The 55,328-nt window shown below is 72.4% G+C and carries 53 protein-coding genes, 1 other RNA gene, 1 pseudogene and 1 riboswitch (2 of these 56 cut by a window edge); of the genes and pseudogenes, 35 read left to right on the top strand and 20 right to left on the bottom strand.

Annotated features, from left to right (window positions below; all coding sequences use genetic code 11):
- Positions 1-1,008, bottom strand: the 5' portion of a protein-coding gene (locus ACGF5O_RS00960) for a prenyltransferase/squalene oxidase repeat-containing protein (protein WP_393807801.1). The gene continues 222 nt to the left of window position 1, outside the view; the window shows 1,008 of its 1,230 coding nt (coding positions 1-1,008); the start codon lies at positions 1,006-1,008; the stop codon falls past the left edge of the window.
- A 109-nt stretch (positions 1,009-1,117) separates the two neighbouring features.
- A riboswitch (cobalamin riboswitch) is annotated at positions 1,118-1,248 on the bottom strand.
- A 54-nt stretch (positions 1,249-1,302) separates the two neighbouring features.
- Between ACGF5O_RS00960 and ACGF5O_RS00965 the strand changes: the two genes are divergently transcribed.
- Positions 1,303-1,968 (top strand): phosphotransferase, encoded by a 666-nt coding sequence (locus ACGF5O_RS00965; protein ID WP_393807802.1) that lies wholly within the window; start codon positions 1,303-1,305, stop codon positions 1,966-1,968.
- Here ACGF5O_RS00965 and ACGF5O_RS00970 read toward each other — a convergent pair.
- A complete protein-coding gene (locus tag ACGF5O_RS00970) occupies positions 1,965-2,339 on the bottom strand; it encodes an antibiotic biosynthesis monooxygenase family protein (RefSeq protein WP_393807803.1) in 375 nt (124 codons plus the stop codon). The genes ACGF5O_RS00965 and ACGF5O_RS00970 overlap by 4 nt on opposite strands.
- A gap of 87 nt (positions 2,340-2,426) precedes the next feature.
- Positions 2,427-3,497, bottom strand: coding sequence for a hypothetical protein (locus ACGF5O_RS00975; protein ID WP_393807804.1), 1,071 nt, complete (start codon positions 3,495-3,497; stop codon positions 2,427-2,429).
- Between the two features lie 265 nt (positions 3,498-3,762).
- Here ACGF5O_RS00975 and ACGF5O_RS00980 point away from each other — a divergent pair, with 265 nt between their 5' ends.
- Positions 3,763-4,344, top strand: a complete 582-nt coding sequence (locus ACGF5O_RS00980; RefSeq protein ID WP_393807805.1) for a helix-turn-helix domain-containing protein — start codon at positions 3,763-3,765, stop codon at positions 4,342-4,344.
- Between the two features lie 29 nt (positions 4,345-4,373).
- Here ACGF5O_RS00980 and ACGF5O_RS00985 read toward each other — a convergent pair whose 3' ends face one another.
- Positions 4,374-5,444, bottom strand: a complete 1,071-nt coding sequence (locus ACGF5O_RS00985; RefSeq protein ID WP_393807806.1) for an MBL fold metallo-hydrolase — start codon at positions 5,442-5,444, stop codon at positions 4,374-4,376.
- A 171-nt stretch (positions 5,445-5,615) separates the two neighbouring features.
- Between ACGF5O_RS00985 and ACGF5O_RS00990 the strand changes: the two genes are divergently transcribed.
- The 4 genes from ACGF5O_RS00990 to ACGF5O_RS01005 all read left to right on the top strand — a co-directional run bounded on the left by ACGF5O_RS00990 (position 5,616) and on the right by ACGF5O_RS01005 (position 10,245).
- Positions 5,616-6,155, top strand: a complete 540-nt coding sequence (locus tag ACGF5O_RS00990) for a GNAT family N-acetyltransferase (RefSeq protein ID WP_393807807.1) — start codon at positions 5,616-5,618, stop codon at positions 6,153-6,155.
- A gap of 118 nt (positions 6,156-6,273) precedes the next feature.
- On the top strand, positions 6,274-8,397 hold the full coding sequence (locus tag ACGF5O_RS00995) for a prolyl oligopeptidase family serine peptidase (protein ID WP_393807808.1): 2,124 nt from the start codon (positions 6,274-6,276) through the stop codon (positions 8,395-8,397).
- A 148-nt stretch (positions 8,398-8,545) separates the two neighbouring features.
- Positions 8,546-10,003, top strand: coding sequence for an aldehyde dehydrogenase (locus ACGF5O_RS01000; RefSeq protein WP_393807809.1), 1,458 nt, complete (start codon positions 8,546-8,548; stop codon positions 10,001-10,003).
- Between the two features lie 8 nt (positions 10,004-10,011).
- Positions 10,012-10,245, top strand: a complete 234-nt coding sequence (locus ACGF5O_RS01005; RefSeq protein WP_393807810.1) for a ferredoxin — start codon at positions 10,012-10,014, stop codon at positions 10,243-10,245.
- Here ACGF5O_RS01005 and ACGF5O_RS01010 read toward each other — a convergent pair.
- Complete coding sequence (locus ACGF5O_RS01010) at positions 10,242-10,886, bottom strand: 1,4-alpha-glucan branching protein (RefSeq protein ID WP_393807811.1); 645 nt, start codon at positions 10,884-10,886, stop codon at positions 10,242-10,244. The two genes, ACGF5O_RS01005 and ACGF5O_RS01010, sit on opposite strands and share 4 nt — an antisense overlap.
- Before the next feature lie 382 nt (positions 10,887-11,268).
- A complete protein-coding gene (locus ACGF5O_RS01015) occupies positions 11,269-11,907 on the bottom strand; it encodes a TetR family transcriptional regulator (protein ID WP_393807812.1) in 639 nt (212 codons plus the stop codon).
- Positions 11,908-12,127: 220 nt separating this feature from the next.
- Between ACGF5O_RS01015 and ACGF5O_RS01020 the strand changes: the two genes are divergently transcribed.
- From ACGF5O_RS01020 to ACGF5O_RS01030, 3 genes are read left to right on the top strand one after another with little or no spacing between them, the layout of a single operon-like run.
- Complete coding sequence (locus tag ACGF5O_RS01020) at positions 12,128-13,558, top strand: glycosyltransferase family 4 protein (RefSeq protein ID WP_393807813.1); 1,431 nt, start codon at positions 12,128-12,130, stop codon at positions 13,556-13,558.
- Positions 13,552-14,358 (top strand): class I SAM-dependent methyltransferase, encoded by an 807-nt coding sequence (locus ACGF5O_RS01025; protein WP_393807814.1) that lies wholly within the window; start codon positions 13,552-13,554, stop codon positions 14,356-14,358. The genes ACGF5O_RS01020 and ACGF5O_RS01025 overlap by 7 nt, the downstream gene beginning before the upstream one ends.
- Entirely contained in the window at positions 14,355-15,425 is a 1,071-nt protein-coding gene (locus tag ACGF5O_RS01030) for a prenyltransferase/squalene oxidase repeat-containing protein (protein WP_393807815.1), read from the top strand. The genes ACGF5O_RS01025 and ACGF5O_RS01030 overlap by 4 nt, the downstream gene beginning before the upstream one ends.
- Positions 15,426-15,524: 99 nt before the next feature.
- Here ACGF5O_RS01030 and ACGF5O_RS01035 read toward each other — a convergent pair whose 3' ends face one another.
- Complete coding sequence (locus ACGF5O_RS01035) at positions 15,525-15,812, bottom strand: hypothetical protein (protein ID WP_362595825.1); 288 nt, start codon at positions 15,810-15,812, stop codon at positions 15,525-15,527.
- Positions 15,813-15,949: 137 nt separating this feature from the next.
- On the opposite strand from ACGF5O_RS01035, the gene ACGF5O_RS01040 reads away from it, so the two are divergent.
- The 4 genes from ACGF5O_RS01040 to ACGF5O_RS01055 all read left to right on the top strand — a co-directional run bounded on the left by ACGF5O_RS01040 (position 15,950) and on the right by ACGF5O_RS01055 (position 20,286).
- Positions 15,950-16,513, top strand: coding sequence for a hypothetical protein (locus tag ACGF5O_RS01040; protein WP_393807816.1), 564 nt, complete (start codon positions 15,950-15,952; stop codon positions 16,511-16,513).
- 128 nt (positions 16,514-16,641) lie between these two features.
- The gene (locus ACGF5O_RS01045) at positions 16,642-17,925 is read left to right on the top strand and encodes a hypothetical protein (protein WP_393807817.1); all 1,284 of its coding nucleotides are present in this window, start codon (positions 16,642-16,644) and stop codon (positions 17,923-17,925) included.
- Positions 17,925-19,520, top strand: a complete 1,596-nt coding sequence (locus ACGF5O_RS01050; RefSeq protein WP_393807818.1) for a substrate-binding domain-containing protein — start codon at positions 17,925-17,927, stop codon at positions 19,518-19,520. Before ACGF5O_RS01045 ends, ACGF5O_RS01050 begins: the two co-directional genes overlap by 1 nt.
- Complete coding sequence (locus ACGF5O_RS01055; RefSeq protein WP_393807819.1) at positions 19,507-20,286, top strand: hypothetical protein; 780 nt, start codon at positions 19,507-19,509, stop codon at positions 20,284-20,286. Before ACGF5O_RS01050 ends, ACGF5O_RS01055 begins: the two co-directional genes overlap by 14 nt.
- A gap of 15 nt (positions 20,287-20,301) precedes the next feature.
- Here the strand turns inward: ACGF5O_RS01055 and ACGF5O_RS01060 are convergent, their stop codons facing one another.
- From ACGF5O_RS01060 to ACGF5O_RS01075, 4 genes are all read right to left on the bottom strand, one after another.
- Positions 20,302-21,312: an LLM class F420-dependent oxidoreductase gene (locus ACGF5O_RS01060; RefSeq protein ID WP_393807820.1), complete on the bottom strand. Its 1,011-nt coding sequence runs from the start codon at positions 21,310-21,312 to the stop codon at positions 20,302-20,304.
- 96 nt (positions 21,313-21,408) lie between these two features.
- Positions 21,409-22,215, bottom strand: a complete 807-nt coding sequence (locus ACGF5O_RS01065) for a hypothetical protein (protein ID WP_393807821.1) — start codon at positions 22,213-22,215, stop codon at positions 21,409-21,411.
- A 144-nt stretch (positions 22,216-22,359) separates the two neighbouring features.
- Positions 22,360-23,265 carry an N-acetylmuramoyl-L-alanine amidase gene (locus ACGF5O_RS01070; protein WP_393807822.1) on the bottom strand — a complete coding sequence of 302 codons (906 nt, stop codon included), beginning with the start codon at positions 23,263-23,265 and terminating at the stop codon, positions 22,360-22,362.
- Positions 23,266-23,287: 22 nt separating this feature from the next.
- Positions 23,288-23,941 (bottom strand): class I SAM-dependent methyltransferase, encoded by a 654-nt coding sequence (locus ACGF5O_RS01075; protein ID WP_393807823.1) that lies wholly within the window; start codon positions 23,939-23,941, stop codon positions 23,288-23,290.
- A 204-nt stretch (positions 23,942-24,145) separates the two neighbouring features.
- Between ACGF5O_RS01075 and ACGF5O_RS01080 the strand changes: the two genes are divergently transcribed.
- Entirely contained in the window at positions 24,146-25,183 is a 1,038-nt protein-coding gene (locus ACGF5O_RS01080; protein WP_393807824.1) for an aldo/keto reductase, read from the top strand.
- 151 nt (positions 25,184-25,334) lie between these two features.
- Here the strand turns inward: ACGF5O_RS01080 and ACGF5O_RS01085 are convergent, their stop codons facing one another.
- On the bottom strand, positions 25,335-27,083 hold the full coding sequence (locus ACGF5O_RS01085) for an MFS transporter (RefSeq protein WP_393807825.1): 1,749 nt from the start codon (positions 27,081-27,083) through the stop codon (positions 25,335-25,337).
- Positions 27,084-27,277: 194 nt separating this feature from the next.
- On the opposite strand from ACGF5O_RS01085, the gene ACGF5O_RS01090 reads away from it, so the two are divergent.
- The 4 genes from ACGF5O_RS01090 (at position 27,278) to ACGF5O_RS01105 (ending at position 29,597) form a co-directional block, all read left to right on the top strand.
- Positions 27,278-28,477: a lipid-transfer protein gene (locus tag ACGF5O_RS01090; protein WP_393807826.1), complete on the top strand. Its 1,200-nt coding sequence runs from the start codon at positions 27,278-27,280 to the stop codon at positions 28,475-28,477.
- A 166-nt stretch (positions 28,478-28,643) separates the two neighbouring features.
- Positions 28,644-28,808, top strand: a complete 165-nt coding sequence (locus ACGF5O_RS01095; protein ID WP_393807827.1) for a hypothetical protein — start codon at positions 28,644-28,646, stop codon at positions 28,806-28,808.
- A 34-nt stretch (positions 28,809-28,842) separates the two neighbouring features.
- Entirely contained in the window at positions 28,843-29,046 is a 204-nt protein-coding gene (locus tag ACGF5O_RS01100; protein WP_393807828.1) for a hypothetical protein, read from the top strand.
- Positions 28,986-29,597 carry a hypothetical protein gene (locus ACGF5O_RS01105; protein ID WP_393807829.1) on the top strand — a complete coding sequence of 204 codons (612 nt, stop codon included), beginning with the start codon at positions 28,986-28,988 and terminating at the stop codon, positions 29,595-29,597. The genes ACGF5O_RS01100 and ACGF5O_RS01105 overlap by 61 nt, the downstream gene beginning before the upstream one ends.
- 21 nt (positions 29,598-29,618) lie before the next feature.
- Here the strand turns inward: ACGF5O_RS01105 and ACGF5O_RS01110 are convergent, their stop codons facing one another.
- Positions 29,619-30,251 (bottom strand): response regulator transcription factor, encoded by a 633-nt coding sequence (locus ACGF5O_RS01110; protein WP_351490902.1) that lies wholly within the window; start codon positions 30,249-30,251, stop codon positions 29,619-29,621.
- 262 nt (positions 30,252-30,513) lie between these two features.
- On the opposite strand from ACGF5O_RS01110, the gene ACGF5O_RS01115 reads away from it, so the two are divergent.
- Complete coding sequence (locus ACGF5O_RS01115; protein WP_393807830.1) at positions 30,514-32,085, top strand: alpha-L-arabinofuranosidase B; 1,572 nt, start codon at positions 30,514-30,516, stop codon at positions 32,083-32,085.
- On the opposite strand, the gene ACGF5O_RS01120 is transcribed toward ACGF5O_RS01115, so the two are convergent.
- A complete protein-coding gene (locus ACGF5O_RS01120; protein WP_393807831.1) occupies positions 32,063-33,334 on the bottom strand; it encodes a sensor histidine kinase in 1,272 nt (423 codons plus the stop codon). The two genes, ACGF5O_RS01115 and ACGF5O_RS01120, sit on opposite strands and share 23 nt — an antisense overlap.
- 366 nt (positions 33,335-33,700) lie before the next feature.
- On the opposite strand from ACGF5O_RS01120, the gene ACGF5O_RS01125 reads away from it, so the two are divergent.
- From ACGF5O_RS01125 to ACGF5O_RS01140, 4 genes are all read left to right on the top strand, one after another.
- Positions 33,701-34,558, top strand: coding sequence for a MaoC/PaaZ C-terminal domain-containing protein (locus ACGF5O_RS01125; protein WP_393807832.1), 858 nt, complete (start codon positions 33,701-33,703; stop codon positions 34,556-34,558).
- Positions 34,559-34,613: 55 nt separating this feature from the next.
- A complete protein-coding gene (locus ACGF5O_RS01130; protein ID WP_393807833.1) occupies positions 34,614-35,690 on the top strand; it encodes a Zn-dependent alcohol dehydrogenase in 1,077 nt (358 codons plus the stop codon).
- Positions 35,691-35,701: 11 nt separating this feature from the next.
- Positions 35,702-36,646 carry a 3-oxoacyl-ACP reductase gene (locus ACGF5O_RS01135; protein WP_393807834.1) on the top strand — a complete coding sequence of 315 codons (945 nt, stop codon included), beginning with the start codon at positions 35,702-35,704 and terminating at the stop codon, positions 36,644-36,646.
- Between the two features lie 156 nt (positions 36,647-36,802).
- A complete protein-coding gene (locus ACGF5O_RS01140; protein ID WP_393807835.1) occupies positions 36,803-37,912 on the top strand; it encodes a PP2C family protein-serine/threonine phosphatase in 1,110 nt (369 codons plus the stop codon).
- 73 nt (positions 37,913-37,985) lie between these two features.
- Here the strand turns inward: ACGF5O_RS01140 and ACGF5O_RS01145 are convergent, their stop codons facing one another.
- Both ACGF5O_RS01145 and ACGF5O_RS01150 read right to left on the bottom strand, forming a co-directional pair.
- Positions 37,986-38,144 carry a hypothetical protein gene (locus tag ACGF5O_RS01145; RefSeq protein WP_393807836.1) on the bottom strand — a complete coding sequence of 53 codons (159 nt, stop codon included), beginning with the start codon at positions 38,142-38,144 and terminating at the stop codon, positions 37,986-37,988.
- Positions 38,145-38,240: 96 nt separating this feature from the next.
- Positions 38,241-39,455 carry a hypothetical protein gene (locus tag ACGF5O_RS01150; protein WP_393807837.1) on the bottom strand — a complete coding sequence of 405 codons (1,215 nt, stop codon included), beginning with the start codon at positions 39,453-39,455 and terminating at the stop codon, positions 38,241-38,243.
- A 188-nt stretch (positions 39,456-39,643) separates the two neighbouring features.
- Between ACGF5O_RS01150 and ACGF5O_RS01155 the strand changes: the two genes are divergently transcribed.
- The 3 genes from ACGF5O_RS01155 to ACGF5O_RS01165 are packed head-to-tail and all read left to right on the top strand — an operon-like array spanning position 39,644 to position 42,481.
- A complete protein-coding gene (locus ACGF5O_RS01155; RefSeq protein ID WP_393807838.1) occupies positions 39,644-40,483 on the top strand; it encodes a Nif3-like dinuclear metal center hexameric protein in 840 nt (279 codons plus the stop codon).
- Positions 40,480-41,223, top strand: coding sequence for a zinc ribbon domain-containing protein (locus ACGF5O_RS01160; RefSeq protein WP_393808385.1), 744 nt, complete (start codon positions 40,480-40,482; stop codon positions 41,221-41,223). Before ACGF5O_RS01155 ends, ACGF5O_RS01160 begins: the two co-directional genes overlap by 4 nt.
- Positions 41,224-41,242: 19 nt before the next feature.
- The gene (locus tag ACGF5O_RS01165) at positions 41,243-42,481 is read left to right on the top strand and encodes a bifunctional RNase H/acid phosphatase (RefSeq protein WP_393807839.1); all 1,239 of its coding nucleotides are present in this window, start codon (positions 41,243-41,245) and stop codon (positions 42,479-42,481) included.
- A 25-nt stretch (positions 42,482-42,506) separates the two neighbouring features.
- Here ACGF5O_RS01165 and eda read toward each other — a convergent pair whose 3' ends face one another.
- A complete protein-coding gene (gene eda / locus ACGF5O_RS01170; RefSeq protein ID WP_393807840.1) occupies positions 42,507-43,145 on the bottom strand; it encodes a bifunctional 4-hydroxy-2-oxoglutarate aldolase/2-dehydro-3-deoxy-phosphogluconate aldolase in 639 nt (212 codons plus the stop codon).
- Positions 43,146-43,266: 121 nt separating this feature from the next.
- Positions 43,267-44,049: a peroxide stress protein YaaA gene (gene yaaA, locus ACGF5O_RS01175; RefSeq protein WP_393807841.1), complete on the bottom strand. Its 783-nt coding sequence runs from the start codon at positions 44,047-44,049 to the stop codon at positions 43,267-43,269.
- Between the two features lie 123 nt (positions 44,050-44,172).
- Here yaaA and ACGF5O_RS01180 point away from each other — a divergent pair, with 123 nt between their 5' ends.
- Positions 44,173-45,609, top strand: a complete 1,437-nt coding sequence (locus ACGF5O_RS01180; RefSeq protein WP_393807842.1) for an RNB domain-containing ribonuclease — start codon at positions 44,173-44,175, stop codon at positions 45,607-45,609.
- On the opposite strand, the gene ACGF5O_RS01185 is transcribed toward ACGF5O_RS01180, so the two are convergent.
- Positions 45,596-45,724, bottom strand: coding sequence for a hypothetical protein (locus ACGF5O_RS01185; RefSeq protein WP_393807843.1), 129 nt, complete (start codon positions 45,722-45,724; stop codon positions 45,596-45,598). The genes ACGF5O_RS01180 and ACGF5O_RS01185 overlap by 14 nt on opposite strands.
- Positions 45,725-45,734: 10 nt before the next feature.
- Positions 45,735-47,348: an FAD-dependent monooxygenase gene (locus ACGF5O_RS01190; protein ID WP_393808386.1), complete on the bottom strand. Its 1,614-nt coding sequence runs from the start codon at positions 47,346-47,348 to the stop codon at positions 45,735-45,737.
- A 62-nt stretch (positions 47,349-47,410) separates the two neighbouring features.
- On the opposite strand from ACGF5O_RS01190, the gene ACGF5O_RS01195 reads away from it, so the two are divergent.
- From ACGF5O_RS01195 to ACGF5O_RS01230, 8 genes and pseudogenes are all read left to right on the top strand, one after another.
- Positions 47,411-48,037, top strand: a complete 627-nt coding sequence (locus ACGF5O_RS01195; RefSeq protein WP_393808387.1) for a TetR/AcrR family transcriptional regulator — start codon at positions 47,411-47,413, stop codon at positions 48,035-48,037.
- Between the two features lie 88 nt (positions 48,038-48,125).
- The gene (locus ACGF5O_RS01200) at positions 48,126-48,560 is read left to right on the top strand and encodes a DUF4260 family protein (protein ID WP_393807844.1); all 435 of its coding nucleotides are present in this window, start codon (positions 48,126-48,128) and stop codon (positions 48,558-48,560) included.
- Between the two features lie 64 nt (positions 48,561-48,624).
- A complete protein-coding gene (locus ACGF5O_RS01205; protein ID WP_393807845.1) occupies positions 48,625-49,227 on the top strand; it encodes a TetR/AcrR family transcriptional regulator in 603 nt (200 codons plus the stop codon).
- Positions 49,228-49,305: 78 nt separating this feature from the next.
- Positions 49,306-50,073 (top strand): AraC family transcriptional regulator, encoded by a 768-nt coding sequence (locus tag ACGF5O_RS01210; protein WP_393808388.1) that lies wholly within the window; start codon positions 49,306-49,308, stop codon positions 50,071-50,073.
- 79 nt (positions 50,074-50,152) lie between these two features.
- Positions 50,153-50,875, top strand: a pseudogene (locus ACGF5O_RS01215) (DMT family transporter); the annotation flags it as partial.
- Positions 50,876-50,990: 115 nt separating this feature from the next.
- An RNA gene (gene rnpB, locus ACGF5O_RS01220) (RNase P RNA component class A) lies at positions 50,991-51,397 on the top strand.
- Positions 51,398-51,942: 545 nt separating this feature from the next.
- The gene (locus tag ACGF5O_RS01225) at positions 51,943-52,743 is read left to right on the top strand and encodes a serine/threonine protein kinase (protein ID WP_393807846.1); all 801 of its coding nucleotides are present in this window, start codon (positions 51,943-51,945) and stop codon (positions 52,741-52,743) included.
- A gap of 47 nt (positions 52,744-52,790) precedes the next feature.
- On the top strand, positions 52,791-55,328 hold the 5' portion of the coding sequence (locus ACGF5O_RS01230) for a hypothetical protein (protein WP_393807847.1). Its footprint extends 1,233 nt past the window's final position; the window shows 2,538 of its 3,771 coding nt (coding positions 1-2,538); it begins with the start codon at positions 52,791-52,793; the stop codon falls past the right edge of the window.

Below are 55,328 nucleotides of genomic sequence, written 5' to 3' on the forward strand. Positions count from 1 at the left end.
GTGTGCGGCGAGGATCAGTTCGGCGTAGGCCGCGGGCCCGCTCTGCTCCGCCCACGGCACGGCGTGCGCCGCCAGCCAGGCGTACGGCTTCCGGGCCTGCTCGGTCCAGCCCTGCGCGGCGAGGGCGACGACCGCGTCGGCGGTGTTGCCGTAGTCCGGCTGCGGCGTGGCGCCGGGGAGCGCGGAGACGAGGTGGCCGGCCTTGGCCATGGCGTCCGCCAGGTACGCGGCGCCGTTGCGGGCCACGTCCTCCCGGGTGAGGGCCTTGCCGGAACCGGCTCCGGCGCAGGCGGGGGCCTTCGCCGGGGTCTTCCCGGCCGTCGTCACGAAGCCCTTGCCGAGGGCTCCGAGCACCCCGGCCGCGGTCGCGTCCGCGTTGGCGGCCAGCTTCCCCTGCTTGTCCGGCTGGTAGGCGAGGGCACCGCCGCCGTCCTGGCCGCACGGGAGGGACCACTTGGCGAGGAGGTCGTACGGCGACCTGTCCGCGCTCTCGCCGGTCGCCGCGAGCGCGCCGACGACCACGCCGGTGGAGTTGGTGTCGCTGGGCGAGCCCGGGGTGTAGCCCCAGCCGCTGTCCTTGTTCTGCTGGGCCTTCAGCCAGGTCACGGCCCTGTCCGCGGCGGCGTCGTGCCCGCCGGCCGCCTTCAGCGCCTGTACGGCGGCGGCCGTGCTGTTCGTGTCGACGGCCACCTTGGCGTCACAGGCCGCCGTCGGCTCGGCGCGGAACGCGGCGAACGCGCCGTTCGCGCACTGCTGCCCGGCCAGCCAGTCCACCGCCTTCACGGCCGGGGTCACCCCCACCGCGCGCTGGGCCAGCAGGGCGAGGGACTGGCGCCAGACGCCGTCGAACTTCGGGTCCGAGCTGCCGTACAGCCCCGACGGGAGCACCGCCGACGCGGACGGCGACGGGGAGGTGGTGCCGGCGGCCAGTGCGGTCGTCGCGGGTGTGGCGGTACCGATGACGGCGGTGGCGGCCAGCACCCCGGCGGTGCGGCGGAGGACGGTCATGGTCGGCGGGTGCCTCTCCCTGCGGGGGAGCCGGGCAGCACGGGACACCCCGGCGGCTCGGCTCCGTAAACCTCGACGGTGCCGTGCGACGACGGGTGCCGGCGCACATGAGCCGATCAACGTCCCGGGCGCGGCGGTCCGGCTTGCCGCACGAGTGCGGCTCACGGTTGCGGGTCAGCGCCGGAATTGCACCGGCTTCCCCCCGTACGGGTGATGACGACCCGGCTACCTTACCGGCCGCCGACGGGAAGCTGAGAGGGGGCTGTGCGGAGACCGTCTCGTTATGGTCATGCCATGACGGGGAGACTGCTCGGTTCGGGGCGTTCGGCCGACGTGTACGAGCTCGACGAGGCATGGGTGCTGCGCCGGGACCGGGACGGCCGGGGGGACGCGGTCGCCGAGGGCGCGGTGATGACGTACGTACGGGAGCACGGGTACCCGGCGCCCCGGGTGCGGCCGACCGGGTCCCGTACCGAACTGGTCATGGAGCGGCTGTCCGGGCCGACCATGCTGGCGGCGCTGCTGGCGGGGGAGACGGGCCCGGCGGAGGGCGGTGCGCTGCTCGCCTCGCTGCTGCGGCGGCTGCACGCCCTGCCAGGCCGGGACCCGGACGCACCCGGCGCCCGGGTCCTCCACCTCGACCTGCATCCGGACAACGTGATACTCACCGCCGACGGCCCCCGGGTCATCGACTGGACCAACGCCGAGGACGGGCCGCCCGGACTCGACTGGGGCATGTCCGCGGTGATCCTCGCCCAGGTAACCCTGGGCGCGTACCCGTTGGCCCACGGCCTGCTGACCGCCCTGCTCGCCGACCCGGGCGGTCCGGCCGGGGCGGGCCTGACCGAGGAGGGGCTGGCGGAGGCCCTGCGCCGGCGGGCGGCCGATCCGGCGATGAGCCGGGCGGAGGTCGAAGTGCTCGGGGAGGCGGGGCGGTTGATACGGGCGGTCGCCTTCTAGCGCGCCGCGTCCGCGGACGACCCCCGCGTGAAACCGTGGCTCCGCTCCACCTTCGCCACGTGCAGGGTGTAGCTCTCGTACCACTCGGCCCGCCCGCGCTTCTGTGCCTCGCGGTGCTCGGCATCGGTCCGCCACTGCGCGAGCGCGTCGGCGTCGCGGAAGTACCCGACGGTGATGCCCAGCCCGCCGGGGGTCTGCGCGTAGTCCATCCCCAGGTACCCGGGGACGTCCTTCACCAGGTCCTCCATGCGGGCGTTGGTCTCCGCGTAGCCGCTCTGGTCCGCGGTGCGCACCGTGCTGAAGACGGCCACGTAGTAAGGGGGTTCAAAGGCCTCGACGGGCGCGACAGGCGCTTCCTGGTGATTGCTCATGGCGGCACCGTAGGGCGGGACGCGCCCGGCGATCCAGCGCCTTTCCCGAACGGGAGGACCACGGGATCGAACTCTTGACCAAAACCCCTAGGCCGCGTTCGCCGCGTTCGCGAGCGGGGCGATGCCCGCCGACAGGTGGCGGGCCATCCGGCGCAGCGCGTCGTCGCAGTCGGCCGGGGTCTCGCCGACCGCCACCCACAGGGCCAGCCGGTCGGCGGCGGTGGCGTGCGGGCCGGCGGTGACGTGGCTGCCGGTGTGCCGGGTGAGGAGCATCCGGTCGGCGCCGGGTTCGCGGGCCGCGTCGGGGGAGAGGTCCAGGTGGTCGAGGCGGCCGGTGGCGGCGGGGTAGGCGAACTGGACCGCGGCCGTCCGCTGCCGGGTGGGCGTCGTGTCGGCGGCCTCGCCGGTGGCCAGGGCGGCGGCGGCCCGGGCGAGGTCGACGCCGGTGGCCCGCCTGACGAGGAGCGGGATCAGGTCGCCCGGGAGATGCGGGGCGACGTCGGTGACCCGGGGGCCGCGGTCGGTGAGGGCGAGGCCGATGTGCAGGACACCCCGGTCGACGCCGAGGGCGCGCACGGTGCGGTCGACGGCCAGGCGCAGGAAGCGGTTGTGCAGCAGGCCGTCGTGGGCGTGCACGGTGTGCCGCAGCGGCTGCCGGGCGGGCGCCGGACCCAGGGTCGTACGGGTGATGGCGGCGATCCGGATCTCGCCGTCCAGGACGACCGTCTCGGCCGAGACACGGGGCGGGACGCCGGGCGCGCGGGGTGCGCCGGGGTCGGCGGGGTCGCCGACGGGAACGGCACGGCCGGCCAGCAGCGCACGCAGGGCGGGCGGGTCGGTACAGGCTGCGACCACGGCGAGGGAGGGGCCGGGCAGCCCCAACTGCCCGGCGATCCTCGCGGCGGCGACCGCGTACTCGCCCGAGTAGGTCAGCACGCCGCGGACCCGGTGCCGGGCCGCGAACCGAACCACCGCCGACGCCGTGGCGCCGCCTTTGCCGGGGTCCGCCGCGAGGTGACCGGCCAGGCACGGCTGTGCCCAGGCGGGCGGCGCGGCGTCCACCAGCAGTACCGGGCGGGCCGAGGCGATGCGCGTCAGCACGCCCTCGTCGTACGCGCGCCGGCGGCCGGCGCCGAGGAGCAGGACGGGCTGCGGCATCGGTTCGCCTCACCTTCTGGGAGGAGGCGGGGCGGCTGGTCGCCCTGGACGCCGCTCCCCCATAGGCGGCAGCCGGGGCGGGTCGGTTCGACCGTGGCCTGGTGATGTGATCCTTTCCTGTCGATCCGTCACATGTCAACGATTACTGCCCTCTTGTGCAGTGGTCCTTGTCATGTCTGGTGGGCGGGACCGGTGATTCGATAGCCTCGCGTCTGCCGGCCCCGTTCGGCCGGCCGACCGACCACGCGCGTCCAGGGGGACCTTGGTGAGCGACGCCCACGCCCCGTTGACCGGCGTACTGGAACGGCTCGGGGAGCTGACCGGTCGGCCCGGACGGCTCTGTGAGGTGCTGGACGTGGCCGACCTGTCGTACCGCACCGGCATCCCGGTCGGGGTGGTCGCCGAACTCCTCGCGGGCGGTCCCGCACCCGAGGCGGGGCTCGCCGAACGGGTCCGGCAGCGACTGGACTTCATCCGCGAGCACCGGCGCCGCCCCGACGGCAAGCGGTACTCGCTGGGCGAGCTCGCGACGATCGCCGGCACCAGCAGGCAGTGGCTGAGCGAGTGGCGCAAGAGCGGGCTGCCGAGCCTCGAACACACCGACCGGCTGCGGCGGTTCTTCGGCCTCCCGCCCGGCTTCTTCACCGCCGACGAGCCGGAGGCGCTGTACGAGGCGCTCCAGCCGGTGCTCCAGTGCCTTCAGGCCCAGGCCGACCCGCTCTCCCGCCTCCGGGAGAGCGGCCTGGTCCGGCTGGCGGCCCGCGCCCCCCAGATGAACCCCCGCCAGCTGACCACCCTCGCCGACCTGGCGGAGATGCTCATCGCCGCGGAGGGCGCGGTCAACTGACCGAACGGGCCGCGCCGTTCGCCACCCCGTCACACCGCCACGTAGGTCACCGGCTCGCTCCCCGCCACCGCCTCCGCCCGCCCCAGCTTCACCAGCCGGCGCAGATGGGCCTCGGCCTCCGAGACGGCGATGTTCCGGGAGCCGTAGGGGATCTGCTCCCACGGCCGGTTCCACTCCATCCGCACGGCCAACTGCCAGGGTGTGAGCGGCTGTCGGAGGAGGGAGAGCAGGCCGGCCAGGCGTTCCTCGTGGTGGGCCAGCAGTTCCCGTACCCGTGCCGGTGCGTCGGTGAAGGCGTACTGGTGGGCCGGGAGGACCTCGGCGGGGGCGAGGCGGCCGACGCGTTCCAGGGAGTCGAGGTAGTCGCCGAGGGGATCGGTGACGGTCGCGTCGTCGGGGTCCTCGTAGAGGCCGATGTGCGGGGTGATCTCGGGGAGCAGGTGGTCGCCGGAGAACAGGCGCCCGTGGCCCGGGAGTTGGGCGGGGTGCGCCTCCTCCAGGTGCAGGCAGACATGGCCGGGCGTGTGCCCCGGCGTCCAGAGGGCGCGCAGCCGGCGGCCGGGCAGGCCGAGGAGTTCGCCGGGGAGGATCTCGCGGTCGGGGAGGGCGGGTGCCAGGCCGGGCGGGGTGTTCCGGTGGCGGGGCCCGTCGCGCAGCGGCGCCACGTGCTCCTCCGGTGCCCCGGCGGCCGTCAGCTTCGCCGCCATGTACGTGAACCACCGCTCGGGCCGGGTCTCCCGGGCCCGCCGCACGATCGCCGCGTCGGCCGCGTGCATCGCGATCCAGGCCCCGGATGCCTCGCGCACCTTCCCCGACAGCCCGTGATGGTCGGGATGGTGGTGCGTGATGACGACCCCGTGCACCTCGCCGACGCCCGTCCCGCACGCCGCCAGCCCCGCGACCAGCACGTCCCACGAGCCGGGGTCGTCCCAGCCGGTGTCGACCAGTACCGGCCCCCGGTCGGTGTCCACCAGGTACACCAGCGTGTAGCCGAGCGGATTGTCCGGAATGGGGACGGCGACGGACCGCACACCCCCACCTAGATCCCGCACCGTCACCTCGGGCCCTGCTTCCGCCGACCCGTCCAGACCGTCCGTCATCAGCCTTCCTCCGCCCCCGCCGGTACCGCCGGCCCCACGGCCACTGACCACCCACCACTATAACCAGAGCTGATGATCTGTCAGATGGTTGCCTGAGGGTAGTACGGTCGGCGGCCGGGGCGCCCGCATATTGGTTTGCCGCCGACCGGACCGGCCGGATAGGAAGCTCGCATGCTGAGAGGTGAGACGGTCGGGCTCAGGGCCCGGCACGAAGAGGACATCCCGGTCCTGCGGGCCGAGCTCTACAACGACGTGGTCAACTCCTCGCGGGCCGACAGCCGGCCGTGGCGGCCGGTGTCGCCCACCGCGGAGGACCCGCGGTTCACGGTGGACCACCAGGACGACGAGACAGTCAGGTTCTCCGTGGTGGAGCTGGCGGGCGGCACGCTGCTCGGCGGCGCGACCCTGTGGGGCGTCGACAGCCACAACCGCGGCGCCCACATCGGGCTCAACCTGCTGCCGTCCGCCCGCGGCAAGGGCTACGGCACCGACGTGGTCGCGGTGCTCTGCCGCTACGGCTTCGTCGTGCGCGGCCTGCGCCGGCTGCAGATCGAGACGCTGGCGGACAACGCCGCGATGCTGCGCGCCGCCGAGCGCAACGGCTTCGTCCGCGAGGGCGTGCTGCGCTCCTCGGCCTGGGTGCTGGGCGAGTTCGTGGACGAGGTGCTGCTCGGGCTGCTCGTCGAGGAGTGGCAACCGACCTCGAAATGACTGGGTCCCGGTCCCTGCCCGCGTCCGGGGCTGGACCTCGGGCGCGTGTTCGGCGGTGCGGGACAGGCGGGCGCGATATTCCGTGCCGCCGTCCCGGACCAGTGACACAGTGCCGGGCATGGTGACTCCCCCGCTTCCGCGTCAGATCGCCCGCACCCGCCGCTTCACCCTCGGCGCACCCGCCCGTCTCACCGTGGCGCCGGACGGTGCCCGGGTCCTGTTCCTGCGGAGCCGGGCCGGGGACGACCCGGTCGGGTGCCTGTGGACGCTCGACCCGGCGACCGGCGCGGAACGGCTGCTGGCCGACCCTGCCGTCCTGCTCGGCGACGCGACCGACGAGGTGCCCGAGGAGGAGCGCGTCCGGCGCGAGCGCGCCAGGCAGCAGGGGGCCGGGATCACCGACTACGCCACCGACGCGGCCGCCCGGACGGCCGCGTTCGCGCTCTCCGGGCACCTGTGGGTGGTGGACACGGGCTCCGGCGCCGTGCGGCCACTGCCCGCCCGGCAGCCGGTGGTTGACCCGCGCCCGTCCCCGGACGGCCGGTACGTCGCCTACGTCTGCGGCGGCGCGCTCCGGGTGATCGGCGCCGACGGCAGCGGCGACCGGGCGGTGGCCGCGCCCGAGCCGGCCGACGGCCCGGACGTCTTCTTCGGTCTGCCGGAACACGTGGCGAGCGAGTCGATGAACCGCCACCGGGCGTACTGGTGGGCACCGGACGGGGAGCGGCTGCTGACCACCCGGGTGGACAACCGGGAGGTCGGGCTCTGGTACCTCGCCGATCCGGCCGACCCAGCCAAGCCGCCGCGCACCGTGCGGTACCCGCGGGTCGGCACCGCCAACGCCGACGTCACGCTGTGGATCGCCGACCTGGCGGGCCACCGCACCGAGGTCCGCTGGGACCGGGCCGCCTTCGAGTACCTGCCCGCGGCCGGCTGGGACGGGCACGGTCCGTTCGCCGCCGTCCTCAGCCGCGACCAGCGCACGCTCCGGATACTCGCCGTCGACCCGGAGGACGGTTCGACCCGCCTTTTGGCCGAGCGGCGCGACGAGCGCTGGGTGGAGCTGCTGGTGCCCGGAGTGCCCGCGCGGACGGCCACCGGCCGGCTCGTCGACTACCTCGACCGGGACGAGACCCGTCACCTGAGCGTCGACGGCACACCGGTCACGCCGGACGGCCTGCAGTTGCACGAGGTGCTCGCGGTGGACGGGGAGACGGTGTTCTTCACGGCGGCCACAGAACCCGTCGAACGCCATGTGTGGAGCTACCGTCCGGGCGACGGCATACGCAGGCTGACCGAGCAGCCGGGCGTGCACTCCGGCGCGTTCGGCGGCGGCACGTTCGTCCGCGTCACGCGCACCGCGGATCTGCCGGGCTCGCGCACCACCGTGCACCGGCTGACCGGGGACGGCCGACCGCGGCCGGACGGTCCCGCGCCCGTCGGGATCCGCTCGCACGCCCAGCGACCGCTGCTGCGCCTGCGTGCCGAGTCCGCCGTCGTCGGGCCGCGCGACCTGCGCACCCGCCTCTTCCTGCCGTCCTGGCACCAGACCGGTGACGCCCCGCTGCCGGTGCTGGTCGATCCCTACGGCGGCCCCGCCATGCAGAAGGTACTGGCCGAACAGGCCTCGCACGCCTTCGTCTCGCAGTGGTTCGCCGAACAGGGCTTCGCGGTGCTGGTGACGGACGGCGCCGGTACGCCGGGCCGCGGGCCGCGCTGGGAGAAGGAGATCTTCGGCGACCTGATCGGCCCGACCCTGGACGACCAGGTCACCGCGCTGCACGCGACGGCCGGGCGCCACCCGGAGCTGGACCTCGGCCGGGTCGGCATCCGCGGCTGGTCGTTCGGCGGGATTCTGGCCGCCGCCGCGGTGCTGCGCAGGCCCGACGTCTTCCACGCCGCGGTGTCCGGCGCCCCGCTCACCGACCAGCGGCTCTACGACGCCTGCTGGAAGGAGCGCTTCCTCGGCCTGCCCGACCGGTACCCGGAGCACTACGAGCGGTCCTCGCTGCTGGCCGACGCTCCGAAGCTCAGCCGTCCGCTGCTGCTGGTGCACGGGCTGGCGGACGACAACGTCTTCGTGGCCGGCACGCTGCGTCTCTCCAGCGCCCTGCTGGCCGCCGGGAAGCCGCACGAGGTGCTGCCGCTGAGCGGGATGACACACGCCGCACCGACCGACGACACGTTCGCCCGGCTGCTCGGGCACCAACTGGAGTTCCTGCGCCGTCACTTGGCCGACTGACCGGGCATGATGCCCTGACGGCGCGCCCGGCGGCCCCTTCGGGGATGTCAAAAGCGCTGGTGAGAGCCTATTCGGCCCTGCCCCTGGCTTAGTTCAACTAGAACTGGTATCAGTTCTGAAACATCGTCAGGAAGGGTGGCGGGGCGCCATGACCGAGTTCCTGGAACACGGACAGCTGTTCATCGGCGGGGAGTTGACCGACCCCTTGGGCAAGGACGTCATCGAGGTGGTCTCTCCGCACACGGAGGAGGTCTTCGGGCGGGTGCCGCATGCCTCGCGGGCGGACGTGGACCGGGCGGTGGCGGTGGCGCGGCGGGCGTTCGACGAGGGGCCCTGGCCGCGGATGACGCTGGACGAGCGGATCGAGGTCGTCACCCGGATCAAGGACGCCATCGCCGTGCGGCACGAGGAGATCGCCCGGGTGATCTCCTCCGAGAACGGTTCGCCGTACTCCTGGAGCGTCCTCGCGCAGGCGCTCGGCGCGATGATGGTCTGGGACGCGGCGATCAGGGTCGCGCGCGACTTCACGTACGAGGAGACGCGCGACGGCGTGCTGGGGAAGATCCTGGTGCGGCGGGAGCCGGTCGGGGTGGTGGCGGCCGTCGTGCCGTGGAACGTGCCCCAGTTCGTGGCCGCCGCCAAGCTCGCCCCCGCGCTGCTCACCGGCTGCACGGTGGTGCTCAAGCCGTCCCCGGAGTCGCCGCTGGACGCCTACATCCTCGGTGAGATCACGAAGGAGGCAGGGCTGCCGGACGGCGTGCTGTCGATCCTCCCGGCGGACCGCGAGGTGAGCGAGTACCTGGTCGCGCACCCCGGTGTCGACAAGGTCTCCTTCACCGGGTCCGTCGCGGCCGGCAAGCGCGTGATGGAGGTCGCCGCGAAGAACCTCACCCGGGTGACCCTGGAACTCGGCGGCAAGTCGGCGGCCGTCGTACTGCCGGACGCGGACGTGGCCACCGCCGTCGCCGGCATCGTCCCGGCGGCCTGGATGAACAACGGCCAGGCGTGCGTCGCCCAGACCCGCATCCTCGTCCCGCGCTCGCGCTACGACGAGTTCGCCGACGCCTTCGCGGCCGCGGCGAGCGCCCTGAAGGTCGGCGACCCGCTGGACCCGTCCACCCAGGTGGGCCCGCTGGTGGCGCGCCGCCAGCAGCAGCGGAACCTGGACTACATCCGCATCGGGCAGGAGGAGGGTGCGAAGATCCTCACGGGCGGCGGCCGGCCCGCGGGGCTGGAGAAGGGCTGGTACGTCGAGCCCACCCTCTTCGGCGACGTCGACAACTCCATGCGGATCGCCCGGGAGGAGATCTTCGGCCCGGTGATCTGCCTGCTCCCCTACGGCGACGAGTCCGAGGCCCTGAAGATCGCGAACGACTCGGACTACGGGCTCAGCGGCAGCGTGTGGACGGCGGACGTGGCGCACGGTATCGAGGTCGCGCGCCGGGTCCGTACCGGGACCTACTCCGTCAACACCTTCAGCCTGGACATGCTGGGCCCCTTCGGCGGCTACAAGAACTCCGGTCTGGGGCGGGAGTTCGGGCCGGAGGGGTACAGCGAGTTCCTCGAACACAAGATGATCCACCTGCCGGCCGGCTGGGAGGGGTGACGGGCCGCATGGGCGACCGCTGGCACGTCGAGGTCGACCGTTCGCTCTGCATCGGCTCGGCCCAGTGCGTCCACCGCGCCACCGGGGCCTTCCGCCTCGACTCCGCGATGCAGTCCCACCCCGTGGACCCGGAGACCGACGCCAACGGAAGGGTCCTCGACGCGGCGGAGAACTGCCCGGTGGAGGCCATCACCATCACTCTGCTGGACAGCGGGGAGCCCGTGTTCCCGCCGGAGGACTAGCGCTTTTCCAGGGTGGCGAACAGGCCGCGGGCGCGGGTGCCGTCCGGCTTCTGCCAGGCACCGGTGACCTCGCCGACCGCGTCCTCGGGCGCCGTCGAACCGGCGGTCAGCACGCGCCGCAGCCGTAGCACCGGGCCGCCGTCCGGTGCGGCGAACTCGGTGGCCTCGTCGGTGTCGACGGGGGCACCGGGGCCGGGCACGGGACCCGCGCCGCCGTAGGACCGGGCGACCTCGCGGTCGGGGGTGTCGGTGATGCTCTGCGCCTGTGCCTCGGCGCGGCCCTCGATCAGGGCGAGCAGTCCCGCGGTCAGGACCGGGTCGTGGCAGCCGTCGTAGGCCCAGCGGGTGCCGAGGACCCCGTGCTCCATGGTGCCGACGAGCGCGTGCTCGGCGCCTGGCAGCGGGGCGCCGCGATAGGTGAGCGGTACGAGGTACGCCTCCGGGCCCTCCGGGCCCGCCGTTCCCGCGGTGACGATCATGAACTCGATCCCGACCTCGCCCGCCGGGTCGTCGAGCCGGAATCCGCCGGCCTTGACCAACTCCGGCGCGGCGGGGCCGTGGTACCAGGGGCGGGTGGGGAGCCAGCCGGCGAGAAGTTCGACCTTGGTGGGGCTGAGGGTGGTGTGGTGGATGAGTGCCATGGGACTGATTCTGCGTTCGGGCGGGGCCGCCCCGCCAGGCGGTTTCCGCGCCATCGGACGGGCGTATCGGCCGTATTGCGAAAAGTCCAAAAAATCCCCCATTGGGGGGTTCTCATTTGCTCTGGGCGTTCTATGCTGGAGACAGCCTACGAGGCGAGTGAGGGAGTCCGAGCGGAGTAGCCGACTCAGGCGTGACGCAGATGCAGAAGCATCCGCCGGTGCCGACGTCGACGGTCGGGCTGAGAGGCCGGAAGGCAGCAGTAGGGCCGGACGGCGACCCCCAGGACCTGATCCGGACCATGCCGGCGAAGGGAACCCGTCTCGTAGGTCTCTGCATGTCCTGCGCCGGTCTTCGCATGCCCTGCGCCTGTCTTCGCGGGCCCTACGTCGCCGCGGGCTTGCCCTCCGGCTCCGTCAGGTCGATCAGGCGGCACACCGTCTCGATGTCGATCTTCACCTGCGCGATGGAGGCACGGCCCGACAGCCAGGTGATCAGCGCCGAGTGCCAGGTGTGCTCGATCACCCGGACGGCGGACAGCTGGGCCGGGGTGGGGTCGGTCAGGCCCATCGCGTCCAGGATGATCGCCGTCGTCTGCCGGGAGACCTGGTCCACCTCGGGGGAGACGCTGCGGTCGGCGAAGGTGAGGGCGCGGACCATCGCGTCGGCCAGGTGCGGCTCGCGCTGGAGCGCGCGGAAGGCCCGCATCAGGGTCTCGGCGACCCGCTCGGACGCCGTCTCGCCGGCCGGCGGCTTCTTGCGCAGCGTGCCGTGCATGTGTTCCAGCTGGTCCTGCATGGTCGCGACCAGCAGGTGCACCTTGGACGGAAAGTAGCGGTAGAGCGTGCCCAGGGCCACCTGGGAGGACTCGGCGACCTCCCGCATCTGCACCGCGTCGAAACCGCCCCGGCTGGCCAGCTGGGCGCTCGCGTGCAGGATCCGGCGGCGCCGGGCCTCCTGCCGCTCGGTGAGCGGCGGGGCGGCCGATCTGGCGCCGATGTCCACCTTGGCTTCCGCAGGCATGGGTCCCGTCCGTGACAGTCGGTGAGGGCAGTGCTCAGGGCGAGTGATCAGACAGCATGGCAGGGGTTCCCGCCGTGGCGCGAATCACCCGATCCACTGCTCACTCCGCCCCTACCTGCCGGTAGATTCAGAGCCTCTTGAACGATCAAGTCTGAAACTTGTTCTAGATTAGCGTCCCGGCGTAATCTCACGGGAAAGTGCAGGGAGAAGGGGGCCCGGAGTGACCGCTGAGGCCAGTCGGGCGGGTGCCGACGAGGAACCCGCCGCCGACGGCGAGCGACCGCTCGACATCGCGCTCCTCACCTATAAAGGGAACCCGTTCTGCGGCGGCCAGGGTGTCTACGTACGGCACCTGTCGCGCGAGCTGGCCCGGCTCGGGCACCGGGTCGAGGTGATCGGCTCGCAGCCGTACCCCGTCCTCGACGAGGGCTACCCGGGCCTCACCCTCACCGAGCTGCCCAGCCTCGACCTCTACCGCTCCCCGGACCCGTTCCGGACGCCGAAGCGGGACGAGTACCGGGACTGGGTCGACGCCCTCGAAGTGGCGACCATGTGGACCGGCGGCTTCCCCGAACCGCTGACCTTCTCCCTGCGCGCCCGCCGCCATCTGCGCGCCCGCGCCGGGGAGTTCGACGTCGTCCACGACAACCAGACCCTGGGCTACGGCCTGTTGGGGGACATCGGCGCCCCCCTGGTCACCACCATCCACCACCCCATCACCGTCGACCGGCAGTTGGAGCTGGACGCCGCCGAGGGCTGGAAGCGGCGGTACTCCGTACGGCGCTGGTACGCCTTCACCCGGATGCAGAAGCGGGTCGCCCGCCGGCTGCCCTCCGTGCTCACCGTCTCCGGCACCTCCCGCCAGGAGATCGTCGACCACCTCGGCGTACGTGAAGACCGCATCCACGTCGTCCACATCGGCGCCGACACCGATCTCTTCGCGCCGAATCCCGCCGTCCCCCAGGTGCCCGGCCGGATCGTCACCACCTCCAGCGCGGACGTGCCCCTCAAGGGGCTTGTGTACCTCGTCGAGGCGCTCGCCAAGGTACGGACCGAGCACCCCGCCGCCCACCTCGTCGTGGTCGGCAAGCGGCCCACCGAGGGCCCCGTCGCGCAGGTGATGGAACGTTACGGCCTCGACGGCGCCGTGGAGTTCGTGAAGGGCATCTCGGACGCCGAACTCGTCGACCTGGTCCGTTCGGCCGAGGTCGCCTGCGTGCCGTCGCTCTACGAGGGCTTCTCGCTGCCCGCCGCCGAGGCCATGGCGACCGGCACCCCGCTGGTCGCCACCACCGGCGGCGCGATCCCCGAGGTGGCCGGACGCGACGGGGAGACCTGCCTCGCGGTACCGCCGGGCGACGCGGGCGCGCTGGCGGCCGGGCTGAGCCGGCTGCTCGGCGACCCGGAGCTGCGGCTGCGGCTCGGCCGGGCGGGCCGTGAGCGGGTGCTGCGGCACTACACCTGGGCGCGCGCCGCGGAGGGCACGGTGGCCCGCTACCGCGAGGCGATCGCCCGCGCCGCGACCGGCCCCGGCGCCGCGTCCGGCCGCTCAGCGGCCGGGTCCGTGGCCCCCTCCGCGCCCCGCAGTCCCGGCCGCTCCGCGGCCTCAGCTGGTGTTCGTGACGAGAGTGAAAGCAGGGCCACGTGCTGACCGTCGACTTCTCCCGGTTCCCGCTCGCGCCGGGCGACCGTGTCCTGGACCTCGGCTGCGGGGCAGGCCGGCACGCCTTCGAGTGCTACCGGCGCGGCGCGCAGGTCGTGGCCCTCGACCAGAACGCCGAGGAAATCCGCGAGGTCGCCAAGTGGTTCGCGGCGATGAAGGAGGCCGGCGAGGCCCCGGCCGGCGCCACCGCGACGGCCATGGAGGGCGACGCCCTCGCGCTGCCGTTCCCCGACGAGTCCTTCGACGTCGTCATCATCTCCGAGGTGATGGAGCACATCCCCGACGACAAGGGCGTGCTCGCCGAGATGGTCCGGGTCCTCAGGCCGGGCGGCCGGATCGCCGTCACCGTGCCCCGCTACGGCCCCGAGAAGGTCTGCTGGGCGCTCTCCGACGCCTACCACGAGGTCGAGGGCGGCCACATCCGCATCTACAAGGCCGACGAGCTGGTCGGGAAGATCAGGGAAGCCGGGCTGCGGCCCTACGGCAGCCACCACGCGCACGCGCTGCACTCGCCGTACTGGTGGCTGAAGTGCGCGTTCGGCGTCGACAACGACAAGGCGCTGCCGGTGCGGGCGTACCACAAGCTGCTGGTCTGGGACATCATGAAGAAGCCGCTGGCCACACGGGTCGCCGAGCAGGCGCTGAACCCGGTACTGGGCAAGAGCTTCGTCGTGTACGCGACCAAGCCGCACCTGCCGGCGGTCGCCGACAAGACCGAGAAGGCCGAGAAGGCCGAGAAGGCCGAGAAGGCCGAGAAGACCGAGAACGTCGAGGTGGCCGCCAAGTGACCACCCCCCGGACAGAACACCTCGTCCTGCCCGGGGTCCTCACCGCCGAGCAGGCCGCCGCGACCGTCCGCGGCATCCTCGCCGTGCAGCGGGAGGACGGCGCGATCCCGTGGTTCCGGGGGCACCACCTGGACCCCTGGGACCACACCGAGGCCGCGATGGCGCTGGACGCGGCCGGGGAGCACGCCGCCGCCGAGCGGGCGTACCGCTGGCTGGCCCGGCACCAGAACGAGGACGGCTCCTGGTACGCGGCCTACGCCGACGGCGCGCACGACGACGTCACCGACCGCGCCCGCGAGTCCAACTTCGTCGCGTACATCGCGGTGGGCGTCTGGCACCACTACCTGTCCACCGGCGACGACACGTTCCTCGACCGGATGTGGCCCGCGGTCTACGCGGCCGTCGAGTGGGTGCTGCGGCTGCAGCAGCCGGGCGGCGAGATCGGCTGGCGCCGCGAGGACGACGGCACGCCCACCGACGAGGCGCTGCTGACCGGGAGTTCGTCGATCCACCACGCGCTGCGCTGCGCGCTCGCCATCGCCGAGCAGCGGGAGGAGCCGCAGCCGGACTGGGAGTTGGCGGTCGGCGCGCTGCGGCACGCGATACGGCTCCACCCGGAGCGGTTCCTGGACAAGGACCGGTACTCGATGGACTGGTACTACCCGATCCTCGGCGGGGCGCTGACCGGGGCTGAGGCGGCGGCGCGGATCGAGAAGGACTGGGAGCGGTTCGTCGTGCCCGGGTTCGGGGTGCGGTGCGTCGTCCCCAATCCGTGGGTGACGGGCGGGGAGTCGGCCGAGCTGGCGCTGGCGCTGTGGGCGGTGGGGGAGTCCGACCGGGCGCTGGAGGTCCTCCAGTCCATCCAGCATCTGCGGGACGCCGGGTCGGGGCTGTACTGGACCGGGTACGTCTTCGAGGACGACGCGGTGTGGCCGCGGGAGCTGACGACGTGGACGGCGGGGTCGTTGCTGCTGGCGGTCGCCGCGCTGGGCGGGCACGACGCGACGTGTGCGGTGTTCGGGGGCGGGGAGCTTCCGTCCGGGCTTGAGGTGGATTGCTGCGCCTAGCGGGGCGGGGGGTTCTGTGCTATGGCGGGTGCGGCGCCGTGGGGGCTGGTCGCGCAGTTCCCCGCGCCCCTGCCGGGGCGCTTCGGTGCGGGGGGTTGATCAGTGGCGGTGCATGCGGTTGGCGATTGCGTGGCCTATGAACAGGTAGACCACCGCGGCGAGGCCGTAGCCGGCCACGACTCGCGCCCATGCCTTGTCGAAGGTGAACAGGTCGTGGGACCAGCCGGCCAGCCAGTCGGCCGCGTCGTGGACGAACTGGACCAGGCTGTTCGCCCGGTTCGCGTCCAACAGGTACATCAGGATCCAGAGGCCCAGGATGAGGGCCATGACGTCGGCGACGAGCGCGACGACCCTACCGGCCTGATTGGCACCGCGTTCAGAGGACATACCCTGCGGCTTGCCGCTGAACGGTCCTTGAAACCTGAACCGCGTCCTCCCCGAGTGGCGAGGTGCCGCCATCTGGGTGAGGCTGCCGGAGGAAGCAACCCGCTCGGGGAGGACACCGAGACACACGGGAGGACCCCGTGCCCGTACCGATACGGCGCCTCGTCGTCGCACTCACCCTCTGCTGCGCCCTGGTCGCCGGTGTCACCGCCTGCGCCGGTAGCACCCGGAGCAAGGCCGTCGACACCGGCATAGCGGTGGCCCCGGTGGCCGACACGCCCAGTCCGAGTACGTCCGCGCAGAGACAGAAGCTGGCCAAGACGCGGTTCGTCGCCAACGCGGGTCTCGCCGCCGGCGCGACCTACCAGTGGATCGTGAAACCGTGGAAGGCTGGCAAGTTCAAGAAGGGCGCCCACGGCCGCACCTTCGCCCTCGTCAAGGCCGGCGTGGCCGGCACGTTCGCCTACAACCGGCTCAAGGCCGCCCAGCGCAACGCCCAGGGCGATCCGCTGCTCTCCAAGGCCATCGCACCGCTCACCGCGGCGATCGACGGCCTGAAGGACCTGCCGGCCAAGCTCCGCAAGGGCGACACGAACGCGGCGAGTTCGTTCAACGACGTCATCAACAGCGTGAAGGACGCGGGCAAGAGCGCCGGCGCCCCGGTCACCAACCAGGTGCCCAAGGCGTCTCAACTCACCCACTAGCGCGCGGAGTTGCGGATGGAGCGCGCCGGTGAGCCGTTCGCCCCGTGTTCGGCCGGAGTTGACGCTTCCGGCGGAGGCCGTTCGAGGCGGTACCCGATGATCCTGCCCCCGGAGAGGCAGGAGCGCAGGTGTCCGACTCCAGACCCGTCACCGCCGACGAGCCCCGGCTCGGCATAGGCCGAAGACCCCGGCGCCGCTTCCCCCGCCGTGTCCTGCTCGCCCTGCCGCTGGCCCTGGCCGGCCCGCTCTCCCTGCTGCTGCCCGCCGACGTGCCCCGGCCCTACCGGAGCGTCGTGACCATCGAGGCCAAGATGGCCTCCAAGTCCGACTTCTTCAAGGACCGCGAGGTCCAGCGGCTGCTGCTCAGGCACGGCATCCGGGTGGACATCCACCGCCTCGGCTCCCGGGGCATCGCCACCCAGTCCCTCAAGGGCATGGACGTCGTCTTCCCGTCCGGCCAGCCCGCCGCGAAGATGATCCTCGACCGGCAGCAGGGGATGTCCGCGAAGTCCGCGCGCCCCTTCGTCACCCCGCTCGTCCTCGCGACCTTCCGGGACTACGCCGAGACCCTGGTGAAGGCCGGGGTGGCCCGGCCCCAGCCCGGCTCGGACCCGGACCGCACCCTCTACTACGACCTCGACATGCGCCGCTTCACGGGCCTGCTCGACGGCAGGGACGACCCGAAAAACAGAGGGGACGGCTCCGGCCGTACGGCGGACACCTGGAACGGCATCGGCTACCGCGGTGTCAGCGGCCGCAGCAACAGCGGCCGGGTGCTGGTGCGCACCTCCAGCGTCTGCGAGTCCAACTCGGCCGGCACCTATCTGAGCATCCTGGCCTTCGTCGCGGGCGGGAACACCACCCCCGGCACCACGGACACCGGCGGCCCCGGGGCCGCCTCCGCCGCCGTGCGCAGGCTCGCCGAGAAGGTCAGGCCCCTGATCGACCTCCAGGGCATGTGGGCCGACGAACAGGCCGACAGCTACTTCTCCGACCTGGGCGAGAGCATCGCACCCGTCTCGGTGATCTACGAGCACCAGTACCTGGCCCACCAGATCGAGTACCACGACAGGCACCACCGCCAGGACACCGGCCGCGTTCTGCTCTACCCCACCCCCTACGCCCTCACCGAACCCCAGCTGATCTCCCTGAGCCCGAGGGGCGACCGGCTCGTCGACCTGATGCAGAACGACCCCGAACTGCGCGACCGCGCGGTGGAACTCGGCTTCCGGGTGCGGTTCAGCGGCGAGGACGGCACCAGCGAGCGGCTCAACGCCTACCTGCGCGACCACGGCATCCAGGTGCCCCGGCAGAACACCGACCGGACCAAGGTGTACGAGCCCGCCCTGGACGTCCTGGAGGACATCATCACCTACGTGGGCAACTGCCCGCCGCCGGCCGGGGACGGGTGATGAGCCGGTACGCACGGGCGGTCCGCACCGCCTGCCTCGCCCTCGCCCTGCTGCTGCCCGCCGCCCTCACCACCGCGTGCGGCGGGCACGACGACGGCCCGGTCACGCTGCGCGTCCTCGCCGGCCCCGAACTCGCCGACGTGGCCCCGCTGCTGGACGACCTGGCCGAGGACACCGGGGTCCGCCTCGACATGTCGTACCGGGCCGCCGCCGACCTGACCGGGCAGCCGGCCGCCGCCGGGACATCCTCGTACGACCTCGCCTGGCCGGTCTCGGACCGTTCGTACCTGCTGGGGCTGCAGGCGTCCGGGAAGGGCGCGGCGCGGCCCGAGTCGACGCCGATCATGCGCTCACCGGTCGTGGTCGGGCTCGCACCCTCGGTTGCCGAGCGGCTCCGCGAGGGGGTGCCCGGGAGGCGGTTGAGCTGGGCGGACATCGCGGACGCGGCTGCCCGGGGCGTCGTGCGGTTCGGAATGGCCGACCCGCGGCGCAGCGACACCGGACGGGCCGCGCTGGTCGGTGTGGCCACGGCGGCGGCCGGCACCGGTGGCGTGCTGCGCGCCCAGGACGTCTCCTGCGACCGGCTGCGGGGCTTCCGCTCCGGGCAGACCCTGACCGGCGCCAGCTCCCGCGACCTGCTGGCCGGCTACCCGGCCCACCAGGACCGGGCCAACGCCCTGATCGCCCACGAGTCCGAACTGCTCTCCCTGAACGCCACCCGGAAGCTGCGCGAGCCCCTGGAGATCGTCCACCCCGACGACGGCATGGTGCTCTCCGACTTCCCGCTGCTGCTCCTGCGCCCGGCGCAACGCGACGCGTACCGCAAGGTGGTGGACTGGCTGCTCGGCGCCGACGCCCAGCGCGAACTGATGGAGACGACCAACCGGCGGCCGGTGAACCCGGACGTCACCCCGGCACCGGCGCTGCGCACCTCGGTCGGCAACGCCCTGTCCTTCCCGGACCGTCTCGCCGTCGTCGAGCAACTGGTCGACGACTACGGCGATCCCGCCGACCGGACCGCCGACCAGGTGGTGTTCCTGCTGGACTTCTCCACCTCGATGCGCGGCGGGCGGATCGCCGGGCTGCGCGCCGCGTTCGCGGGGCTGAGCGGTGCCGACCGGTCCGCGGGCGGCAAGTTCACCCGCTTCTACCGGGGGGAGCGGCTCACCGTCGTCCGTTTCGGCGGGCGGGTCCTCCAGGAGCGTACGGTGACCGTCCGCGGCGACGCCGATCTGCGCGCCCTCGGCCGGGTGGTCGCCGACGGCGGCTTCGACGACGCCACCGCCGTGTGGTCGGCGCTGGACCGCGGCTACCGGATCGCCGCCGACGCGGTGCGGGCATGGCCCGAACGGCCGGTGGCGATCGTCCTGATGACCGATGGCGAGAGCAACTCCGGCTTGTCCTATGCGCAGTTCCGGCGCCGGTACGACGCGCTCGGCGGCCCGGCCAAGACGGTGCCGACGTTCACCGTCCCGTTCGGAGAGGCCGACGCCGGCGCCCTGGAGCGGGCGGCCACCGCCACCGGGGGCCGGATGGTCGACGCCGGGCTCTCCTCTCTCTCCGAGGCGTTCAAGGAGATCCGTGGCTGCCGTTGACAGCGAGTGGTGGGGCGTGTGGGGATGGCCGTGGGCCCTCCTGTGGGTGCTGACGGTCCTGGGCTGGGCGGTCCTCGCCGGGTACGGCGCAACGGCGTTCGTCCGCCGGCGGCGCGGTCGTGGGGGCGGGCGGACCGTCCACGGCATGTGCTTCTACCTGCACGAGCAGCGGGTGATGGACCTCTTCCAGAGCGGCGGCTTCGCGGCGGCCCTGGAGCAGGAGGTCGCCGACCGCACCAACGTCACCACCGGGTTCGGGCTCAAGGGCCGGCTCGGTCTCGGGGACGGGAGCGCGACCCAGGACATCACCCGGGAACGCGTCACGAAGTACGTCAGGCAGAACACCCCGATCACGGTGATACGGCTGCTCATGGACACCATGCGCAAGGAGGACGTGATCGTCGACGCCGACCTGCTCACCGACCGGATCGTGCCCAACCGGGCGCTCGGCGAGCGGCTGCGGGAGCGGCACGCCGAGCGGGTCGCGCTGAGCGACGTGATGCCGGAGTTCGTCTGGGTCACCGGCCGCTTCACCGCCCGCAGGCTGGGCGACCGCACCCTCGTGCTGCGGGCCGGCTACGGCACCGCCCCGGACGAGCCGGCCCACGTCAGGATGGCCTGCGCGGTCTCCGGGGTCCGCGAGGAGTTCCGGGACGAGGAGTACCCGGACGGCGTCGAGTTCCAGGCCCGCTGCCTGGGCAAGGTCCGCAGCTGGAACCGCCGGGCCCGGGAGCTGACCCTGGACCCGCTCGCCGTCTTCCGCTGAACAAGCCGCGTACGGCTAGGAGTTGAGCTCGGCCAGCACCCGCAGGGTGTGCGGGTCCGGTGCCAGGGCCAGCAGGTCGGTCACCGGGCCCTTGCGCCACGACTCCAGCCGCTCGGCGATCCGTTCGCGCGGGCCGACCAGCGAGATCTCGTCGGCGAATGCGTCCGGCACCGCCAGCACCGCCTCCTCCCGCCGCCCCGACAGGAACAGCTCCTGGATCCGCCGCGCCTCCTCCTCGTACCCCATGCGGGCCATGAGGTCGGCGTGGAAGTTGCGGGCCGCGTGCCCCATCCCGCCGATGTAGAAGCCGAGCATGGCCTTCACGGGCAGCAGCCCGGCGGCCACGTCGTCGCAGACCTTGACCTGGGCCATCGGCGCGACCAGGAACCCCTCGGGCAGCTCGCCGACCGCCGGGCCGTACACCTCGGGCCGGCTCGGCGCCCAGTACAGCGGCAGCCAGCCGTCGGCGATCCGGACCGTCTGGGCGACGTTCTTCGGCCCTTCCGCACCGAGCAGGACCGGCAGTCCGGCCCGGAGCGGGTGGGTGATCGGCTTCAGCGGCTTGCCGAGGCCGGTCGCGTCCGGCCCCCGGTACGGGAGCGGGTGGAAGCGCCCGTCCACCGCCACCGGCCCTTCCCGGCGCAGCACCTGCCGTACGACGTCCACGTACTCCCGCGTCGCGGTCAGCGGCGACCTCGGGAACGGGCGGCCGTACCAGCCCTCGACGACCTGCGGTCCGGACAGCCCGAGCCCGAGCAGCATCCGGCCCCCGGACAGGTGGTCCAGGGTCAGCGCGTGCATCGCGGTGGTGGTCGGCGACCGGGCCGCCATCTGGGCAACGGCCGTACCCAGCTTGATCCTCGACGTCTGCGCGGCGATCCAGGTGAGCGGGGTGAAGGCGTCCGAGCCCCAGGACTCCGCCGTCCACACCGAGTCGTACCCGAGCCGCTCCGCCTCCCGCGCCAGCGGCACATGGTCGGGGGAGGGCCCGCGCCCCCAGTAGCCGAGTGCCAACCCGAGTCGCATGGCCACCTCCTGACATTCCGTCAGATCGACTGCCGGGCGACTGTACGACAACGGCCCCTCACCCGGAAGGGCAAGGGGCCGTACGTGCGGGGCCGTTCAGCCGCGCTGGATCCCGGAGGTGTCCTGCAGCACGCCGCGGCGGCCGTCCTGGGTCTGCGCCACCAGCGCGCCACCGCGCTGCTCGACCGCCAAGTACCAGGTACCCGGCGCGAGTTCGGCGATCGGCGCGGTCGAGCCGTCCTCCGCGAACAGCGGCCGGGACACCGGTACGGCGAACCAGAAAGGCGAGAAGTCGGGGGCCGGCGGCTGCTGCGCGGCGGCCGGGGGCTGCTGCTGGCCGAAGGGCTGGCCGGACTGCGGCTGCGGCTGCGCGCCGTAGGGCTGGCCGGGCTGCGGGGCGCCGGCGCCGGGGTAGCCGTAGCCGCCGGGGGGCTGGGCGCCGTAGGGCTGCGGGGCCTGCGGCTTGGGGGCCGGGACCAGGGCCGCCTGGAGCGCCGGGACCAGCGGGGTGGCGATCGCGGCCGCGGCCAGGACCAGCGTCGCGATCAGGCCGAGGATCAGGCCGGAGCCCGCGCCGACGTCGGCGCCGCCCAGCTCGTCGGAGAACGCGCCCAGCGGGTCGATCGTCGACCAGAACGCGGTCCACAGGGAGAACACCGTGAGGCCGACGCCGATCTGGCCCAGGTCGAGCCCGACGAACTTGAACGGCTGCGGCAGCGCGCGGGCGAGGACGATCAGGACCGCGCCGGCGATGCCGCCGACGTACATGCTCATCACCAGGCCGAGGTTGTCCCAGGCGTTCGGGCCGGACTTGTCGAACGTGTCGAGGAACGACGCGACGAACAGCAATACCGCTGCTCCGATCACCGCGCCGTCGCCTCTAGTGAGGGAGCGGATATTCACTTCAGGTCCTTCGTGGGTCGTCTCGTCGGCGGAGGAGGCGTCGCGGGGGTGTGCCCCTCATCGTAGGAATCGATCGTAGGAATCCTAGGAAGGACCCTATCGTCCGAACGATCAGGGTGTCCGCCCGGAGGGGCCCGCCGATGCCTACCCGCGCAGGAAACTCACGATTCCCTCAGACATCCCCTGCGCGGCCTTCTGCCGCCAGGCCCCGCTGGTCAGCAGTGCCGCGTCCTTGCTATCGCGCATGTTGCCGCACTCGATGAACACCTTGGGAACCGTTGACAGATTGAGACCGCCGAGATCCTGGCGCACGTCGAGACCGGTGCCGTTGCCCACGTAGTTGGAGGGCGCGCTGCCCGTGACCTTCGCGAAGTCGCTCTCGATGTGCTCGCCGAGGGTGCGGGAGGAGGCGACGATCGGGCGGGTGTCGGCGGCGCCCGCGTGCACGGACGCGGGCAGGATCACATGGAAGCCGCGGTCGCCCTCGGGCGCTCCGTCGGCGTGGATGGAGATGGCCGCGTCGGCATGTGCGTCGTTCCCGATCTCCGCGCGCTTCGTCACGCACGGCCCCCAGGCCGGCCGGTCCCCGTCGTGCGTCATCTTCACGGTGGCGCCCTGCTTCTCCAGCAGGGTCCGCAGCCGGTCCGCGACGTCGAGCGTGAACCGGGCCTCGGTGTAGCCGGCGTTGGTCGACGTCCCCGTCGTGTCGCATTCCTTCCAGTTCGTCCCGATGTCCACCTGCTGGTTGATCTCGGACGTGTGCTGGAAGTTCCCCGGGTTGTGCCCCGGGTCGATGACGACGACCTTGCCCTGCAGCGGCCGGCCCGCGCTCGGGCTCGGGCTCGCGCCCGGCACCGCGCCCGCCGACTTGGGCGTGGCCGCACCCGCCTGCCCGGCCCCGCCGGAACTCCCGCCGGACCTGCCGACGCCCTCGTACACCACCCATCCGAGCAGTGCACCGGGCACCAGCGCAGCAAGACCGACGGCAAGCGGCGCCCGCCGGAACCGGCGCTGCTGCGGGGGATCGAATTCCGGGCTTGTGTACGACACGTCAGCGACTCTAACCGCGTCCTCAGATCCCCGCCCCCGTTCGCCGCAGCACGCGCAGCGAGTCGTGGGCCTGGAGCTCCGTGAAGGCGCCCGACTCCAGGGCGCGGAGGTAGACGCGGTAAGGGGCCTGGCCGGTGAACTCGTCCTTCGGGTCCGGGAAGACGTCGTGGATCAGGAGGAGCCCGCCTTCGGCCAGATGGGGGGCCCAGCCCTCGTAGTCGGCGGTGGCGTGCTCGTCGGTGTGGCCGCCGTCGACGAAGACGAGGCCGAGCGGGGAGTTCCAGAACGCGGCGATCTGCGGGGAGCGGCCGACGACGGCGACGACGTGGTCCTCCAGGCCCGCCCGGTGCAGGGTGCGCCGGAAGGTGGGCAGCGTGTCCATCAGGCCGATCTCCGGGTCGACCGTCTCCGGGTCGTGGTAGTCCCAGCCCGGCTGCTGCTCCTCGCTGCCCCGGTGGTGGTCGACGGTGACCGCGGTGACCCCGGCCGCGCGGGCCGCGTCGGCGAGCAGGACGGTCGAGCGCCCGCAGTACGTCCCGACCTCCAGCAACGGCAGGCCGAGCCGCCCCGCCTCGACGGCTGCCGCGTACAGCGCGAGCCCCTCGCCGACGGGCATGAACCCCTTCGCCGCCTCGAACGCGGCCAGGATCTCGGGCTTGGGGGCTGCCGCCGTCATGGGCGTCCTCTCACTCGTGCACTCGTGTCTGCTGTCCGGACCTCCATGCTGCCGCACGTGCTGCCCGGTCCGGTCGACAGGGGGTGTGTGGCGGTCAAGTCGGCTGCGAGGCAACGGGGTTGGCCGCAGGGGCTGGCTCTCAAGTGCACTCCAACACCTACACTGACGCCGCCAACCCGCCCCCACCTGTGACGGAGCACCGACATGCGCTATCGCGTCCTCGGCAAGACCGGCATCGAGGTCAGCACCCACTGCCTCGGCACGATGATGTTCGGGGGCGTGGGCAACCCCGACCACGAGGACGGTGCCCGCATCATCAACGCGGCGCTGGACGCCGGCATCAACTTCGTGGACACCGCCGACATGTACTCGGCCGGTGAGTGCGAGGAGATCGTCGGCAAGGCGCTCAAGGGCAGGCGCGACGACGTGGTGCTCGCCACGAAGGTGCACTTTCCGCTCGGGGAGGGCCGCAACCGCAGCGGCAACTCGCGCCGCTGGATCCTCAAGGCCGTCGAGGACAGCCTGCGGCGGCTGGACACCGACTGGATCGACCTCTACCAGGTGCACCGCCCCGACCACACCACCGACATCGAGGAGACCCTGTCCGTCCTCGGCGACCTGGTGACGGCGGGCAAGATCCGGGCGTTCGGCTGCTCCACCTTCCCCGCGGAGGACCTCGTCGAGGCGCACCACGTGGCGGAGCGGCGCGGGCTGATGCGGATGCGCACCGAGCAGCCGCCGTACTCGATCCTCGCCCGCGGCATCGAACGGGCCGTGCTGCCCACCGCGCAGCGCCTGGGCATGGGCGTGCTGACCTGGTCGCCGCTCGCCTCCGGATTCCTCTCCGGCGCCCACCGCGAGGGCCGGCCCGTCGACCTCACCACCGGCCGGGCCAAGCGCTTCCCGCAGCGCTTCGACCCCGAGATCCCCGGCAACGCCGCCAAGTACGCGGCCGTCGAGCGGCTCGTCGCGCTCACCGAGGAGATGGGCTGCACCCTGCCCGAGCTGGCCGTCGCGTTTCCGCCGGTGCACCCGGCCGTGACGTCGGTGATCATCGGCCCGCGCACCATGGACCAGCTCACCGGTCTGCTCAAGGGAGCCGAACTGGTCCTCGACGACGCGGTGCTCGACCGCATCGACGACATCGTGCCCCCCGGCACCGACCTCTACCGCGCCGACGGCGTCTGGCAGCCCCCGTCCCTCACCGACCCGACCGCCCGCAGACGCCCGACCGCCCGTTGAGCGCCCCGTAAGGGGCGCGGGGAACTGCGCGACCAGCCACAACGGCGCCGCAGACGACAGCCGGCACATCGCGGCACGTCTCACCGGAACGCTCGGGTCCCCTAAAAGTGGGGGCGACCGCGACGTACTACTCGCGGCCGCCCCCGGAGGGTCACGCGCTGACAGTATCCCCGGGCAGCGCGAGGTCCAGGTCGACCGCCCGGTCGTCCCCGGCGTGCGTCGCCGACGAGGCCAGCGGGCCGTGGCCCGCCGCCTTCGCGGCCAGCACGTACGCCCCCTCGGCCGGCACCGCGAGCGCGTACGTGCCGTCCTCGGCGGACAGCGTGGCCCCCGCCTGCCGCCCGCGCCGGTCGATCAGGGTCACCTTGGCGCGGGCCACCGGCCCGCCCGTCGCGTCCAGGACCCGGCCGCGGAAGCCGCGCAGCACCTCCTCGGCGCCCGCGAGCACCGCGTCCTCCTCGCTGCTCGCCCGCAGCTGCGTGTGCTGGGCGACCTCGGCCGGCCGGCTCCGCTTCGGCAGCAGCAGGGCGAGGACCAGACCCACCGCGACCGCTCCGGTGGCGATCAGGAACGAGACGCGGAAGCCGTGCATGGTCGGGATGGCGACGCCGCCCACGTGGTTCGCGGTGTTGGCCAGCACCATGCCGATGACGGCGCTGGACACGGACGTGCCGATGGACCGCATCAGCGTGTTGAGGCCGTTCGCCGCGCCGGTCTCCGAGGCCGGGACCGCGCCGACGATGAGGGCCGGGAGGGAGGAGTAGGCGAGGCCGATGCCCGCGCCGAGGACGACCGCGATGACCAGGCTCTGCCAGGCCGCGCTCATCAGGCCGAGACCGGCGCCGTAGCCGATGCCGATGATCAGCATGCCGAGGATCAGGGTGGTCTTGGGGCCGTACTTCGCGGAGAGGCGGGCGTAGACGGGCGCCGTGAACATCATCGTCAGGCCCAGCGGGGCGACCAGCAGGCCGGCGCTGACCATCGACTGGCCGAGGCCGTAGCCGGTGGCCTTCGGGAGCTGGAGCAGCTGCGGCAGGACCAGCGAGACGACGTAGAAGCTGACGCCGACCATGATCGAGGCGAGGTTGGTGAAGAGCACCGCCGGGCGGGCCGTGGTGCGCAGGTCGACCAGCGGGGCGGAGTGGCGCAGTTCGAAGAGGCCCCAGAGGAGGAGGACGGTCACCGAGGCGGCGAACAGGCCCAGCGTGGTGCCGGACGACCAGCCCCAGTCGCTGCCCTTGGTGATGGGCAGCAGGAGCAGCACGAGACCGGCCGACAGGCCGATCGCGCCGGGCACGTCGAAGGAGCCCTCCGCGCGCATCGGGGATTCCGGTACGACGAATAGGGTCAGGGCTATGGAGAGCACGCCGAGGCCGGCGGCGCCGTAGAACAGGGCGTGCCAGTCCATGTGCTGCGCGACCAGGGCCGCGGCGGGCAGCGCGAGGCCGCCGCCGACGCCGATCGAGGAGCTCATCAGCGCCATCGCCGAGCCGAGCTTCTCGCGCGGCAGCATGTCGCGCATCAGGCCGATGCCCAGCGGGATCGCGCCCATGGCGAAGCCCTGGAGGGTCCGGCCCACGATCATGGTGAGCAGGTCGCTGGTGAGCGCGCTGACCAGCGCGCCGACCACCATCACGGCGAGGCTGAGGACCAGCATCCGCCGCTTGCCGTAGAGGTCGCCGAGGCGGCCCATGATGGGGGTGGCCACGGCGCCGGACAGCAGCGTCGAGGTCAGGACCCAGGTGGCGTTGCTGGGTTCGGTGCCCAGCAGCTGCGGGAGGTCCTTGATGACCGGAACGAGCAGGGTCTGCATCACCGCGACCACGATGCCCGCGAAGGCGAGGACCGGGACCACGGCCCCGCTCGCGCCCCGGGCGGGCTGGTCGGTCGTGTGCGTCATGGGGTGGGGCCTCCGGGCCGAGAGAGTGACGGGAAGTACGGCATGCGTGCGGGATAAGTGCTCGGTAAACCTCGTATGCACAGGCAACTATTCCGTTGCTTCGAGCTGCTAACGAATCCTTGACCGTCCCATGGGTTTCTGATCCACCGTCAGGGTCTGGCCTGTTAGTGGAACGTGTTCTAATCTCACGCGTCATGGCTGCTGTGAAGGCGTATGTCGCCGGGGTCGGAATGACCAAGTTCGAGAAGCCCGAGAGTCGTGACTGGCAGTACTGGGACATGGTCCGGGAGGCCGGCGGCTCCGCGCTCGCCGATGCCGGGATCGCCTACACCGATGTGGAACAGGTTCCCGTCGGCTACTGTTTCCAGCCCTCGACCGCGGGTCAGCGGGCCGCCTATGAGCTGGGTCTCACCGGCGTCCCCGTCTACAACGTCAACAACAACTGCGCCACCGGCGCGACCGCCCTGATGCTCGCCCGCCAACTGGTCGAGGGCGGCGCGGCCGACTGCGTCCTCGCCCTCGGCTTCGAGAAGATGAAGCGGGGCGCGCTGGGCGGCGGCGCCGACAGCGGCGACTTCTCGACGTCCCCCGTCGCCCGGCACTACGGCGTCATGGCCGCCCGGCACGGCTTCGAGATGACCCCGCCCACCGCGCAGATCTTCGGCGACGCGGCCCGCGAGCACATGGAGCGGTACGGCACCACCGAGGCGCAGCTCGCCGCCGTGGCCGCCAAGAACCACCGGCACTCCGCGGACAACCCGTACGCCCAGTTCCAGGACGTGTACGACGTCGCAGGCATCCTCGCCGCCCGCACCGTCCACCGCCCGCTCACCAAACTCCAGTGCTCGCCCACCTCCGACGGCGCGGCGGCGGCCGTCGTCGTCTCCGAACGGTTCGCCGAACGGCGCGGCCTCACCGGTCTTGTCGAGATCGTCGCGCAGGCGATGACGACCGACACCGAGGAGTCCTTCGCGTCGGGCTCGTGCATCGACGTCGTCGGACAGCCCATGTCACGGGCCGCGGCCCGGCAGGTGTACGACCGCTCCGGACTCGGCATCGAGGACGTCGACGTCGTCGAACTCCACGACTGCTTCTCCGTCAACGAACTGCTGACCTACGAGGCGCTCGGCATGTGCGCCGTCGGCGAGTCGGGCAAGCTCGTCGAGTCCGGCGCCACGACGTACGGCGGGCGCTGGGTGGTGAACCCCTCCGGCGGGCTCATCTCCAAGGGGCATCCGCTGGGCGCGACCGGGCTCGCCCAGACCGCCGAACTGGTCTGGCAGTTGCGCGGCACCGCCGGCGACCGGCAGGTGCCCGGCGCCCGGGTGGGGCTCGCGCACAACATCGGACTGGGCGGGGCGGCGGTGGTGACGCTGTTCCGGCGGGCGGTCTGAGGCTGCGCCCCGAAAGGGGCGCGAGGAACTGCGCGACCAGCCACGACGGTGTCGCGGCCGACCGACGGCACGGCGCTTTTGGCTAAGCGCTCAGGGCGTACGACCGATGCCGGGTGCGCCGAAAAGCCGATGCAAGGACCGTAACCGGCTTGAGAGCATGACAGCCATGCTCGAAGCCGCGGACACCTCGCACATATCCCGCCGTACCGCACCCTCCACCTGGCTGGTGGTGGCGCTGGCGTGTGCCGGACAGTTCCTGGTCGTGCTCGACGTGTCCGTGGTCAACGTGGCGCTCCCCTCGATGCGTGCGGACCTGGCGCTGAGCTCCTAGCTTTTACTGGGGGTCCCCCCTCTGGGGGAGGGTGGTGAACGCGTACGCCTTCGCCTTCGCCGGGTTCATGCTGCTCGGCGGCCGGGCCGGCGACCTGCACGGCCGCAAGCGGATGTTCCTGGTCGGGCTCGGCCTGTTCACGCTGGCCTCGCTCGGCGCCGGACCAGGCGCTGGGCGGTGGCGGCGGCCACGGCGGTGGCGGTGCTGGGCGGATCGGCGGGGGCGACGCTGGCGGTGACGGGACTGCCCCGGGAACACCGGGCGCAGGTGGCGCACCAGGTGTGGGACGCGTCGAAGGCCCGGTTCTCGGAGCTGGGCAGCGGTGACGACCACGGCAAGCGCTGGCAGGTCCTGCTCTCCGTCTGGGCGGCGCCGCACAACAGGACGGAGGCGGCCCAGCAGCTGGAAGCGATGCGGGAGTTCGGCATCCCCGGCGGCGCGCGGCCCCGGCTCGCGGACATGGTCGGCAAGACGTCGCACTACGTGACCCTGAGGTACGGCGACGACCCCCTGAGGCCGATCATGTTCGACACGGTGGCGCAGTGGGAGAAGCTGTCCGGCGACGACCTGCAGTCGGCGGCGGTGCCGCTGGCCGAGGAGGACACCGAGGCCCCGGAGCGGCTGGTGGTGGGCATGGCCGCCGGGACCGCCCAGCAGGTCCGGTGCACCTTCGACGACGGGACGAACATCTCCGTCCAGCCCCTCGACGGCCTGGGAACCCCGATGAGCTGGTTCCTCTGCCTGGGACCCCAGGGGGCGCGGAGCAAGACCGTGGCGGTGGTCAAGTAGCCCGGCAGGCGCCCCTGCGGCTCACAGCCACCCCTGCTGCCGGGCCTCCCGTACCGCCTCCGCCCGGTTGCGGGTGCCGGTCTTGCCGATCGCGGCGGAGAGGTAGTTGCGGACCGTCGACTCCGACAGATGCAGCTTCGCCGCGATGTCGGCGACGGTCGCGCCGTCCACCGACGCCTTCAGCACGTCGCACTCGCGGGCGGTGAGCGGGTTCGGCCCGGCGCTGAGCGCGGCGGTGGCGAGCGCCGGGTCGACCACGGTCTCCCCGGTGAGCACCCGCCGGATCGCCCGGGCCAGTTCCTCGACCGGCCCGTCCTTGACGAGGAAACCGGCCGCCCCTGCCTCCATCGCCCGGCGCAGATAGCCGGGCCGGCCGAAGGTGGTGAGGATCAGCACCCGGCAGTCCGGCGCCTGCTCACGCAGCTCCGCCGCCGCGTCCAGGCCGCTCATGCCCGGCAGTTCGATGTCGAGGAGGGCCACGTCGGGCCGGTGGACGAGCGCGGCATCCACGATCGCGTCGCCCGTCCCGACCTGGGCGACGACCTCGATGTCCGGCTCCATCCCGAGCAGTAAGGCGAGAGCGCCGCGCATCATCCCCTGGTCCTCGGCGAGGAGCACCCGGATGGACTTGGCGGGCCGGTGGTCCCGGGGCATCTCGTTCGCAGGCTCGTACACAGCCCAAGCGTAGCCTCGGGCCCGGCAATTAAAGAATAGCCATTGTTCCGCGCCGCAGGGCTTGACGCCGGTTGACCGTGCTCAAACAATCACCTCTGCAATTCCCCGAACGGCCGGCGAATGGTCGGTATTTCGACAGCTGAATAGGTTCGGTATTTCGGTCGAACGCCGTTCGGGATACCGGACGCCAGGAACCCGCACCGCCCTACGAGGAACCAAGAAGAGGTGCACCGTGTTCTCAGTGCCTGTACGAGCCCTGCGCTCCTGTCCGCCGCGCGTCCGCAGAGCCGTCCTGTCCGTGCTCGCCGCGTTCGTGACCGTCGCCGCCCTCGTCGTCGGGGCCGGCACCCCCGAGGCGTCCGCCGCGAGTTCGCTGCCCTGTGACGTCTACGCCGCCGCCAGCACCCCGTGCGTCGCCGCGCACAGCATGGCCCGCGCGCTGTACTCCTCGTACGGCGGCTCCCTCTACCAGGTGCAGCGCGCCTCGGACAGCGCCACGGCCGACATCGGCCTGCTGGCCACCGGCGGCTACGCCAACGCCGCCGCGCAGAACTCCTTCTGCGCCGGTACGACCTGCATCATCACCAAGATCTACGACCAGTCCAGCAGGCACAATGACCTCACCGTCGAGGGCGCGGGCGGGGCCGGCGCGGCCGACGTCGGCGCCCCGGCGGACGCGCTGCCGGTGACCGTCGGCGGGCACCAGGTCTACGGCCTGGAGATCTCGGCCGGCATGGGCTACCGGGACAACTCCACCTCGGGGGTCGCCACCAACGGCGCCGCCGAGGGGATGTACATGGTCACCTCCGGCACCCATGTGAACGGCAGCTGCTGCTTCGACTACGGCAACGCCGAGACCAACAACAAGGACACCGGCAACGGCCACATGGACGCCATCAACTTCGGCACCGAGTGCTGGTTCGCGCCCTGCTACGGCTCAGGACCCTGGGTCCAGGCGGACCTGGAGAACGGGCTGTTCGAGTCCAACCTCGGCTACAGCACCAACTCCTCCAACACGGGCACCGGTGCGATACCGTTCGTCACCGCGTTGCTGAAGAACAACGGGCAGGACCATTTCGCACTGAAATGGGGAAACGCGCAATCGGGCGGTCTCACCACCACCTATTCCGGCAGTGAGCCCAGCACCAGCAGCGGTTACTCGCCGATGCACCAGGAGGGCGCGATCGTCCTCGGTACCGGCGGCGACAACAGCAACGGCTCCATCGGCTCGTTCTTCGAGGGCGTGATGACCTCCGGCATCCCGACCGACGCCGCCGACGACGCCGTCCAGTCCGACATCGTCTCCGTCGGCTACGGCGGCGCGACCGGTTCCACCGGCACCCTCAACTCGGCCTCGGAGATCTCCCTCCAGGCCACCACGTCCTGCTGCACCACCGACTACGTCCGCCACCAGAACAACGCGGGCGTGCTGTCCGCCATCACCTCCAGCAGCTCCATCCTCGACAAGAACGACGCCACCTGGATCGTCCGCCCCGGCCTGGCGAGCAGCTCCTGCGTCTCCTTCGAGTCCCGGAACTACCCCGGCGACTACCTGCGCCACTACAACTACAAGATCTACCGGCAGCCCATGGACGGCACCAGCACCTTCAGACAGGACGCGACCTTCTGTCCGACGACCGGCAAGAGCGGCACGGGCACGTCCTTCGCCTCGTACAACTACCCGACGAAATACCTGCGCCACTACAACTACAACCTCTACATAGCGAGCGACGGCGGCTCCAACGCCTGGGACAGCGCCACGTCCTGGACCGACGACGTCAGCTGGGCCGTCAGCTCGCCCTGGGCGCCGTAGCGGCCACCGGGGCCAGCAACTCCAGCGCCTCGGTGGGAAGTTCCGCGGTGACCGTGAAACCGCCGCGCGGCGCCGGGCCGGCCGTGAGGGAGCCGCCCGCCGCCGCGAGGCGCTCGGCCAGCCCCTTCAGGCCGGTGCCGCCGACGCCCTCCGGGCAGGGCTCGGCGGCCACCGCGCCCGAGCCGTCGTCGGTGACCGTCAGCCGGGCCCGTCCGGCGGCGCCGTCGACGGTGATCTCGCAGCGCGTGGCGCCGCTGTGCCGGACCACGTTGGTGACCGCCTCGCGCACCACCCAGCCGAGCAGCGTCTCGGTCTGCGGGACGAGCGGGGCCCCCGACTGCCGGACCACCGGTTCGACGCCCGCCGCCGTCAGGGCCGAGCGGGCCCGGACGAGATCGGCGGCCAGGCTGCCCTCCCGGTAGCCGGTGACCGCCTCGCGGATCTCGGTGAGCGCCTGCCGGCCGACCGACTCGATGTCGGAGATCTGCGTCAGTGCCGCGTCCAGGTCCCGGGGCGCGACCCGCCGGGCCGCCTCCGACTTCACGACGATCACCGAGAGGGTGTGCCCGAGCAGGTCGTGCAGATCCCGGGAGAAGCGCAGCCGCTCCTTCTCCACCGCCCGCCGGGCCAGCTCCTCGCGGGCGGCGCGCAACTCGCGGACGGCCTCGGAGAGGGAGAGGATCGCGGCGGTGATCATCGTCGACAGGAAGGTGCCGTAGGCGATGGTGATGGCGTCGGAGCCGTCCCGGTACCAGGAGACCGCGCCCGCGAAGCAGGCCAGCAGGATCCCGGTCCGGCCCAGCCAGGGCCCGCGCAGCGCCGCGCCGGCGGCGAGGCCCAGCAGCGGGAAGAACATCAGCCAGCTGCCGCCGTAGCCGAGGGCCAGGCCGGTGGTCAGCAGACCCATCAGCAGCAGGGCGACCCGGGTGGAGACGGCCTCCCGGGCCTCTTTGCGGAAGGAGCGGAAGGTCACGTAGATGTAGAGGGAGTTGAAGGCCAGCAGGCCGATCCCGCCGATCCACGGATTCGCCGTCCTGCCCTGGAGCAGGTTGGAGAAGGAGCCCAGCCCCATCAGCAGCCACGGGAGCAGGGCGAACCCGGAGGGCGGCGGCCCCGCGTGCTCGGGCGTCTCACCGTTCTTCCGGGCGGCCTTCTGCTGTTCCTTGAAGCGGGCCATGTCCTCCCGCCACTGGGCGCGCGCCGTCCGCCACCCGTCCACCTGGCACTTCACCTGCTGCCGCCACGCCATGTCACTCGTCCCCCGATCTGTACGGATCCGATCCGCTGTGTTCTGTCCGCTCTGTTGCGTCCGGCCTGTTGCGTCCGGCCTGTTGCGCCCGGCTTGTTCCGTCCGGGCGTACTGTCCGGCGGTACGACCCTACGAAAGGCGGCGCCGGTTCGGCAGAGGCGGATGTACGGCCGTGGGCAGGACAAATGTCATGGTCCGGCGCAGCCGCATCTGACGCGACGTCAGGAGCCTTCACAAGTGCGGAGCGCTGGGCTATACAAGGTGCGCTGGAATGGAACGCGTTCTAGATCTGCACCCGTGGACGACCTCGGTGCGGCCGACGGTGCGGACGGCCGTGCCGAGGTCTTGAGACACCTCAGGAGCCGTATGCCCATCGACGCCGCCAAGGCCCTCGCCGCCGAACCCCGGTCCGGGGAGATCCACTGGGAGCGCCGGGACGTCCAGCTCTACCACCTCGGCATCGGCGCGGGCCGCCCCGCCACCGACCCCGACGAACTGCGCTACACCCTGGAGACCCGGCTGCACGTGCTGCCCAGCTTCGCCACCGTCGCGGGCGCCGGCTCGCCCGGGGTGATCAGCGGACTGTCCATGCCCGGCATCGACGTCGACCTCGCCAAGGTGCTGCACGGCGGCCAGCGGCTGGAGATCCACCGCCCGATCCCGGCCGCCGGCACCGCCACCGCCACGGGCCGCATCGCCGCGGTGTACGACAAGGGCAAGGCGGCCGTCCTGGTGATGCGCACCGAGGTCGCGGACGCCGACGGCCCGCTGTGGACCAACGACGCGCAGATCTTCGTACGGGGGGAGGGCGGCTGGGGCGGCGACCGCGGCCCCTCGACCCGGCTCGACCCGCCGGACGGCGAGCCCGACCGGACCGTCGAGCGCCCGGTCCGCGAGGACCAGGCCCTGCTGTACCGCCTCTCCGGCGACTACAACCCGCTGCACGCCGACCCCGAGTTCGCCAAGCTCGCCGGCTTCGACCGGCCCATCCTGCACGGGCTGTGCACCTACGGCATGACGCTGAAGGCGGTCGTGGACACGCAGCTCGGCGGGGACGTGAGCCGGGTGCGGTCGTACACGACGCGGTTCGCCGGGGTGGTGTACCCGGGGGAGACCCTCCGGATCCGCATGTGGCGGGGCGACGGGCGGATCCGGGTCGCCGTCGGTGCCGTGGAGCGGGAGGACGCGCCCGTCCTCGCCGACACGATCGTCGAACACTCTTGATCAGTCGAACACGCTTGATCAGTTGAACAGCTGAGCAGTTGAGGGGAGCCGCACCATGCGCGCAGCCGTACTGCACGAGATCGGCCAGGAGAAGCTGGACGTCCTCGACGACGTCGAGGCGGTGGGATTCGGGCCCGGCAGGGTGCGGATCCGGGTGCGCGCCACGGGGCTGTGCCACTCGGACCTGTCGGCGATGAGCGGGGTGCTGCCGCAGCCGGGACCGTTCGTGCCGGGCCACGAGGGCGCGGGCGAGGTCCTGGAGGTGGGGGAGGGCGTCACCCGGGTGAAGCCCGGCGACCGGGTGGTCGTCTGCTGGCTGCCGGCCTGCGGCGCGTGTCCGGCGTGCAGGCGCGGGCAGACCGAGCTGTGCCTGGCCGGGTTCATGAACGCCGGCACCCCCAACTTCAGGCGCCCCACCGGCGACGTCTTCGGCTTCGCGGGCACCGGCACCTTCACCGAGGAGGTCGTGGTCGACGCCGGGTGCGCGGTGCCGATCCCGGACGACGTGCCCTTCGACATCGCCGCGCTGATCGGCTGCGGAGTCACCACCGGGCTCGGCGCCGCCCTCAACACGGCCGACCTGGAGGCCGGTTCCTCGGTCGCCGTGATCGGCTGCGGAGGCGTCGGGATCTCGGCGATCCAGGGGGCGCGGCTCAAGGGCGCGGCCGAGATCGTCGCCGTCGACCCGGTCGCGTCGCGGCGCGAGTCGGCGCTCAGGTTCGGGGCGACGCGGGCGGTCCCGCCCGACGAACTCCCCGGCGCCAAGCAGGAGGTCACCGCCGGCGAGGGCTTCGACTACGTCTTCGAGGTCGTCGGCAGGTCCGCCACCGCCCGGACCGCGTACGAGAACACCCGGCGCGGCGGCACCCTCGTGGTCGTCGGCGCGGGCGCCATGGACGACTTCCTCCAGCTCAACATGTTCGAGCTGTTCTTCGACGAGAAGCGGATCCTGCCGTCCATGTACGGCGGCGGCGACGTGGTTCGCTCCTACGAGCGGACGATCGCCCTGTGGCGGGCGGGCCGGATCGACCTGGAGGGCCTGATCACCCACCGGGTACCGCTGGCCGACATCAACGAGGCCCTGGACCAGATGCGCACGGGCACCGCCCTGCGCACCTGCATAGAGATCTGAGGGGCCGCCGTATGCAGGAGAGTCCGCTGGCAGGGCTGGCCGCCGTCGTCACGGGGGCCGGCCGGGGTCTCGGCCGGGCCGAGGCGCTCGAACTGGCCCGGCTGGGCGCGGCCGTCGTCGTCAACGACTTCGGCCAGCCGGGCCGGGACGGCTCGGGGGCGGCCTCCGCGGCCCCCGCCGAGCAGGTCGCCGAGGAGATCCGCGCGGCGGGCGGCCAGGCCGTCGCCCACACCGGCGACATCGCCGACTTCTCGCAGGCGCGAGACCTTCTCACCCTCGCGACAACCCATTACGGAAAACTGGACATCCTCGTCAACAACGCCGGCATCCTGCGCGATCGCATGGTCTTCTCCATGACCGAGGACGAGTGGGACTCGGTGATCAGGGTCCACCTCAAGGGCCACTTCAACACCACCCACTTCGCCGCCGCGCACTGGCGGGACCGCTCCAAGGCGGCGGGCGGCGCGAAGGTCTACGGCCGGATCGTGAACACCTCCTCCGAGGCCTTCCTCGCCGGTTCCGCGGGCCAGCCCAACTACGCCGCCGCGAAAGGCGGCATCGTCGGCCTGACCACCTCCACGGCGCTCGCCCTCGCCAAGTACGGCGTCACCGCCAACGCGATCTGCCCGCGCGCCCGCACCCGGATGACCGAGGACGTCTTCGCCGGCTTCGAACAGCCCGCCGAGGGCCTCGACCCGCTCGCCCCCGAACACGTCGCCCCCCTCGTCGGCTACCTGGCCTCCCCGGCCGCCGAACGCGTCAACGGCCAGTTGCTCGTCGTCCACGGCGGCATGCTCGCGATCTTGGAACGACCGCGCGTCCAGGCCAAGTTCGACAGCAAGCAGGACACCTTCGACTACGCCGAACTCGACGCCGTCCTCACCCCGCACTACGCGGAGCGGCCGGCGGGGGAGACGTTCGCGGCGGCGGAGGTGCTGGGACTGAAGCACGGGTGACACCGGCCGGCCGCCGTGGGAAGTGCCGCGGTCTCGTGGTGCGAGCCACCACCACCTGCTCGTATCGTGAGAAGACCTCGTATCGTGAGAAGACCTCGTAGGGTGAAAAGACCTCGCGTGAAATGACGGCGAGCAGCGGGGTGAGCAAGGAAGATCATGGCTGGACCGGCGGTCGACTACGCGGCGGTGTTCCAGGCCCTTCCCGGGGCCGCGGCGCTGGTGACCCCGCAGCTGATCTTCGCCGACGTCAACGCGGAGTTCGAGCGCCTGCGGGGTCTGTCCCGTGAGCAGATGATCGGGCGCTTCCTGCCCGAGGACAACATCGAGAACGAGTCCGCCGAGCCTCTCCTGCTCAGGGTGCTGGCGTCCCTGCGGCGGGCGGCGGAGACCGGCGAGTGCAGTGTGGTGGCGCTGCAGCGCTTCGACACGGAGGACCCCGACCGGCCCGGGGTGTGGCGCGAGCGGTACTTCAACGTGACCGACATTCCCGTGTTCGGGGACGACGGGCAGGTGACGCTGCTGCTGCACCGGCTGGAGGACGTCACCGAACTCATCCGCGCCCGTGAGGTCGCGCTGACCCTGCAGGAAGCCATGCTGCCCGCCCCACGCCAGGTCGGCCGGCACCCGGCGGCCGTCCGCTACCGGCCCGCCGCCGAGGCCCTCAACGTGGCAGGAGACTGGTACGACCTGGTCGACCTGCCCGGCGACCGCATCGCCGTGGCCGTCGGTGACGTCGTCGGCCACGGTCTGCCCGCGGCCGGTGTCATGGGGCAACTGCGCAGTGCCCTCACCGCCGCCTCCCTCGTCCCCGAAGGCCCGGCCCGCGCCCTGGAGGTCCTCGGGCAGTACGCCCGCACCGTCGACGGCGCCGAGAACACCACCGTGGCCACGGCATTCGTCGACTGGGAGAGCGGCACCATCACCTACAGCAGCGCCGGCCACCCTCCACCGGCACTGCTCCAGCCGGACGGGACCGTCGAGTTCCTGGACCGGGCCACCGACCCGCCGCTGGCCGCCCGCCCCCAGCACGGCCCTCGGACCCAGGCCGTCGCGTCCTTCCGGGAGGACGCCGTCCTCGTGCTCTACACCGACGGCCTGATCGAACGCCGCGGCGAGGACATCGACAAGGGCCTAGCCCGGCTCGCCGACTCCCTGGCCCGCCACCGCGCCGCCCTGTGCGAAGCCCTCGCCGACGCCGTGCTCGCCGACCTGCTCCCACCCGGTGACGCCACCGACGACACCGCCCTGGTGATCGTGCGTCTGTGAACCCGGCCCCGGCACGGAAAAACGGGAAAGGGGCCCACCGGTCACCCGGTGGGCCCCTCCACTTACCTACTGCCTACCGTCGGGCCCCAGCCTCGGCCGGCTCCGGCTTGCGGTGCCGGCCGCTCGGGGCCGTCTCGCCGTCCTGGGCCGAGACGTGACCACGGTGCTTGCCGTGGCCGTCCGTCTCCTGGGCCTCGGCGGACAGCTGCTGGTACGTGCTGGCGTCGTTCATCGGAAGAATTCACCCCGTCAACATGATCTTTCTTACAGCGCGGCGAGTCTAACGGGCCCACCACGGGGCGAATCCAGGCGGGCACGCCGACTGCTGCTAGTTCGTTACAAGCCGTGCAAGCGGCGCCTGTTGGAGCGGCACCGGGCGGGCCACGACAGGTCCCGGAGGATCCGGTTCCGCCGGCTCCCCGGGCGTACCCGACGCCCCGGCAGCCGTGCCGTCCCGAACCGGATCCCCCGGGCCCGCGTCCCCCGGCCCCCCGTGTTCCCCCGTCTCCCCCCAGGGCACCGCCACCGCCGCCACGCCGCACGGGACCTCCCCCGTGGCATACGGCAGGCGCAGCACCCCGTCCTGCGTCCACACCCCGGCGCCCGTCAACCACCCCTCGGGCGCCGGGAGATGACACATCCTGCGCGATCTCGGCCGCCAGGCCCCCACCCAGCTGCCGAGCGGACCGTCGATCCGCAGCGCCACCCCGCAGCTCTCCGGCACCAGGACCTGCCCCGGCTGGGCGGCGAACGGCGTCACCACGCAGTCCGGGCACTCCGGCACCCGCAGGCTCTCCGGGAAGCGCACCGGCAGCGTGCTGCCGAGGACGCCCCAGCCCAACCGTTCCTGCCCGGGGCTGGGCGCGTCCGAGCCGACCAGGATCAGCCCGCTGTCCGGGTCGGCGAGCAGCAGCCGGTCGTCGCTGTCCGCCGCGATCTGCAGCAGCGGCGACACCTCCCCGCCGCGCTCCAGGTCGACCACGACCGCCTTGGTCCGCCCGCCCAGCTCCCGGTCCAGGGCCAGCATCCGCCCGGCCCGGTCCAGCCAGACCCCGCCCGCACACCGCCCCGGCACCACCGCGAGCTGCTCCGGCCCGAACGCCCCGCCCGCCACCAGCCAGACGGCGGACGAACGCGGCCCCACGGCGAGCGCGTACGCGTGCGCACCCCCCGGCGCCGGCGGCAGCAGCCGCAGCGAGGCGCCCTCGTCCGGGCACTCCACCGCGCCCAGCGGCAGCTCACCGGTGCCGGGACCGGTCGGATAGAGGAGGGCGAAGTGGTGCCGCCCGTCCACCAGGCGGTGGATGAGCACCCGCCCGTCGCCCAGCGGCTCCACCTCCGTGCCCGGCTCCTCCGGCTGGTTGCCGGGGAGCGGCACGGCGTACGGCTCGGGGCCGTCCAGGGTCCACCGCTCCGGGTAGCAGGAACCATCCTGCTGGGCCAGCCGGGCCGCGTACGCCCCGTCCACCGTGATGGTGCAGCCCGCCCCCGGCGCGCTGTCTTCCTCGTCCGCTGCCGAGGGTTCGATCGCACAGGCCGTCATCGTTCGGTCACCTCCGGCCACGAAGCTAGTTTTCGCACGCACAGGTGGGGCACCGGCTGACGGCGGCTTCACACATACGGGTGCACACTCGGCGATTCGCCTGAGGAAACGGGGACGGGTGTGCTGCGCGTCGCCTCCCGTGGGCGAGCAGGTACGGCCCCGCGGAACAGGCAGGTAGCCTTTTCCCCGTGCCCCGTCTGTCAGAAGTCATCGCCGCGCTGGACAACCTGTGGCCCGCCGAGCGGGCCGAGTCCTGGGACGCGGTCGGTACGGTCGTGGGCGACCCCGGCCAGGAGGTCACGCGGGTCCTCTTCGCCGTCGACCCGGTCCACGACATCGTCGACGAGGCCGTGAAGCTCGGCGCCGACCTGCTCGTCACCCACCACCCGCTCTACCTGCGCGGTACGACGACGGTCGCGGCGACCCACTTCAAGGGCCGCGTCGTCCACACGCTCATCAAGAACGACATCGCGCTGCACGTCGCCCACACCAACGCCGACACCGCCGACCCGGGCGTCTCCGACGCGCTCGCGGGCGCCCTGGACCTGCGGGTCGTACGGCCCCTCGTGCCGGACCCGACGGACCCGGAAGGCCGCCGGGGCCTCGGCCGCGTCTGCGAGCTGGACCACCCGGTGACCGTCCGCGAGCTCGCCGACCGGGCCGCCGCCCGCCTCCCCGCCACCGCGCAGGGCATCCGCGTCGCCGGCGACCCCGGGGCCCTCGTCCGTACGGTCGCCGTCAGCGGCGGCTCCGGCGACAGCCTCTTCGACGTCGTACGCGCCGCCGGGGTCGACGCCTTCCTCACCGCCGACCTGCGCCACCACCCGGCGTCGGAAGCGGTCGCCCACAGCCCCCTCGCGCTGCTCGACGCGGCGCACTGGGCCACCGAATGGCCCTGGTGCGAGCTGGCCGCGACCCAGCTCGACGAAATCTCCGACCGCCACGGCTGGGACCTGCGCGTGCACGTCTCCAAGACGGTCACCGACCCCTGGACCAGCCACTCACCGTCCCTTGGAGCCCCCAACTGAACGCAGCGCCCGCCGACCAGATCCGACTCCTCGACGTCCAGGCCCTGGACGTACGCCTCCAGCAGCTGGCGCACAAGCGGAAGTCGCTGCCCGAGCACGCCGAGATCGAGTCGCTGACCAAGGACCTCACCCAGCTGCGCGACCTGCTCGTGGCCGCGCAGACCGAGGAGAGCGACACCGCCCGCGAGCAGACCAAGGCCGAGCAGGACGTGGACCAGGTGCGCCAGCGCGCCGCCCGCGACCAGCAGCGCCTGGACTCCGGCGCGGTCACCTCCCCCAAGGACCTGGAGAACCTCCAGAAGGAGATCGTCTCCCTCGCCAAGCGCCAGGGCGACCTGGAGGACGTCGTCCTGGAGGTCATGGAGCGCCGCGAGTCCGCGCAGGAGCGGGTCGCCGAGCTGACCGAGCGGGTCGGCGCGGTCCAGGGCCGGATCGACGAGGCCACCGCCCGCCGGGACGCGTCCTTCGAGGGCATCGACGGCGAGGCGGCGACGGTCACGAAGGAGCGCGAGGTCATCGCGGGCTCGGTCCCGGCCGACCTGCTCAAGCTCTACGACAAGCTGCGCGAGCAGCAGGGCGGCATCGGCGCGGCCAAGCTCTACGCCCGCACCTGCCAGGGCTGCCGCCAGGAGCTCGCCATCACCGAGCTGGCCGAGATCCGCAAGGCCGCGCCGGACACCGTGGTCCGCTGCGAGAACTGCCGCCGCATCCTGGTACGCACGTCCGAGTCGGGTCTCTAGGAACACTTAAGGGGCGTACGTGGCAAGGGAGTTCATCGTCGAGGCGGACGGCGGATCCCGGGGCAACCCGGGACCCGCCGGATACGGCGCGGTGGTCGTCGACGCGGCGACCGGCGAGACGCTGACGGAGGCCGCCGAGTACCTCGGCGTCGTCTCCAACAACGTCGCCGAGTACCGCGGCCTCCTCGCGGGCCTGCGCGCCGCCCACGACCTGGACCCGACCGCCACGGTCCACGTCCGCATGGACTCCAAGCTGGTCGTCGAGCAGATGTCGGGCCGCTGGAAGATCAAGCACCCCGACATGAAGCCGCTCGCGACGGAGGCGGGCCGCGTCTTCCCCGCGGACCGGGTCACCTACGAGTGGATCCCCCGCGCCGAGAACAAACACGCCGACCGCCTGGCGAACGAGGCGATGGACGCGGGCAAGCGGGGCGAGCAGTGGTCGGCCGCGGCGTCGACGGCGGACCTGGCGGCGTCCCGAAAGGGGCGCGGGGAACTGCGCGACCAGCCCCCACGCACCGGCACTGTGACGACTGCCGAGACGCCCCGCGCCGACTCCCGCGCCGCGCGCAACGTAGCGACAGCGCCCGTACCCAAGCCCACCGTCGGCTGGGCCTCGTCGCCGGACATGGGCGCCCCCGCCACCTTCGTCCTCCTCCGCCACGGCGAAACCCCGCTCACCCCCCAGAAACGCTTCTCCGGCAGCGGCGGCACCGACCCGGAACTCTCCCCCGTCGGCCTGGAGCAAGCGCAGCGCGCCGCCGAGGCCCTCGCCCGCCGCGGCACGATCGAGACGATCCTCGCCTCCCCCCTCACCCGCACCCGGCAGACCGCCGCGGCCGTCGCCGAGCGCCTCGGCCTCGGCGTGACGATCGAGGAGGGGATCAAGGAGACGGACTTCGGCGCCTGGGAGGGCCTCACCTTCGGCGAGGTCCGCGAGCGCCATCCCGACGACCTGACGACCTGGCTGGCCGACCCGTCGGCCCACCCCACCGGCGGCGGCGAGAGCTTCGCCGAGACGGCGGCGCGCATCGCGGCCACCCGCGACAAGCTGATCGCGGCCTACGCGGGCCGCACGGTCCTGCTCGTCACGCACGTCACGCCGATCAAGACGTTCGTGCAACTCGCCCTCGGCGCCCCGCTCCAGTCCCTGTTCCGGATGGAACTGTCGGCGGCCTCGCTGTCGGCGGTGGCGTACTACGCGGACGGCAACGCGAGCGTACGGCTCTTCAACGACACGTCCCACCTGCGTCCCTGACCCCGGGCCCGGACCTGAACCCGGGCTAGGACCCCGACCCCGACCCCGACCCGAGCCCCGCCGCGGCCCGGGCCAGTTCCCGGACCCGGTCCCAGTCCCCGGCGGCGACCGCGTCCGCCGGGACCATCCAGGTGCCGCCGACGCAGCCGACGTTGGGCAGGGCGAGGTACTCCGGCGCGTTGTCCGGGCCGATCCCCCCGGTGGGGCAGAAGCGGGCCCGCGGCAGCGGACCGGCGAGCGACCTGAGGTAGGCCGTGCCGCCCGCGGCCTGCGCCGGGAAGAACTTCATCTCCCGCACGCCGCGTTCGAGCAGCGCCACCACCTCCGAGGCGGTCGACACCCCCGGCAGGTACGGCACCCCGGACGCGGCCATCGCCGCCAGCAGCCCGTCCGTCCACCCGGGGCTGACCAGGAACCGCGCCCCGGCCGCCACGCACTCCGTCACCTGCGCGGGCGTGAGGACCGTACCCGCGCCGACCACCGCGTCCGGCACCGCGGCGGCGACGGCCCGGATCGCGTCGAGCGCGGCCGGCGTCCGCAGCGTCACCTCGATGACGGGCAGCCCGCCGTCCACCAGCGCCCGCGCCATCGGCACGGCATCGGCGGCGTCCTCGATCACGACGACGGGCACGACGGGCGCGAGATCCAGCACGGAGGTGGGCATGCCGAACATCCTGCCGACGCGATGCAGAGCACGCAAAGGGCATTGCGCATGTTGCAACGAGACTGACGAGTGCGGACTGGACGCGTGCGGGACTGGACGGGCGCGGGCCCGAACGGGCGTCTCAGTGGACCTCTGTCACCAGCACGTCCAACGCCCACGGCTGCCCCGCCCTCGCGGGCGCCTCCGCCTCCACCTCGTACCCCAGCTCCCGCAACGCCTCCACCAGCTCGGCCGGACCGGCCGGCGCGATCCCGGCGGCCAGCAGACTCCGTACCATCCGCCCCTTCGTCGCCTTGTTGAAGTGGCTGACCACCTTCCGCGTCGGCGCGTGCAGCACCCGCACGGTCGCCGTCCGCCCGGCCACCTCGCCCTTCGGCTTCCACGCCGCCGCGTACGCCGCCGACCGCAGGTCCAGCACCAGCCCCGTCCCGGCCGCCTCCGGCAGCACCTCGGCCATCGGCCCGCGCCAGTGCGTGCCCAGCGCGCCAAGACCCGGCAGCTTCACCCCCATCGAGCAGCGGTACGACGGGATCCGGTCCGTCACCCGGACCGCGCCCCACAGCCCCGAGAAGACCAGCAGCGACCGCGCGGCCCGCCGCTTCGCCGCCGCGTCCAGGGAGGCCAGGTCCAGGGCGTCGTACAGCACCCCGGTGTAGATCTCCCCGGCCGGCCGCGCGCCCGCCGTCCGCAGCCCCGCGTTCTTCGCGACCTCGCCGCGCAGCCCCTCGCTCAGCCCGAGCACCCCGCGCGCCTTCTCCTCGTCGCCCGCACACAGGTCGGCCAGTTCGGCGAGCACCGCCTCGCGCGCCGCCGCGAGCCCCGGCAGGGACAGCGACTCCGGCTTCAGCGGGGCACCACGGCCCGAGGACGCCTTGCCCTCCGAGGGCGGCAGCAGGACCAGCACAGGTACTCCTCTTCACCGACGGCGCTCGTCATCAACCGCCGTCCGTCATCAACCGACGTTCATCATCAACGCTTCGCGCCAGCGTAGAGCGCCGGAGCGGTGCGATGTGACTACGCTCGTCGTATGCCCAGCCGCCACATCCGTGTCAAGGGTGCCCCCGAGGCTCCCCTCCGGGCCGCGCTCGCCGCGCTCCGGGCCGAGCTCGGCGTCCCCGAGACCTTCCGGTCCGAGGTCCTCGCGGAGGCCGAGAGCACCGCCAGGTTCCCGGCCGTGCCCGGCCACGACGCGACCGACATCCCCTTCTTCACGGTCGACCCGCCCACCGCCGAGGACCTCGACCAGGCGATGCACCTGTCCCGGCACGACGGCGGCTACCGCGTCCGGTACGCCATCGCCGACGTCGCCGCCTTCGTCGTCCCCGGCGGCGCACTGGACTCCGAGGCGCACCACCGCGTGACCACGCTCTACTTCCCGGACCAGAAGGTCCCCCTGCACCCGACGGTGCTCAGCGAGGGCGCGGCCAGCCTGCTGCCCGGCCAGACCGCCCCGGCCGTCCTGTGGACCATCGACCTCGACGGGGACGGCCGGACCGTCGCCGCCGACGTCCGCCGGGCCCTCGTCCGCAGCCGGGCCAAGCTCGACTACGCGGGCGTGCAGAAACGGATCGACGAGGGCACCGCCGAGGAGCCCGTCGCCCTGCTCAGGGAGATCGGCGAGGCCCGCGAACGCCTGGAGGTGGAGCGCGGCGGCATCTCCCTCAACGTGCCCGAGCAGGAGATCGTCGAGTACGACCACACCTACGAGCTGACCTACCGCGCCCCGCTGCCCGCCGACGCCTGGAACGCCCAGATCTCCCTGCTCACCGGCATGGCCGCCGCCGACCTGATGCTCGCCTACGGCACCGGCGTGCTGCGCACCCTCCCGACCGCCCCCGACGGCGCGGTCGCCCGCCTGCGCCGTACCGCGCACGCGCTGCGCATCGAGTGGCCGCACCACGTCTCGTACGCCGCGCTGATCCGCTCCCTGAACCCGCGCCGCCCCCGGCACGCGGCCTTCCTCCAGGAGTGCACCACGCTGCTGCGCGGCGCCGGCTACACCGTCTTCCGGGACGGTGTCCTCCCCCCGAACACCACCCACGCGGCCGTCGCCGCCCCCTACGCCCACTGCACCGCGCCCCTGCGCCGCCTGGCCGACCGCTACGCCTCGGAGCTGTGCCTGGCCGCGGCAGCCGGCGAGGAGCCGCCCGACTGGGTGCTGATGGCGCTGGACACGCTCCCGAAGCAGATGGCCGAGGGGGCGCGCCGCTCGGGCACGGTGGAGCGGGAGTGCGTCGACATCGTCGAGGCGGCCCTGCTCAAGGACCGGGTAGGGGAGGTCTTCGACGGGTGCGTGGTGGAGGTCGACGCGCGCCGGCCGACCGTGGGGAAGGTGCTGTTGCAGCAGCCCGCCGTCATAGGCCGGATCGAGGCGACCGCCCCGCTTCCGCTGGGCGAGCGGCTGCCGGTGCGGCTGGCCGAGGCGGACCCGGGGACCACGAAGGTCCGTTTCACGCCCGCGTGAGCTCCCGGGCCGCGGTGAGCTGCCGTACGAGGTCGGTGGCGTCGTCGGCGTGGAAGCGGACGACGCGCACCTCGCGTCGGCGGCCCAGCAGGCCGAAGTGCGCGCGGTGGGTCACGCGGTGATGGTCACGCGGCCACGAACCAGCGGGTAAGGGCGTCGCCGAGGTCGTCTCCCCGGTCGTTCCCGTCCGTCCCGTCCGCGGCCCAGGCGACGAACCCGTCGGGCCGGACGAGGAGACCGGTGAGCTCCGGCCGCCCCGGGCAGGCCGCGGTGACGACGTCCACCCGGTCTCCGTACCCCTCCGCGCGGGCGCGCAGCCTCGGGTCGTCGGCCAGGTCGAGGAGGACGGCACGGCCGGCGTGCAGGTGGTCGCCGAGCCGGGTGCCGTCGGAGAGCTCCAGGTCCGGGGCGCTCTGCCCGGTCAGTGGATGCTCGCCGGGCAGCTGGTAGTGCTGCCAGACACCGGAGATCTGCTTGACGAGGTACGTCGTCCCGGTCGTCGTCAGCGCCAGGCCGGTGACCACCCGGCGCAGGGCGCGGGCATGCCGGTCGGGCCGCATCACCGCGATCTGGGCACGGGTCCAGTCCAGCACCCAGGCGCCGACCGGATGCCGTTCGGCGGTGTAGCTGTCCAGGAGGGAGTCGGGCGCGAGCCCCCGTACGACGGCGGCCAGCTTCCAGCCGAGGTTCATGGCGTCGCCGAGCCCGAGGTTGAGCCCCTGCCCGCCGAACGGCGAGTGCACGTGCGCCGCGTCCCCCGCGAGCAGCACCCGGCCCTTGCGGTAACCGCTCGCCTGCCGGGCGTTGTCGGTGAACCGGGTCGAGGAGTGCACCTCGTGGACGGTCACCTCGGGCACGCCCGACACCCGGCGCAGGGCGGTCTGCAGTTCCCCGGCGGTGACCGGCGCCGAGCGATCGGCGGGTGGCCCGTCGAACTCGACGGTGAGGATCCGGCCGGGGAAGGGCCCGTTGACGTACGTCCCCACGTCGGTGGTGTTCCAGCCGACCCCGAGCCGCTCGCCGCCGCTCATCTCGACGACCGCCTGGTAACCGGTGATCTCCGGCTGGGTACCGGGGAAGTCGAACCCGGCGAGCTTGCGGACGGTGCTCCGGCCGCCGTCGCATCCGACCAGCCAGCCGGCCCGGACGGTGTCGCCGCCGTCGAGGTGTACGGCCACCCCGTCGGCCACTCCGTCGCCGTCGGCGTCGAAGCCGGTCAGCTCCACGCCCCGGCGGACCTCGACGCCGAGGCGCTCGGCGCGGGCGCCCAGGATCCGCTCCAGCTCCACCTGCGGGACACCGAGGCCGACGCCGTCGGCGGGGCCGATGTCGGCGAACGCCGGGTCGGAGTCGTCGAACAGGTCGCCGCGCATCATGATCCCGGCGAAGTGCCCGGCGAACTTCGGGGGAGTCCGGGGCGCGTCGGCCCCCTGTTCCCGCTTCTGGTCCCCGAGGAAGGCCCGCATCCGCCACCGGTTCCGCTCCCAGGCCGCCGCCAGGTCGGGCAGCAGCCCGCGCCGGTAGAGGCTCACGGCGCCGGCCGTGTTGATCCCGCCGGCCTTGATGGTCTCGTCCACCTCGGCCAGCCGCTCCACGACCAGCACGGTCGCGCCGCCGAGCCGCAGCTCACCGGCGAGGAAGAGCCCGACGGGCCCGCCGCCGGCCACCACCACGTCGAAGTCCGTCCCGTTCTGGACGCTCTTGTCGTTGTCGTTCTTGCTGGTGTCTGTAGTCGCCATGCTTTCGCTCATGACTTCACTGTAGTCACTAAAAGTTTCGAGCGGCTATAGTTTTCCTTGTGATCGATGAAAACAGGCCGGGCGGGCCGGGGGAGTCCCTGCGGGAGCGAAAGAAGCGGGAGACGCGGCAGCGGATCTCCAACGTCGCGACGGTGATGTTCCGGGAGCACGGCTTCGACCGGGTGACGGTCGCGGAGGTCGCGCGGGCGGCCGGGGTGTCGGCGATGACCGTGTTCAACTACTTCCCGCGCAAGGAGGACCTCTTCCTCGACCGCATCCCGGAGGCCGTCGCGGCCTTCGCCGGTGCGGTACGGGACCGCGCGCCCGGCGAGGCCCCGCTGGCGGCGCTGCGCCGCCTGGCCTTCCGGTTCATCGACGCGCGGCATCCGCTGGGCGGGGTGGGCGAGAACTTCGGGGGCTTCTGGCCGGTCGTCGCCGACTCGCCGGCGCTGCGTGCCCGTGCCCGTGAGGCGGTCGAGGAGGTGGAGCGGGCGCTGGCCGGAGCGCTCGCCGAGGCCGGGCTGGCCGACCCGGAACTGGCGGCGGCCGTGACCGTGGCCGCGTACCGATCGGTGTGCGTCACCTCCGTGCGCCGTCAGCTCGCGGGCGACCCGTTCGCGGAGATCGTCGCGGACCACCGGGAGCGGATGGCGGCGGCGTTCGACGCGCTGGAGCGGATGGCGGGGTAGTCCGGCAGTCGCCTCCCTTGACGGCTAACGCCGTTAGCCATACGGTTATGGCTAACGGCGTTGGCTGAATTGCCCCCTGGAGGCAGCCATGACCAGCACCAGCACCAGCACCACGAACGTCACCCCCGCCCTCCGCACCGCCACCATCACGGTGGCCCGCCGCACGGCCTGGCTGGCCGCTGCCCTGTTCTGGACGGCGTTCGCGATCCTGGAGGGTGTGAACCACGGCTGGCTCGCCGGCGCCCTGGCCCTGCTCTTCCTGGTCCTCCCGGACCTCACCTTCCTGGTCGCCCTCGACGAGGCGCCCCGGATGGCGAAGGGGCAGCTGGCGCCGCGCGCCGTGCCGTACTACAACGCGATGCACCGGGCGCTGGTGCCGCTGACGCTGCTGGTGGCGTACGCCTTCGGGCCGTTCGCCTGGCCCCCGGCCTTCGCCGCGCTGTGCGGCTGGCTGGCCCACATCTCGTACGATCGCGCCTTCGGATACGGACTGCGGACGAAGGAAGGCTTCCAGCGTGGCTGACGGGACTGACGGGACTGACGGGACTGACGGGACTGACGGGACTGACGGGACTGGCGGGACTGACATGACCGACGTGGCCGACGCGCCCGCCCCGACCGACGTGGCCGACCGGCTGACGCCGAGGGCGCGGGAGATCGTGGCGGCGGCCCGGGAGCTGCTGGAGGAGTCCGGCCCCGCCCTGCTCACCATGCGCACCCTCGCCGACCGCCTCGGCATCAAGGCACCGTCGCTCTACAAGCACTTCCCCGACAAGCACGCGGTGGAGGTCGAACTCACCGCGCTGATGCTGGAGGAGTCGGCGGCGGCCCTGGAGTCGGCGGCGGCCCTGGAGTCGGCGGAGTCGGCAGGGGTGGCGGAGTCGGCGGAGTCCCGCACCCCCGGCTCCCTGGAGGCCCTGGCCCAGGCCTACCGCGCCTACGCCCTCGCCCACCCCCACCTCTACTGCCTGGCCACGGAACGCCCCCTGCCCCGCACCCTCCTGCCGGCGGGCCTGGAGGACAGGGCCGCCCTCCCGCTCCTGCGGGCCTGCGGCGGCGACCGGGATCTGGCCCGCGCCACCTGGGCGTTCGCGCACGGCATGGTCGTCCTGGAGATCCACGGCCGCTTCCCGGAGGACGCCGACCTGGACGCGGCATGGAAACGGGGCCTGAAGTCGTTGCACCCTTAGCGCGAGGGGGTGCCGAAGGTGGCTGAAGACGCACGGTGGACAAGAGCACGGCTGGGTCGCTGCGGCCCGCCGCTCGACATGCTGACGGCCCGCTTCGACAAGCACGTGTACGCCCCGCACACGCACGCCGAGTTCTCGATCGGGGTGTGCGTCGGCGGCTCCGAGGTGATCGCCTACCGGGGCGGCCGCATCCACACCGGCCCCGGTTCGATCATCGTCCTGGCCCCCGGCGAGATGCACACCGGCGGCCCGGCCACCCCGACCGACGGCTACGCCTACCGCGCCCTGTACGCGGACCCGGCCCTGCTGGCGGACGGCACGCTGGACGCCGTACCGCACTTCCGGGACCCGGTCGTCGACGACCCGGAACTGACCGCGGCCATCCGCCAGGCCCACACCGACCTGGCCGCCTGCCCGGACCCGCTGGAGGCCGAGAACCGCCTCCCCTGGCTGCTGACGGCGCTCTCCCGCCGCCACTCCACGGCGCGGCCGGCGCGGGACGGGATCCCCGGCGCCCACGGCCTGTCCCTCCTCGTCCGGGACCGCCTCGCCGACGAACTCACCGCCCCGCCCGCCCTCGCCGACCTCGCGGCCGACCTCGGCCTCTCCCGCTACCAACTCCTCCGCGCCTTCCGTACGACGATGGGCGTCCCGCCGTACGCCTGGCTGGCCCAGTACCGGGTGACCCGGGCCCGCGCCCTCCTGGACTCGGGCCTGCGCCCCGCGCAGGCCGCCACACTCGTGGGCTTCGCGGACCAGGCCCACATGACCCGCTGGTTCCGCCGGGTGCTGGGGGTGACCCCGGCGGCCTACCGCAACAGCGTTCAAGACGCCGAACGGTACTGACACCGATGCTTGGCGCATGACTGCACGCGGCTGGTTCCTGTTCTCCCTCATGGGAGTGATCTGGGGCATCCCCTATCTGATGATCAAGGTGGCGGTGGACGAGGTGTCCCCGTCGACGGTGGTGTTCGCGCGGTGCGCGGTGGGCGCCCTGCTCCTCCTCCCGCTGGCGATTCGCCAGGGCGGCCTGCCGGGTGTGCTCCGCGCCCACTGGCGGCCGATGCTGGCCTTCGCGTGCATCGAGATCATGGGCCCCTGGTTCACCCTCACGGACGCCGAACGCCACCTCTCCAGCTCCACGGCCGGCCTGCTGATAGCGGGCGTACCGATCGTCGGCGTGGTGGCGGCACGCTACTTCGGCGGCGAACGCGAACACCTGGGCGTACGCCGGATCGCCGGCCTCCTGATCGGCCTCGCCGGCGTCGGCGTCCTGACCGTCCCCCACCTCACCGGCGGAGACGCCCGCTCCCTCGCCGAGGTCCTCCTCACGGTCATCGGCTACGCGACGGCCCCCCTGATAGCGGCCCGCCGCCTGAAGGACGTCCCGACGCTTCAGCTCATAGCCCCCTGCCTGACCCTGGCGGCCCTGGTCTACGCCCCCGCGGCGGCCGCGACCTGGCCCTCCTCCGTCCCCTCCACGAACGCCCTGCTCTCCCTCCTGGCCCTGGGCGTCCTCTGCACGGCGGTGGCCTTCGTGGCCTTCCTGGAACTGATCAAGGAGATCGGCCCGACCCGCTCGACCGTGATCACGTACGTCAACCCGGCGGTCGCGGTGGCGGCGGGCGCCCTCTTCCTGGGCGAGAGCTTCACCCCGACCATCGCCGTCTCCTTCGCGCTGATCCTCACCGGCTCGGTGCTGGCGACCCTGGCCTCGGCACCGAAGGGGCCCGCCCGCCCGGTAACATGGTCGACACGGCAGACGAGCCGGGCGGACGGCCGCGTGGAGTCCCCTTGACGGGGGGCTTCCCGAGGAACGTCCGGGCTCCACAGGGCAGGGTGGTGGCTAACGGCCACCCGAGGCGACTCGCGGGACAGTGCCACAGAAAGCAAACCGCCGGGGACCTCGGTCCTCGGTAAGGGTGAAACGGTGGTGTAAGAGACCACCAGTGCCCAGGGCGACCTGGGCAGCTAGGTAAACCCCACCCGGAGCAAGGTCAAGAGGGGCGCCGTAAAAAGCGCCCTGCGCGGACGTTCGAGGGCTGCCCGCCCAAGTCCGCGGGTAGACCGCACGAGGCCGGTGGCAACACCGGCCCTAGATGGATGGCCGTCACCCCGACTCCCGCGAGGGACCGGGGCACAGAACCCGGCGTACAGCCCGACTCGTCTGCCGCCACCTGCTGCTTTTCCCGGGAAAGGGCCTCTGATCTGGGACGGAGGCCCTTTCCGGTCTTTCGGGGGTTTGCCGCGTTAGGCGGCGGAAAGTCCCTCGGAAGTCCCTCAGACAGAGCTGAAAGTCCCTGAAAAGTCCCTGGAGTGGAGTGTGGGGACGAGTGGGGCTCCTGAGCTGGCCGTTCGCGACATCGGGGGCGCTGTCCGGCCGCCCTGAGTTCCTGCTCCTCCGCCATGCATGCACTGCTGTGCCAACTGCCACGCCGCCGGCTGCATGACCTATTGATCAGAAACACATGGGGTTCTCGTCCGCGCCGACCCCCGACATGGTCAGTGGGCGGCAATCACCGGTCGACCCCGGACAGCACCAGCCTTCCCCTCTGCGGTGGTTGGGCCGCCGGGGCTCGGTACCGGGTCTCCGGTGGCCGATCCGTCCGGCGCCGGAGGCTCCGGAAAGGGCTCTGAACTGGTGTTTCGCTGGGTTCTGAGAATGGTCTCCGGAGTTTCCCCGGCGGGCCGGGCGGGTGCGGAAAAGTCACCGGCATGGTGAACTCCCAGGGCTCCGAGGAGCCGACTGAACCGCAAAACACGCCGACCCCGGTGGGCCCCGTACCGCTGAAGACGACGGATCCCACCTCCGTCGGCGGCTTCGAACTCCTCGGCCGCATCGGTGCCGGTCGCCAGGCCGTCGTGTACCTCGGCAGGAACAACCGCGGCGAGAGTGCCGCAGTCAAGGTGCTGCGCGCCGAGAGGCGCCACGACCGCAGGTCGCTCGAGGCATTCGAGCGTGAGGTCGAGACGCTGAGGCTGGCCCCCGACTCACTCAGCCCCAGGCTGTACAGCGCGGGCTGGGACGGCGAACACCGATACACCAGCAGCGAATACCTGACTGGGCCGTCCCTGGAGGAGCTGATCCGGGCCGACGGCCCTCTGAACGGCGCCGACCTACGGCAGTTCGCGGTGAGCATCAGTCAGTTGGTGGTCGAACTGCACCGGCTACGGATCCACCACGGCGACATCAAGCCGCGCCATGTACTCACCGGCCCCGGCGGGCGGCTCTTCCTGATCGACTTCGGAGTGGCCGCGATCGGGGACGGCTCGCTGCGACGCCGTGACCTGTTCAGCCTGGCTTCCGTGATCCTCTACGCGGCAGGCGGGCGTTTCCCGTACGAGGGCACGCCACTGGAGATCTCGACGCGGACGATGGGTGGCCGGCCGGAGGTAGGGGTGCTGCCGAAGCCCTGGCGGGACACGCTGCGCAAATGCCTGGAGCCCAATCGGCGGTTCTGCCCGAGTGCAGCGGGTGTACTCAGGACAGTCGGCCGGTACGGGAGTTGGGCGTAACGTGGATCGCAGACGCTTGTCGGAACATCCGGGGAGGGAACCGGTTCGTGGCGGAACCTGAACCGGCGGAGGGCGACCTCGGCCGTCTGTGCGAAGAACTGGGACGTCTGCTGAAGGACGCGGGGCTGAAGCAGTCCGATGCCATCCGACTCGTCGAGCAGTTCGTCGAGAAGAGCCAATTGCACCCTGCGGCAAAGCTCGGGAGAACACAGATCTCCACGATTCTGCGGAAGCGTGTCGCGAAAGCCCCGTCCTTCGAAGTTGTGCGCGGTCTGCTGAAGGCCTGCGTTGGCACGGGCCGGATCTCAGGGGTCAGGGGCTCCGAGGCATACTGGAAGGACCTGCACGACCGGGCGGATGCCAAGAGGAACACCCGGTCGGCCAAGGCCGCGCCGGAACTGCCGAGGGTACTGGCGTCCGACCGGGCGGGCCTGGACGCCCAGCGATTCACACCGGTACTCCGAGCCGAGTTGCTCGACACCGCGTTGCGAAAGCGGGACGCACAGAGCGGAGACGGGTCCGGCGGGATCAATGCCGACGGACAGCGAGTGGTACTGGCACTGACCGGTGACGGCGGTATCGGCAAGAGCGTGCTGCTCGGGCAACTGTTGCAGCAGTTGGAGACCGAGAAGGGCGCTGTGGCACTGCTGTCCTGCGCGCAGCTACCGAAGGACACCCTGTGCCAGGGGTTCGAGAGCGCCGACCGGGCGATCGGCGAGGCCGTGCGGCCCGGTGGTGGGAAGGGGATCATCGACCTCCTCACCCGGCTGCGCGCGGCGTACGGCACGGTCACACTGCTCGTCGACACTCTCGACCTGGTCCTCGACGCCCGGACGCTTCCGGGGCTTTCGTCGGTGCTCGGCGCGGCACTGGAAATCGGCCACGTCGTCCTGACCTGCCGCGACCTTGAGTACCGCGGGCATCTGCGGTACCCCGGTCAGAGCGCGCCCCGCCTGGCCGGCCGACTGGTCGAGAATCCGATGCCGATGCTCTCGGAGACCGAGATCGTCGACTGGGCACAACACCACCTGTTGCGGGGCGCCGCGGGAGCCAGCGGGCTGACTCCGTCCGATGTGGAGTTCCTCAGTGTCCTCCGGGGGCGAGTCGCCGTGCCTGGCGCGCTGCGCCGAATCTGCGCACTGCCCGTGCGGCTGGCGATGGCCTGCGAGGTCTACGCGAACAAAGGCCACATTCCGGAGGACCTGACGACCAATCAGCTCCTCGCGGACTACTGGCAGGCCAGGGTACGGACCAGTGGAGGCCTGCCGGCACCCCACAAGGAACAGTGGGTCTACGCTCTCGCCGAGCTGCTGCTGACCCCGGAAGGCGTGCTGCGCGTCCAGGTGCCCAAGGGGGAGCTGGACAGGGCGATCAACGAGAACAAGGCACTTGCCGAGGGGATGGGGCAGGCCATCAGCGAAGGCCTGGTCCTCGACGGCGAAACCTACTGGGAATTCTTCCACCAGAGCTTCGGCGAGTACGCGCACTCGCGCTGGCTGCTCAGGCAGGGAACACACAGCGCCGCCATCGCCCGACTGCTACGGGCGCTCGGCTCCGGGCACAGCAACCTGTGGCCGCTCACGACCTCTCTGCTATCCCAGGCGACGCTGTACGACGACTACCGGGACCTGGCAGCACGTGTCCCGGCCGACACGACAGAGGCGGCCAGGACGCAGGTCGTGTCCTCTCTGGGGCGCGTCGAGGAGGACGCCCTCACCGATGCGCTGAAGCGGGTCCGTGCCGACCCGACCCTGATGCGCAGCGTGGCCCTGGACCTCGGCGACGCCCCGGCCCGGCATCTGGGCGCCGCGCACGAAGCACTGGTCGCAGCAGTCGGCGACCATCCGGCCGAGCTTGTCGGGCCTGTGGCCAACGCACTGGCGAGACTGCTGGCCCGTACGCCGGCGGAGGAGCTGCCGACCCGCCTGGGGGAAGGCCTGACGGCGGTCTGCGCCGCGCGCCGGCACCTCGATCCGGCCGATCAGGTGGTCTGGCAGAACCATCCGCACCGCCTGCTGACCGCGCTCCCGGGCGTCGTGGACCAGGACCTCGAACTCGACCTGGCCCCGGACCCGACTCGGAAGAACCGGAAGAAGGTGCCGGAGGAGGTACTCACCGTCCTGCGCGAGACCTATCCGGGCCTGGGCGACCTCGCACGCCGGACGGCGATCCTCGTGCATCTTCGTGACCCGGGGCTGGAGGACCAGACGGCGGAATTCGCGCGTTGTGTCCTCGCGGTCCCCTGCCCGCCCTCGCTCAGCAACGACGACGCCGTACGCACCATGCGGCTGTTCTGGGAGTGCCCGACGGTACGGAGGGAGCGGGGCTGGACCACCTGGCGGCAACTGCTGGCCGCAAAGCTCCCCAAGAACTGGGACAACGCCCAGATCAAGCTGGTGGCCCGGCTCGGTGCGACGGATCTGGATGTCCGTGCGGGCGTGGTGAGCGACATCCTCGAACGCCGCGGGGAGATTACCCGGCACGTCAACGTCCTCAACCAATTGGCAGCGGATCACGCCGATTGGCTCGCGGGACAGTTGCTGGCACTGGGCTTCGAGGACCCCCGTCGCACCGCGAACCTGTCC

This window comes from Streptomyces sp. NPDC048291 (genome assembly GCF_043201715.1).
Lineage (GTDB): Bacteria > Actinomycetota > Actinomycetes > Streptomycetales > Streptomycetaceae > Streptomyces.

Bases quoted from the DNA above. Each gene is read 5' to 3' on its own strand.
- ACGF5O_RS01130 (WP_393807833.1), top strand. From the start codon at position 34,614: ATGCGCGCAGCCGTACTGCACGAGATCGGCCAGGAGAAGCTGGACGTC.
- ACGF5O_RS01005 (WP_393807810.1), top strand. From the start codon at position 10,012: ATGGGCGACCGCTGGCACGTCGAGGTCGACCGTTCGCTCTGCATCGGC.
- ACGF5O_RS01075 (WP_393807823.1), bottom strand. From the start codon at position 23,941: ATGACGGCGGCAGCCCCCAAGCCCGAGATCCTGGCCGCGTTCGAGGCG.
- ACGF5O_RS00990 (WP_393807807.1), top strand. From the start codon at position 5,616: ATGCTGAGAGGTGAGACGGTCGGGCTCAGGGCCCGGCACGAAGAGGAC.
- ACGF5O_RS00970 (WP_393807803.1), bottom strand. From the start codon at position 2,339: ATGAGCAATCACCAGGAAGCGCCTGTCGCGCCCGTCGAGGCCTTTGAA.
- ACGF5O_RS00975 (WP_393807804.1), bottom strand. From the start codon at position 3,497: ATGCCGCAGCCCGTCCTGCTCCTCGGCGCCGGCCGCCGGCGCGCGTAC.
- ACGF5O_RS01010 (WP_393807811.1), bottom strand. From the start codon at position 10,886: ATGGCACTCATCCACCACACCACCCTCAGCCCCACCAAGGTCGAACTT.
- ACGF5O_RS01190 (WP_393808386.1), bottom strand. From the start codon at position 47,348: ATGGCGACTACAGACACCAGCAAGAACGACAACGACAAGAGCGTCCAG.
- ACGF5O_RS01180 (WP_393807842.1), top strand. From the start codon at position 44,173: ATGCCCAGCCGCCACATCCGTGTCAAGGGTGCCCCCGAGGCTCCCCTC.
- ACGF5O_RS01140 (WP_393807835.1), top strand. From the start codon at position 36,803: ATGGCTGGACCGGCGGTCGACTACGCGGCGGTGTTCCAGGCCCTTCCC.
- ACGF5O_RS01090 (WP_393807826.1), top strand. From the start codon at position 27,278: ATGGCTGCTGTGAAGGCGTATGTCGCCGGGGTCGGAATGACCAAGTTC.
- ACGF5O_RS01225 (WP_393807846.1), top strand. From the start codon at position 51,943: ATGGTGAACTCCCAGGGCTCCGAGGAGCCGACTGAACCGCAAAACACG.
- ACGF5O_RS01135 (WP_393807834.1), top strand. From the start codon at position 35,702: ATGCAGGAGAGTCCGCTGGCAGGGCTGGCCGCCGTCGTCACGGGGGCC.
- ACGF5O_RS01035 (WP_362595825.1), bottom strand. From the start codon at position 15,812: ATGTCCTCTGAACGCGGTGCCAATCAGGCCGGTAGGGTCGTCGCGCTC.
- ACGF5O_RS01120 (WP_393807831.1), bottom strand. From the start codon at position 33,334: ATGGCGTGGCGGCAGCAGGTGAAGTGCCAGGTGGACGGGTGGCGGACG.
- ACGF5O_RS01145 (WP_393807836.1), bottom strand. From the start codon at position 38,144: ATGAACGACGCCAGCACGTACCAGCAGCTGTCCGCCGAGGCCCAGGAG.
- ACGF5O_RS01150 (WP_393807837.1), bottom strand. From the start codon at position 39,455: ATGACGGCCTGTGCGATCGAACCCTCGGCAGCGGACGAGGAAGACAGC.
- ACGF5O_RS01015 (WP_393807812.1), bottom strand. From the start codon at position 11,907: ATGCCTGCGGAAGCCAAGGTGGACATCGGCGCCAGATCGGCCGCCCCG.
- ACGF5O_RS01205 (WP_393807845.1), top strand. From the start codon at position 48,625: ATGACCGACGTGGCCGACGCGCCCGCCCCGACCGACGTGGCCGACCGG.
- ACGF5O_RS01095 (WP_393807827.1), top strand. From the start codon at position 28,644: ATGCTCGAAGCCGCGGACACCTCGCACATATCCCGCCGTACCGCACCC.
- ACGF5O_RS00995 (WP_393807808.1), top strand. From the start codon at position 6,274: ATGGTGACTCCCCCGCTTCCGCGTCAGATCGCCCGCACCCGCCGCTTC.
- ACGF5O_RS01110 (WP_351490902.1), bottom strand. From the start codon at position 30,251: ATGCCCCGGGACCACCGGCCCGCCAAGTCCATCCGGGTGCTCCTCGCC.
- ACGF5O_RS00965 (WP_393807802.1), top strand. From the start codon at position 1,303: ATGACGGGGAGACTGCTCGGTTCGGGGCGTTCGGCCGACGTGTACGAG.
- ACGF5O_RS01080 (WP_393807824.1), top strand. From the start codon at position 24,146: ATGCGCTATCGCGTCCTCGGCAAGACCGGCATCGAGGTCAGCACCCAC.
- ACGF5O_RS01050 (WP_393807818.1), top strand. From the start codon at position 17,925: ATGAGCCGGTACGCACGGGCGGTCCGCACCGCCTGCCTCGCCCTCGCC.
- ACGF5O_RS01200 (WP_393807844.1), top strand. From the start codon at position 48,126: ATGACCAGCACCAGCACCAGCACCACGAACGTCACCCCCGCCCTCCGC.
- ACGF5O_RS01125 (WP_393807832.1), top strand. From the start codon at position 33,701: ATGCCCATCGACGCCGCCAAGGCCCTCGCCGCCGAACCCCGGTCCGGG.
- eda (WP_393807840.1), bottom strand. From the start codon at position 43,145: ATGCCCACCTCCGTGCTGGATCTCGCGCCCGTCGTGCCCGTCGTCGTG.
- ACGF5O_RS01085 (WP_393807825.1), bottom strand. From the start codon at position 27,083: ATGACGCACACGACCGACCAGCCCGCCCGGGGCGCGAGCGGGGCCGTG.
- ACGF5O_RS01060 (WP_393807820.1), bottom strand. From the start codon at position 21,312: ATGCGACTCGGGTTGGCACTCGGCTACTGGGGGCGCGGGCCCTCCCCC.
- ACGF5O_RS01000 (WP_393807809.1), top strand. From the start codon at position 8,546: ATGACCGAGTTCCTGGAACACGGACAGCTGTTCATCGGCGGGGAGTTG.
- ACGF5O_RS00985 (WP_393807806.1), bottom strand. From the start codon at position 5,444: ATGACGGACGGTCTGGACGGGTCGGCGGAAGCAGGGCCCGAGGTGACG.
- ACGF5O_RS01210 (WP_393808388.1), top strand. From the start codon at position 49,306: ATGCTGACGGCCCGCTTCGACAAGCACGTGTACGCCCCGCACACGCAC.